This is a genomic window from Phycisphaerae bacterium, from assembly GCA_024102815.1.
Taxonomy (GTDB): domain Bacteria; phylum Planctomycetota; class Phycisphaerae; order UBA1845; family UBA1845; genus JAGFJJ01.
This window is the reverse complement of record JAGFJJ010000014.1, coordinates 1-57,671: the sequence shown is the minus strand read 5'-3', so window position 1 is coordinate 57,671 and position 57,671 is coordinate 1. Positions and strand designations below refer to the sequence as shown.

Genomic DNA, 57,671 nt, shown 5'->3' with positions numbered 1-57,671 from the left:
ATCTATTACATGGGTTACGGCAAGTTCGCGTCAAAAACTGAGCCGGGAACGAAGGAGTCGGCTTACGATGCCTATTTCCTGATGAGCGACAAAGTTCGACCGGTACTTGATGAGCTGCTACGGCGCGAAGGTTCAACGGGGATGGCCAGCGTGACGCTCCAGGGAGAGCTGACCGATCCGGACCCAGCGATGAGCAATATTCAGAAGGGTTACATCGTAGGTTCGCAGGGCAAACGCCACGAAGTGGAACTCGTCTCCGCCCGGAAGGCCTCGCTTCAGCAATACATGGACTATTACGACGTGACGCTCATGAATCCGCAGGTGCTTTGCGGGATGTTCGCCGGAGTCTTGCTCGTGTTCCTGTTCTGCGCCCTGACCATGCAGGCCGTGGGACGGGCGGCGTTCAAGATGATGCTTGAATGCCGCGAGCAGTTCCGCCACGTGGCCGAATACCTCGTATCCACCAAGGGCATGTCCGCCGAAGATGCGCGAAAGGCGGACAACTGGCCCCGCGGGCAGGTTGTCCATAATGGGCAAAAAATCCCGGATTATGCCCGTTGCGTGGATATCTCCACGGCCGGCGCCCAGCGGGAGATGATTTTCCCATCGATGCTGGCGATCATCGTGCCCGTGCTCGTGGGGCTGGTCTTCGGCGTGGGCGGTGTCATGGGACTGCTGGCGGGCGGTCTGACAAGTGGATTCGCCGTAGCCATCTTCATGGCCAACGCCGGCGGTGCGTGGGATAATGCCAAGAAGTACGTCGAAAAGGGCCACTACGGCGGAAAGGGCAGCGAGGCGCACAAGGCGACCGTGGTCGGCGATACGGTCGGGGACCCCTTCAAGGACACCTCGGGACCGAGCCTGAACATCCTCATCAAGCTCATGAGCATGGTCAGCGTCGTCTTTGCCGGGCTCGTGGTGAAGTACGCTCCGCAAGTCGGGGCGTTCCTGGGACTCGGCTGATTCGCCGCAGCCATTCGGCGATTCACGCTAATCAAAGGCTCCTGACCTGCCAGTCGGCCCCCATCGCGGCCGGGCGGGGAGGAGCTTTTTTTTGCCGACAATTTCTTGCAATCGGCAGCGGCCGAGTTCGCGCCTTTCCGTTACATTGTTGCGCCATGATCGTATCGATTCCCTTCGACCGCGCAATGCGTTGGCGCGGTGAGAACCCCAACACGAGGAAGAAAATGATGAGGACAGCATTTCTGCGCACCGCGGTATTTACCGCCATGATCTCGGGCGTTGCAGCGCCCGTTGCATGGGCCGCACCGCTGCCGACCGACCCCAGTTTATCCATGGGCAAGCTGGACAACGGAGTGACCTGGATCTACCGCCAGCACGACAATCCGCCCGGGAAGATGGCCGCCATCATCCACATGCGGACCGGATCATTGAATGAGACGGAGGAGCAGCGCGGGCTCGCACACTTCATGGAGCACATGTGCTTCAACGGCTCGGAGAATTTTCCTCCCGGCGAGTTGATACCGTACTTCGAGAGCATCGGCATGCAGTTCGGCGCCGACCTCAACGCCTTCACCAGCTTCGATCAGACCGCGTACATGCTCTTCCTGCCGGACACGAAGAAGGAAGAGATCGACAAGGCTCTGATGGTTCTGTCTGATTTCGCGTTCAGGGTGTCGCTCCTGCCGGAGGAGATCGACAAGGAGCGTGGAGTAATTCTGGAGGAGTCGCGCACGGGCAAGAATGCCCGGCAGCGCATGCGCGATGAGCTCTGGCCGGAGTTGTTCGAGGGATCGCGCTTCGCCCAGCGCCTGCCCATCGGTCTCGACGAGGTGATCGCCAGCGCGCCGCGCAAGGAGTTCGTGGACTACTACCGAACCTGGTACCGTCCGGAGAACCTGACGGTCATCATGGTCGGCGACGCGCCCAAGGAGAACGTAATCCCGTATATCGAGAAGTGGTTCGGGACGTACAAGCCGGAGGTCACCGCGCAGAATGCGGAGAAGGCGGGCTTCAAGCCCTTCACGCACCAGCGCGCGATGGTCGTCACCGATCGTGAATACGAGCGAGCCGACTTTGAGATGGTCAATCTCCAGAACGGGCGTCCGCCGACCACGACCGAGGCCCAGTGGCGGACCGACCTTGTGGATCGTATCGCCAGTTGGATCCTGAGCCGCCGCATGGAAGAGCGGGTCAAGAAAGGGGAGGCCAGCTACAACCGCGGCAGCGCGACGATCTTCGATTTCTTCAACGAGGCGCTCTATGCCGATGCATCGGCCGAGGGTGAGCCGGACCAGTGGAACAAGATTCTCGATGAGACCGTTACCGAAGTGAATCGGGCGCTCGAGCACGGGTTTACGGAAAACGAGTTGAATCTGGCCCGCAAGGAGCTGCTGTCGCGGGCGGAGCGTTCGGCCGAGACCGAATCCACGATGGATGCCCGGGGCTTCCTCTTCGGAATCATGTCGGCGGTGAACGATCGCGTGCCGTACATGTCGGCCGCACAGGAACTTGACCTGTATCGCAAGTACCTGGATGACATCTCGCTGTCCGAGGTAGAGCAGGCTTTCCGGAAATACTACACGCCGGACACGATGTCGTACGTTCTGTATCTCCCTGAGAAGGAGGGCGTGGACGTACCGGATACGAAGACGATTCTGGCGTCGGCAAAGTCCGCATGGGCGAAGAAGGTCGATGCCTACAAGGAGGATGCGGCGCCCACGACGATTCTGGCTGAACTGCCCGAGCCTGGGAAGGTCGTCGAGAAGTCGTTCCATGACGGCCTGGCGGTGACGAGCGCCTACCTTTCCAACGGCGTTCGCGTTCACCATCGATTCATGGATTACAAGAAGGACTCCGTCTGGGTCACGGTGAGCCTGGCCGGCGGATTGATTGAGGAAACCGCCGGCAATAACGGCGTGACCGATGCTTCGCTCTTGGCGATCAACGAGCCGGCGACCCATCGGCTGACCTCGTCCAACGTCCGAGACCTGATGACGGGCCGCAAGGTCCGCGTCTCCGGCGGGAACGAGAACGACTCCGTCGTTGTCGAGATCAGCGGCTCGCCGAAGGACCTCGAGCATGGGTTGCAACTGGCCCACGCTCTGCTGACCGACGCGAAGATCGAACAGGCCGCTTTCGACACCTGGAAATCCCAGACCCTCGAGCGGATCGATCGCCGTGAGCGCCAGCCGTTTTTCAAGGCCATCGAGGCCATGTCGGATATCGTCAGCGGTGACGATCCGAGACGTTTCTTCGTACACAAAGAGGATGTCGAGGCGCGGACGCGTGACGAGGCGCAGGCCTGGTTCGACCGTCTGGCCGCCAAGGCGCCCATCGAGATCGCCGTCGTGGGAGATATCAAGCTCGAGGACGCCATGCCCCTGATCGAGCGTTACTTCGGTTCGTTGGCCAAGCGGCCGCGCACCGCCGACAATCTCGACTCGCTCCGTAAATTCAATCGCGCATCCGGTCCGTGGCAGAAGCATGAAGAGGTGGATATTGCCGCCCCGCAGGCCGTGGCGATCACCGGATTTCTGAGCTGCGACGGTCGCGAAGTCCCCGAGCGCCGCGCGATGGAAATCGCCCAGCAGATTCTCTCCAGTCGCCTCATCAAGCGTATTCGCGAGGATCTCTCCCTGGTCTATTCCATTCGCGCCAGCAATGCTCCGTCGTGGATCTATCGTAATTCCGGGCGATTCATGGCGGGCTCGCAATGTGATCCGGCCAATACGGGAAAGCTGACCGACGAGGTTCGGGCCATGTTCGCGGACTTCGCCGAAAAGGGGCCGACGGATGAGGAACTGTCCAACGCCAAGAAGCAGATCGCCAATGACCTGGACACGTCGATGCGTGAGCCGGGGTACTGGCTTGCCGTGCTGCAGCACCTCGACCTGCACGATCGGAACTTGGACGATGAGGCCGCGGAACAGACCGCCTACGACGGAATTCCCGCGGAACGCGTTCGCGAGGTCTTCGCTTTCTATAACAAGCCTGAGCGGATGTTTAACGTCACCGTGGTCCCCGCGGCCAAGGAGAAATCCGGCGACGAAAACAAGGAAAAGGCCGGCGTCGGGTCATCGAACTGACGCCATCTTCGACTAGCAAGGCCTGTCGAGTGAATTCGGCGGCCCGGGGATACACATCTCCGGGCCGCTTTCGTTTGCGCAGGATTCCAACGAGGGCTAGCCGTTGCGACGCTTCGGTCCGCGTGTCCGGTTGACGAATCAGTCGAAGTTGCCAAGATGGTTCACTTAGTACATCATATCAGGCGAAAGGGATGGCCATGGCACGATCCGCCGCTCCACGAAAACTCTCGAAGAAGTCGTCTCGAAAGTCCCCGACCAAAACGCCGCGAAGAAAGGCCGCTGTTCGCATGATCCCCCAAGCGCGGGTCGCGGGCGCGGTCGAGACCATGTCCGCGCCGGCCGGCACCGCCCGATTCGCAGCGGGCAAAGGGCTGTGCATCACCGCGGAAAAGGATCCTATCCGCGTTTATCCCCATTTTGAGGTGATTGCCTCGCTGCTGGAAAGCGACAGCAAAATCGTTCGATGGAACGCCATGCGCATCCTCGCGGAGCTTGCCCCGGTCGATCAGCGCCGCAAGCTCGACAAGTGTCTGAGTTTCTACCTGGCTTTCGTTCGTTGCGGGAACTTGATCAGCGCCGCCAATGCCGTCGGCTGCCTGGGGAAGATCGTGTGCAACCGTCCGGATCTGCTTGAGCGCGTCCTCCCCGCATTTCTGGAGGTGGAGCGCCTTGACTATGAAACGCCGGAATGCCGCAATGTCGCCCTTGGACAGGTCCTGGATGCCCTCGTGCTGTTCGGTCCCGATGTGCTCGCCCGGCCGGATGTTTCAGGCTTTGTTCGTCGACTCACGTCGAACTCCCGTGCGGCCGTAGCGCGCAAAGCCCGGAAGATTGCCATGCCGTAAGCAAATGGGGCGAGCTTTTCAGCGATTCGTGACGATCGGATCGAGTTGGGATGCTCGGAGCTGGTCGAAGTCCGTCTCGATGCGCAGGAACGATTCGACCAGGACCGGGTCAAAATGTGATCCGGAGTCTTGGCGGATGACGGCTACGGCTTCGGCATGGGTCCTTGCGGCAGAGTATCGCCGGTCACTCGTGATGGCGTCGTATGCATCCACCAAGGCGATGATCCGCGCGGCTAGGGGAATCTGAGGGCCATGCAGTCCGCGGGGGTAACCGGCGCCATCGAATCGCTCATGGTGGCAATAGGCGATATCGATGCACATGTCGAGAAGTGCGACCGGATGCTCAGGATCGATGGCCTGGGACAGCACGCGCCGACCGATCTCCGTGTGCGTCTTCATGATCTCGAATTCTTCGTCGGTCAGCTTCCCGGGTTTGGTGAGAATTTCGTCGGGGATTCCCACCTTACCGATGTCGTGCATGGGCGCCGATTGAACCAGATTCTCGATGAAGTCGTCGGTGATGAGCCCGGCGTAAGGTCCATGGCGCTGGGTCTCCAACGCGAGGATCCGCGCCATCTCTGTGACCCTTGCCAGGTGCGCCGTCGTTTCTTCGTCGCGGTATTCGGCGAGGTGCCCGACGGTCCGCAACAGGACCTTGACGGATTGCTCCAGTTGCCGACGGCGGTCGAAATTGTCGAGGGCGATGGCCGCCGCGTCGGCGATCGAACGGATGCAGTCGATCTCCTCGGCAAGAAACGGTGAGTCCCCGGGCCGATCGGTTACATTGATGACTCCGATCACGCCCTCCTGTGTGGCCATCGACGTGGACACCAACGGCGTACTGAGGAACGATTCCGCTGCGTAGGTGTGCCCGCTGGTGCTCCCCCCAATGGACCGCGCCGAGAGGGTTTTCCCGCTGCGGAACACCTGCCCCGCGATGCCTTCGGCGACCTTGATGCGGATCCGGTTGCAGATCGTCCAGTCGATCCCGAAGGCCCGCTCGCACACGAGGTCGTCCGTGCCGCGCTCGCGCATCAGCAGGGAAATCCGCCCGGCACCGGTGAGGTCGCGAATGCAGGCGATGATCTGGTCGAGAATGGCCTCCCGTTTCGTCGCCCGATTCAGCGACTGCATGAAGTCGTAGAGAATCTGGAGATGCCGCGTCTTGACGGAGATCTCGGCCTCGAGGTTGCTGTTGAGTTCGTCCAGGTCACGTCGCGTTGCGGCCAGTCGATACACCGTCCGAACACGCGCAAGCAGTTCAGCAATGTCGAATGGTTTTGCCAGGTACTCGGTCGCGCCTGCTTCCAGCCCTTGAATGACATCCTCCGTCCGCGACCTCGCCGTCAACATGATGACCGGTATGTGCTCGGTTACCGGGTCATTCTTCAGGGCGCGCGTCGCGGCGATGCCGTCCAATTCCGGTATGCCCACGTCCATGAGAATCACGTCGGGCAGGCGTTCCTGGGCAATCCGCAACGCTTCGTAGCCATCGTCCGCGTCGAGTGTGGTGAATCCCGACGCGCGCAGATTGGCAATCAGGATGAAGCGGAGTTCCGCGTCATCCTCGACGATCAGCACGGTGCCGGCGGGTTTCTCCGTCATCTCGACCCAACTCCCAGATGTGTGGCCGGCAGCGGCAATACCGGCTCCCACTGCTTGTATCGGTAATCTCCGTGCCTCAGGACGCTTAGGGTCAAAATCAGGCTGCGGCCGGCAGCGTTGACAGGTCTGCGGCCGGTGGTAGACTCCGCAGTTCCTGACGTCCCCGTGGCACAATTGGATAGCGCGTCGGCCTCCGGAGCCGAAGGTTTCAGGTTCGAATCCTGACGGGGACGTGTCTTGTCCACGCCCGGCAAGCCTTCACGACCGATAGCATTATTGGTTTTCTGAGGGTTCGAGGGGCTAACGTGCGCCCCGAAGGAACGTGCCCAACGTCCGGAATAGGATCATCATGTCCAGCTCGAAGCACATTCGTTTGAGGTAGTACAAATCGAACTGGAGCTTTCGGCGGGCATCGTCGACGGACGAGCCGTAGCGGTAGCTGATCTGCGCCCAGCCGGTGATTCCCGGTTTGACCAGATGGCGCTCGGCGTAATAGGGGAGCTTTTCACACAGGTCGCGTACGAAATCCGGGCGCTCGGGACGCGGACCCACGACCGACATCTGGCCCACGAGCACGTTGAAGAGCTGGGGCAGTTCGTCGAGACGCGAGTGTCGCAAGAACCGACCCACGTGGGTCACGCGCGGGTCGTTCGGGGAGCTCCAGACGGATCGTCCGTTTTCCGCATTCACGCGCATGGTGCGGAACTTGTACAGCCGGAACAGCCGACCGTTCTGCCCGACCCGCTCCTGGGAGTAGAAGACGGGGCCGCCGTCGCAGAACTTGACGGCCAAGGCGATCACCGGCCAGATAGGCAGCGTGAGCGCCAGTCCGACGGTCGCGATAACCACATCGACCGCCCGTTTGAGCGTGGCCTGCTGGTCGCAGTGGACCTTCAAATCGGCGAACAGGAACCACTGGGGTGTGATCTCGTCGACAAGCACCTCACCGGCGGCGGTTTCGTAGAACGTGGCTTCGTTGGTAACGCGGCAGCCCTGCCGAAGACTGGCCACCATCCAATCCATCAATGACGGATCGCGTGCCGCGGACTTTCCCACAACAATGTCCGTGACGCGTTGCTGTCCGAGCTTCTCGATCTGCTCATCGATACATCCAAGGCAGTCGCGGTCCCGGGGGGATTGCGACGCCTCGTAGCCCGGCGTGCAGTAACCGATCAGGCGATATTCGTGCAGCGCGCCGCATTTCTGGGCAGCGGCGAAGGAGTCGTACAGGGCACGTGTTCCCACGACGAGTAACCCGCGGCGAACACGGTGGATCGTCCACCACGCGAACAGGCGGATGCCGGTACCGCCGACGAGGAAGAGCGACAAGGCGAGTGTCGTGGTCTTGCGTTGCAGCGTGGAATACATCAGGACCACGATGACGGCGTAGGCGATGAGCGTCAGGGTGAGCGCTGTCAGAAGAATGCGCGTGAAAATGCGCGAACGGCTCATCAGCGTATCGCGCTCATACAGTCCGAATACGAGGCTGGCGACAGCGGCCGAGAATGCGTACACGGCGATCGCCTGCCAGAGCTGAAGATGCGGATCGGCCAGCCCTTCGGGCGGGGGGAAGACGATGAATCCAAGCTGAAAGCCGACGGCAAGAATGGCCGAGTCGATCAGCAGCCAGCGCGTTGCCGTGAAATCGAAGAACGTCCGGCCAATGCCCTGGAGAACGCGCTCGGCGAGCGGTTGTTGAGGGCGTCGCCTGGCCAGCGATCGATGAATGGAGAGTCTTCGGAAAGCGGACGCGGCGACGGCCTTGGTCGATTCGGCGCCCGCAGCGATCTGTGCACTCATACGTCCCGTCCGTCAAGGTCGAATAACATCCCTCCGAACCCATCGGACGTGAGACTTGGGCAGGTGAATTACCGGATGAAACGGACCGATGCGGGGGCTTGCCGCCGGCAAGCCCGATAACCTGCGGCTTTCCTCCTCCCGGGCGGAATTGAGTCCGCGTTATCGCAGTTGCCGCACGCAAGACCCGATATTACCGGTATCCGAGGCCACGCCTTCACATGAGCGTTTGGCGTATCCGTTTTCTGGACGTTGCCCATGACATCACCTTTTTGGTCAAGAGTTGTCTTCGCGGGTTCGGCAATGCCGGTCCTGGGGATTCTTGGACTCAGTGGCGGTTGTGCTGCCTGCGCGCGGGAGAAGGAATCGTCGTGGATCCAGCCGCCGCAAGTGCACTGGACGGATCTGGCGACCGAGCGCGTGCCGGCCATTCGCGACAGCTACATCGTCCTCACGGGGGGGCCGACGCAGGGACTCTTTCCAGCATCCATTGCGGTGACACGTGTGGCCCTCGATGGAGGGACCGAGTCTTCGTCAAGCCGCGCACTGGAGCTGGTTCGCGATCCGCGCAATGAATTCCTGCAATGGAACAAAGTTTTTGATGACCTCATGGCCGTGGCGGAGGTCTTTCCCATCGAGCAGCGCGACCTCGGCGGATCGCTGCCGGAGCCCGTGCAGATCAATGCCGCCATGCGGGCGCTGACGGGGCGGCTGGGACTGATCTACGCGGTGAACCAGACGGCACCGGATGTCTCGGAGATGTTCGGCGTGCTCTACGATACCTCGGCCGCCAGGCCTGTCGCGGCACTGCACGCCTCGGCGAAAACGCTTATTCCCCCGCGTCCATGCTGCAACTGCGAGCGGGAAAGCGTCGATCTATGGAACAGCGATTCCCGCGCCTTGGCTCGCAAGAAGTTCGAGGAACTCGCTCACGCCTGCCTGCATGAATTGATCGCCATGGACCGGCCCGTCGATCCCCAGCCCGAGGAAGGCTGGATTCCGGTCAATCCGCTTCGTGAGGTCGAATGGCCTCCAAGGGAAACGGGTACCAACTGATCGTCCTTACCGTACCTGCAGCAAAACGCGATGACCTGAATCAAGGGGCGAAGTGGTTGAGCAACGCGGCCGCGTCGCGAAGATCCACGTCATCGTCTTCATCCGCGTCAAACGTGCGGAGGTAGCGCTCGGTTGTGTCCGGTGGAAACGGTCCGATCGCACTCTCTGGGCCTTCCAGACATGTCTGCAATTCGAGCAGTTCCTGTTCATCGACCAGTCCGTCGAGGTTGAAATCGAATCGTCTTGTGAGGGTCAGAAGATAGATGGCCGGCGTGTCGTCCGTAAATGCAATGCCCACCGCAAGCCGGTGTCCGTCAAAGCCGTCGGAGCTCAGCGCCAACCGACTGATGAATCTCCCGTCGAGCGGATCATTACGTTTCGCAATGGCAAGCAGCGTCCCGCCGATCCGACCGTAAATTCCCCTGTACGTTCCGGCCGCTGACTCCCCGCCGAAAACGATGTTCCCGTCGCTACAGGACGGACTGCTCTCAAATAACGCAAATGACACGGGCGGGATCGAATCGGGCACTTCGGTCGATGTATCGGCAACCACTTCCACCTGCCCCGGGTCGGTCGCCAGGAAGATGCCGGGACCGAGGAATCCCGGTTGCGTATAGCTCCAGAATGCGGTCGCGTTCCCGGAAACAGACGGTCCGACAAAGGTCTGAAACGTCCCACCGTTCGGTGGTGCGATGGCGACGTCCACGAGTCGATCAGTCTGTCCCCCGATGATGCGGTAGATGCCCTGTTGTCCGCCCGACCCCTTGCCCCCGAACACGACCACGCCGTTTGCTCCCACATGCAAATCGGTAAGCGACGTGAAGGCACCCGTGCCGGAGGGAATCAATGTATTCGTATCCGCGAGAATCTCCGGCGGTGCCCCACTGAATTCGCGGTAAACACCCTGCGCCGCCAGCTCGGTGGTGGCCCAGTAGTACGTCTGTCCACCGAAGAGATGCGGCGGGCCGAACAGAAAGAAATTGCCGGAGCCGGTGGGACTTGCGGTATCGGTGTCGGCCACGATGTGCAGGCCGCCGACCGTGCTGAAGATGCCTTTGTAAGCCGAAAGGCCCGAACCCAGATAGCCGCGGAAGGCGACGTCTTCACCTTCGATGGAGGAATCGCCAAGATCGGTAAAGGGCGTTGTTGTTCCCGGGATGAGCGTTGTCTGATCTGCGACCCGACTCAGGGAAAGGTCGGCGTAGCGGTAGATGCCGATCTGATCGGCCTCGTCCCTCCCCGAGAATGCCACGTTGCGGTTGTGGAGGGACGGCCCACCGAGGTTCAATGTTCCCGGCCCCCCGAACCCGGTAAAGGTGCCGGTGCCTTGCGGGACCGCCGTGTCGGTGTCCGCGATTTTCAGGAACGTGACCTGCAATGGTCCCGGCTGTGCTGGGGCCAAAGGAGCAAAAGATCCAACCGCCACCAAGACGCTTGCCAAGCTGTCCCGTGCTTTCATGGCCGACTCCTCCTTGATGGGATGGACCCCGGGTTGGGCGGGAATTGTAGCAGGAACGAGAGGCGTGCGAAATGCGCGAATCCCGCAGGCGCGGTGGGCTCGCGCATACCGTGACCGGCGACCCGTTCTTCACGATGCTTCAGGGATTATTGCCCGCCGGGTTCAATGGCTTTCCGCCGTCGGCGCGTGGCGAGCTCGGGAGCCTCGCGGATGCAGGTTCCCAGGATCTTTACCGCCATCCACAACAGGCGGAACGTCCCGCGAACCAGCCCCGGCGCCGATTCCCCGACGTTGTCGTAGCCGGCCGGCGTGCGCTGGATCGACGCCCAGTTGTGGAACAATCGGCCCCACTGGCTGCGCAGCGCGGCTCGCACTTTGCCGCGACCGAGGAAGGGGTACCAGAACCAGTCGTGGTAGATCACGCTGGCGATATAGGCCCAGGGGGCGAGCCAGGTCTTCAACGACCATTCGACGCCGCCCTTGAGCGGACCCCAGTAGATGAGATGCTGCATGCGCGAGGCGAATGTCATTTTCTTGAATGGACCGACGAATCGCCAGTTCTCTTGTGCCACCTCGGCGTCACCGACGATGTCGAGTTCCTCCGTCCGGCCTACACCGAGTCCGTTCTCGTGGGCCAGGCGGATAAACTTGATGTCCATGGGGTCGAAGCCCATGAGTTTCGCCGCGACGGCGTCAATGGCCACTTGGTCGGCCGAGGCGAGGATGACGTTCTTGACATAGGGAATCATGCATCGCGGGCCCGGTCCGTCTCCCGCGAACGTGCCGTCCATCACCGCAAACACGCCGCGGTGAATCTTCTTCTGGATCATCAGCAGGTCGACGAGCGTCTCGTGAATGACCGGGTGTGTCCAATGACGGTGCTCGTTGAGCAGGCCTCCGAAGGCGTTCTTCATGGCGCCGGTCGTCGTGGTAAAGACGTGCGTTTTGACGGTCGGCAGATGGATGATGTTCTCACCCAGGAAACGCCTGGGGATGCTGAATCCCTTGGGGTAGACATCGTTCAGGCACAGGAATCGATCGCAGAGGTCTCCGACCGCCTCGTGGATATCGATCCACTCGTTGCCCGGTTCATAGAGATGAATGTTCCGGAGTCCGTGCGCACGCACGACATCGACCTGTTTGTTTTCCTTCTCGCCGAGGTAGGCGTCGATGACCACCGTGCGGTTGTGGCAGGCGTGGATGAGATCCTTCTGATAGCCGTCACGGAGCATGGCTTGAATGACGCCGTCGAGCTGCCACGGCGTTGTCGAACTGCCCGGAAAAAAGAAGTGCCAACTGATGTTGACCTTCAGCGCCGTGTCCGCGTCCTTGGCCACGATCGATTGATAGTCGGCCAGGTTGAGCAGGCGATGGTAATCCTCGAGCACCGTTTCCGGCGTCGTACGCAGAATGGCGACTTTCGATCGATTCATGGTGTCTCGACGAACCGGGGCAAGGCCGCGAGACCATCCCGCGGTTTCTTTCGGCAATCAGTATATATGGCCATCGGCTGTACGGCACGCCGCGCTGAGTCGCTGAAAGGAATCTGCCGCCGATAACCGGTTTTTCCCACCCGCTGCCGTGGAAAGAACGACGGCCTGCCGGGCGGTCCCCGGTCAGGCCGTGTCGATGCTCCGCTTTGCCGTCTTCTCCGTTCACGGGACAAGGCGGCTTGGGGCTCGCAATCAGCCCTTGTACTTTACCGAGCAGCCGTAGGACTTCGTCTCGGGCGTGGCGACCGTCGAGCCATTCAGCAGGGCGGTGACCGCCTCGTCAACGTAGTTGGTCGGGTTGTCGTTCTCGCCCATGGGATCATTGTCGATGGCGCCCATGTAGGCGAGATTGCCCTTCTGGTCGATGACGAACATGTGCGGCGTCGTCTTGGCACCGTACATCTTGCCGACCTCGCCCGACGCATCCAGCAGGTAGGGGTAGTTGATGTCGTTCTCCTTGACCCAGTCGCGGATGCCGTCAGCCTTGTCCTCGCAGAAGTGGCTGGAATTCACCGCCATCCAGACAACCGGCTTGCCCTCGAACTTGGCGAAGGTCTTCTGCATGACCTTGGTCTTGCCCTGGGCGCGCTTGACGAAGGGACACTCGTGATTGGTCCATTCCAGGACGACGATCTTGCCCTTCATGTCCGACAGCTTGTACTCCTTGCCGTCGATGCCCTTGAGGGTGAAATCGGGCGCCGGCTGACCCAGCGCCGCCTGCTCCTTGCCTTCGCCCGCATGAGCCAGCAGGGGCGAACCCAGCAATGCCAACACCGCCGTCAACATCAAGCTGCAACTACGCTTCATCGCATTTCTCCTATACATCGGACGTACGGACGGCCCGGCACCATGCCCGGCACATCCCGTCAGAAGTTCATGTTGTTATGAGGAAACTCGCCGCGGTAACGGCAAGGTAGTGTTCGTACGCGATGATCGGCCTACTCGGCTCCAATGGGCCGGGAGTTCTTTCGCAGCGCACCCGGCGCCACCGACGGGCCGAGACTGCCCGCCGCCTCCGACCACGCGTGGACGTTTGCGGGAAACCACAGTAAGCTCGGTCCGCATCGACTGCATCTATTATTCTGTTACCGGGGCGCATAAGTTGCAATCCACGAAGGCGCCCGTTACTGCGGCGTTACGAGTGTGGGACAATATGTAATCGAGCGCGGAACCCCTTCGTGAATTCAGGTAGCTCAGGACGTAAAGGCAAAGCAGCGGTTGTCCTGCTTTCGGGCGGGCTCGATTCCGCCACGACTGCGGCAATCGCGATAGAGCAGGGCTTTACGGTCCACGCGCTCTCCGTTGCTTATGGCCAGCGGCACAAAACCGAACTCGACGCCGCGAAGCGCGTGGCCGCCAGCATGGGGGTTGAGCGGCACCTCATTCAGACGATCGACCTGCGGATGTTCGGAGGCTCGGCGCTGACCGACGACATTGCCGTCCCCAAGCGGGTTGATGAGGCGGGAATCGGCGGGCGTATTCCGGTCACCTATGTCCCGGCACGGAATACCATCCTGTTGGCTCTTGCCTTGGCCTTTGCGGAAGTTAGCCGGGCGGGCGACATTTTCATTGGGGTCAACGCGCTGGATTACTCCGGATATCCGGATTGCCGGCCTGAGTTCCTGGAGGCATTCGGACGCCTCGCCGCCTTAGCCACAAGAGCGGGCGTGGAGGGTTGGCCGACACGCATCCAGGCACCGTTGCTGAACATGACTAAGGCGCAGATTATCCGCGAGGGTATTCGCCTCGGCGTGGACTATTCGCTGACGCAGAGCTGCTATGATCCTGCGCCCGACGGCGCGGCCTGCGGAAGTTGCGAAAGCTGCCTGTTGCGTCGCCGGGGATTCCAGGAAGCCGGCGTGCCCGATCCGACGCGGTACACCTGAACTACACGTCTTCTCTTGGTCGCAGAGTGATCGAACATGACGCGCGAAACGCGGTACAACCTGGTTTTCCTGGTCGTGATCTGCGTGCTCTCCGCGCCCGGGGCGATCATTCTGTTTCGCAAGAAGATGGATCCCAACGCCCCGGCAATGTACTTGCCCAAACCCGTCCGACAGACCATGGCCGCGGTCGATCCTCGCCCGGCGCCGGACTCGGTGCATCGCGTGCTCGGGCCATTGCAGCGAGAGTGGATAGCCGGACTCGATTGGTCGTGGGCGTTCCCGGGATCACGCGAGGAGAAACCACACCCCACGGAAGTGTCTCAGAAGCGGACGTTTCAGCTCGGCTTCTTGGACTGGTCTGATCACGGGCTCCGGGTCGGCTTGGTTGGTTGGGCTGCGGCAGCGACGGACCGCTCCGTTCTGGAGCGACTGCAATTCCGAATCGCGAGCCCAAATCGGGGGGACGGGGCTGACGGACGATTGACTGCCTCCCAACGGATCGAAGTCCCTGTTCAGGTCCGACACGAATTGCAGGACAACGGCTACATCCTGCCGCCGGCGGACGTGCGTCTTCTGGCGCTTGAGTTCGACAGGAATGATTCCGCGCCTGAAAACGATACGACTGATTTGATACTGACACTCCGTTGTTCCGGGTGCTCGCCGATTGAGGAAGACCAGATCGCGATTCCATCGAAGAAATCACAGGGGAATCCTGGATCGTAAGAAATCGTGCGACAATTCGCCGCATTCATTCTTTTGTTAACCCCTGTATGATCCTTCACTTCGGCTTGGAATCCCATCGCTGCTAGCTCCAGCGCCTACCTGAATCCGGCCGGTGGACGAGGCGATTTCGTTCGCGCGGCCTGAGAATCCCTGTCATCATGGCTGATACCGGCGGTACATCGCTGATTCTGTTTCCGCGCTGGGCGAACTTCCTGCTGCCCGGGCTCCTGTTCGCGGGGTTCGGTGCCTTGACCTACGTTCCCATGGTGATTGGGCTGGTCGGCTCTCCCCAGACGCTGTACCCCGGCTACGCTCCTGTGCAGCCGGTCGAGTTCAGTCACGCTGTGCATGCCGGTAAGCTGGGGATGGACTGCCGCTATTGTCACACCACGGTGGAGAAGGCTGCGTTCGCCGCAATCCCGCCCACTGAAACGTGCATGAATTGCCACACGAACATCAAGCCGGAATCGCCAAAGATCTTGCCGGTTCGAGAAAGCGCCCTAACCGGAATGCCCATCGAGTGGACCAAAGTTCACGATCTCCCCGGGTATGCCTATTTCAACCACTCGGCCCACGTGAACAAGGGCGTTTCCTGCGTGTCATGCCACGGCCGAATCGACCAGATGGAAGTCGTCCGGCAGGTGGAAACGTTGACGATGGGGTGGTGCCTGGATTGTCACCGGGCGCCGGAGAAGCACCTTCGCCCCGTCGAGGAAGTGACCAATCTGGGATGGACGCCGCCGGACGGCGACCAGCTCAAGCTGGGTAAGCGGCTCAAGGAAGAATACGGGATTCGCGGCGTCACTTACATGACGAGTTGTTCGACATGCCACCGGTAGACCATCACGTCAGCGGGCGACAGCACTGGCTGAGCCTGGAGCAATACGCCGACTCGCCGGAGTTCGCCGAGCGTGTCGCGCGAGAGTTTCCCAGCTACGACCCGGCGGAAGTTGTCGCGGTTCCGCGCAGGCGCTTCCTTCAATTGATGGGCGCCTCGATGGCGCTGGCAGGGTTGACGGCGACAGGTTGCCGGCGCTTTCCGGTCGAGAAGCTTGCCCCGTTTGCGCATCGCGATCCCGATCGAATTCCAGGCTCCACGGAACATTACGCCTCGTTCATGGAAATGCGGGGGGTGGCGACAGGGCTTGTCGTCACGAGCTTCGACGGACGGCCGATCAAGATCGAGGGCAATCCGCTCCATCCTTATTCCCTCGGAGCGGCCGATGTTTTTGCCCAGGCGAGCGTGTTGAGCATGTACGACCCCGACCGCAGCCGCCAAGTCATGCGGCGCGACGGGACGGCGATGAAAGCGTCGAGCTGGGCTGAATTCGATGCATTCGCCAAGCGACACTTTGCGGGTCTTGCTGAGCACGGCAGCGCCGGGCTGGCTGTCCTGTCGGAGAGTTCCTCCAGTCCGACGCTGGCACGGATGCGAACCGCGTTCCTGGAGAAGTTCCCTCAGGCGCAATGGTTCGAGTTCGAGCCTGTCAGCCGGGACAATGAAATCGAGGGACTCCGCCTGGCGTACGGCAAGAGGCTGCGGCCCTTGTATCGCCTCGATCAGGCCACCTCTATCGCACTGTTCGACGCCGACCTGCTGGGATTCCATCCGGCGCGATTGCGGCACGCTCGGGACTGGGCGACGGGTCGTCGCTCGGCCGACCAAGGACGCATGAACCGCATGTACGTGGTCGAGAGCGCCTTCTCCACGACGGGGAGTGTTGCGGACCATCGCTTCGGTGCGCGGCCGGGGCAGGTCGAGCGAATGGTTGAAGCCCTTGCGGCGGAGCTTGGCATCGCCGGGTCGGCGCCGACGGGCCTGGATGCGGCATCTACTGCGTTCATCAAGGAGTCGGCCGAGGATCTAACGCGAAGCGGCAAGTCGTCGCTTATCGCCGGTGGACCGCGACTTTCGCAGCGGGCACAGGTCCTGGTCCAGCGGATGAATCACAAGCTGGGTTCGATCGGTACGACGATCACGTTCGTTGAAGAACCGGGGGCCGATCGCCCGTCGCACATGGCGGCCATTCGATCGCTGACGGAGAAGATGAACGGCGGCGGTGTGGAGACATTGCTCATCCTGGGAGGCAATGCGGCCTACGACGCCCCGGGTGATGTGGATTTCGCGTCGGCGCTGGGCAAGGCCAAAACGAGCATTCACCTGAGCTACTACGCCGACGAGACCTCGCAGCGGTGCACGTGGCATGTGCCGCAGGCGCACTTCCTGGAATCGTGGAACGACGGTCGTGCATGGGACGGCACGCTCAGCATCGGACAGCCGCTGATTCTGCCGATGTTCGACGGTCGTACGCCGGCGGAATTGCTGGCGGGCGTATGCGGAGAGCCGGAAACGGACGGTTACACGCTGGTCCGTAAGACGCTGGCCGGAGTGCTGAGCGGTGCGGATTTCGAGTCGTCGTGGGCGACAGCGTTGCACGACGGCGTGATTGCCGACAGCGGGTGGAAGGTTCAGAGTCCGGCTCCGGTATCGTCGGAACTGCCGGCGGCGGAGTCGGGCACGGCTGGCGGAGAGGCATCTCTGGCCGTCGTCTTTCGCCCGGATGCGCGCGTCTACGACGGGCGTTTCGCGAACAACGGTTGGTTGCAGGAAACGCCCGATCCGCTGACGAAAGTGACGTGGGACAACCCGGCGCTGATCAGCGTGGCCGACGGGAAGCGCCTGGGTATCGACACGGGCGATGTGCTCTCGGTAAGCAGCGGGGGCAAGGTGCGGGAGATTGCCGCGGCGATCCTGCCGGGCCAGCCGGAAGGTGTCATCACATTGACACTCGGCGGCGGTCGGGCCGCGGCGGGGCACATCGGCAACGGCGTCGGTTTCAATACGAATGTGCTGCGAACGTCGGGGCATCCGTTTGCCGTCGTTTCAGCCAAGATCGAACGAACCGGACAAACCTACAAGCTGGCGAGCACCCAGGACCACCACGCGATCGATCCGGTCGGACGGTCGGCCCTGGAGAAGCGAATCGGCAAGCCGGGCAAGAACGGGATCATCCTTCGCGAGGCTTCGCTTGCGGAGTATCGAAGCGAGCCTAACTTCGCCCATCGAGATGTGCACGGCAACATCAATCTGCAGCTCTTCCAGCCGCCGGATCAGTTCAACGAGCCTCATGCCTGGGGCATGGCCATTGATCTGACCACGTGCATCGGCTGCAACGCGTGCGTTGTGGCGTGCCAGGCGGAGAACAATGTGCCGGTCGTGGGTAAAGAGCAGGTGTCCCACGGGCGGGAGATGCACTGGCTGCGTATCGACCGGTATTTCAAGGGCGAGCCGACGGCGCAGGTCGAAGTCGTACACCAGCCGATGATGTGCGTGCATTGCGAGAACGCTCCGTGCGAGCAGGTATGCCCGGTGGCGGCAACGACGCACGACAGCGAAGGTCTCAACGTGATGGTCTACAACCGCTGCATCGGAACGCGGTATTGTTCGAACAACTGCCCGTACAAGGTGCGGCGCTTCAACTACATGGACTGGCACAGCCAGGATCCGCGCGGCATGGCGATGCCTTGGCTGGGCATGCCGGACGCGCAGCAGAAGTACGAAGTCGATCCGCTTCGCAAGATGGGTTTCAACCCGGACGTTTCCGTCCGCATGCGTGGGGTGATGGAAAAGTGCACGTACTGCGTGCAGCGCATCTCGACGGCGAAGATCGCCCGGCGGCGCAATGGCGAGGACGTTCGCGATGGGGACATCGTGACGGCGTGTCAGCAGGCGTGTCCGACACAGGCGATCGTGTTTGGAAACCTGAACGATCCCAACAGCAGGGTAGCGAAGCTTCACCAGAACCAGCGGGCGTACGGCGTGCTGGCAGAGTTGAACACGCGGCCGCGTACCAAGTACCTGGCCAAGATTCGTAATCCGCTGAAGGAGGGGGCCACGACATGACCAGCATTCCCCACGACTTCGGCACGCGTCAACTCCACGGCGAGGTGGACAACACGGACGAGATACCCGGCCGGCGAGCGCCGCTGGTGCTGGGTGATCGCGATTTCGGCAGTGTGACGCGGACGGTTTGCTCTCTGACGGAGCACAAGACACCGACGGCGTGGTATGTGGCGTTTGCGATCAGCTCGACGTTCCTGTTGATGCTGCTGGTGCTGATCGGGTACCTGGTTACGACGGGCGTCGGCGTCTGGGGCAACAACAACCCGGTGATGTGGGGATTTCCAATCGTGAACTTCGTGTTCTGGGTGGGAATCGGTCACGCGGGGACGCTGATCTCGGCGATTCTGTTTCTCTTCCGGCAGCATTGGCGAACGAGCATCAACCGTTTTGCGGAGGCGATGACGATTTTCGCCGTGGTGTGCGCGGGCCTCTTCCCCGGTATCCACGTGGGGCGTCCGTGGCTGGCGTACTGGCTGTTTCCGTATCCCAACCAGATGTCGATGTGGCCGCAGTTCCGCTCGCCGCTGCTGTGGGACGTGTTCGCGGTGGGCACGTATGCGACCGTTTCGCTGATGTTCTGGTATGTGGGAATGATTCCGGATCTGGCGACACTGCGGGATCGGGCGAAGAGCTCGATCCGGTATTACGTGTATGGCATTCTGTCGCTGGGCTGGAACGGTTCGAGTCGGCATTGGCATCGATTCGAACGCGCCTACCTGCTGCTGGCAGCGCTGGCAACGCCGCTGGTGCTCTCGGTTCACTCGGTGGTGAGCTTCGACTTCGCGGTCTCGCAGCTTCCGGGCTGGCACACAACCATCTTCCCGCCGTACTTCGTGGCGGGTGCCGTGTTCGGTGGGTTCGCGATGGTGCTTACGCTGGCGATCCCCGCCCGGCAGTTTTTCGGCCTGAAGGATCTGATCACGCTGCGGCATATCGAGAACATGAACAAGATCATGCTCGCGACGGGGTTGATCGTGGCGTATGCCTATTCGGTCGAGCTCTTCACGGCATGGTACAGCGGCCATCATTTTGAGCAGTTCGTATTCATGAACCGTCCGCTGGGACCATACTGGTGGGCGTTCTGGATCATGGTGACATGCAACGTGGTGTGCCCGCAGTTCCTCTGGTTCAAGCGCGTTCGCACGAGCCTGTGGGGGACGTTCCTCATCGCCATGGCCGCGAACATCGGGATGTGGTTCGAGCGCTTCGTGATCGTGGTGACGTCATTGCACCGCGACTTCCTCCCGTCGAGCTGGGGAATGTTCATCCCGACCTGGGTCGACCTGGGGATGCTTGCGGGGAGCTTCGGACTGTTCTTTACGCTGTTCCTGCTGTTCTGCCGCTTCCTGCCCATGGTGGCCATGGCGGAGGTGAAGGCGGTGATGCCGCAGGTTCACGGGCGCGGCGGGGGATATCCCGAGGCCGTTCCCCATTCTGAATCGGATGCCGGTGATCGATGATGCACGCGCACGATCATGAATCCTCAGTGGCAGAGCACGGCGTTTCGACGCTGGTCGATGCGCATGCTGAGGCGGTGGAGGTCGCCCCGGAGCCGAAGCTGTACGGGCTGATCGCCGAGTTTCGCGACGTGGGTACGGTGCTGGCGGCCGCGCGCAGGGTGCGCGATGCAGGCTATCGCCGCTGGGACGTGCACAGCCCGTTTCCGATCCACGGGATCGAAAAGGCGATGGGCGTCCGTCCGACGCTCCTGCCATGGCTGGTGCTGGCAGGCGGTCTTACGGGAATGGGACTGGGGCTGCTGCTGGTATGGTACACGAACGCGTTTGACTACCCGTTCCTGATCAGCGGCAAACCGATCTTCAGCCTTCAGGCGAATATTCCCGTGATCTTCGAGATGACGGTGTTGTTCTCGGCGTTTACGGCGGTGTTCGGGATGCTGCTGCTGAACAAGCTGCCGATGTTGTACAACCCGCTGTTTCGCAGCGCGCGGTTTCGAAGGGTTACCGACGACCGTTTCGTGATCGCGGTGGATGCGACGGATCCGCGATTCGAGCGGGAGACGACGGAGGCGTTGCTGCGATCGGCTGGTGCGATCGCGGTGGAAGAGGTTGAGGAGTAATCGTGGCGGATCGACGGGACAGTTTCTTGCGTGATCCCAGCGGCCAGGGGCGATTTGTGCTCCCTCCGATGCCTTTCTGGGTGAAGGCGGCGCTGCTGATTTTCGTGGTAGGAAGCTGGGTTCCGCTGGCACTGGTGGCGCGGACGCGTTCGGTCACGTCCAAGGTGCCGCAGGTGCACATTTTTCAGGACATGGATCACCAGCCGCGATTCCTCGCGCAATCGGTCAACACGGCGTTTGCGGACCGTCGGGCCATGCGTCCGCCGGTGGAGGGAACGGTGGCGCAAGGGCACCTCGAGTTGGACAAGACGTACAACACCGGGTTGGTTGCTCTCAAGAACGAGCAGGGAGAACCGGTCACAGACTACGTGAAGCAAATCCCGGATCGCGTGACGGTGGATGTGGCGTTCATCCAGCACGGGCAGGCGCGATTCAACATCTACTGCGCCCCGTGCCATGGATACGACGGTGGCGGGGAGGGAATCGTGAGCCGACGGGCGCTCGAGCTGCAGGAGCCCAAGTGGATTCCGCCTACGTCAATGCACAGCGACACCGTCGTCGAACGGCCCGACGGTCACATTTTCAATACGATCACGAACGGCATTCGCAATATGCCCTCGTATAAATCACAGATTCCAGTTCGCGATCGCTGGGCGATTGTGGCCTATGTGCGAGCGCTTCAGCGAAGTCAGCACGCTTCGTTGGAGGACGTCCCCGAAGAAGCCCGGTCGACGTTGCGCTAGGGCATGGAGAATCCGGTTCGATGGCAGGCACCGATCATCCTGTACAGATCAGCCCGCGAGAGCGAACGCGGCTTACGGGCGGCGGCGGGTTCGTCGCCGGCGGGCTCATTCTTGCCGTCGTGGCATTCGCAGTAGCGCTGCTCATCGGCCGGGCCGGGGCCGACGGCGTGCGACGAGTCTACTTCGCCTATCTGCTGAACTTCTGCTATTTCCTGAGTCTTTCGCTTGGCGCCTTGTTCTTCGTGCTGGTGCAGCACACGGCTCGTGCGGGTTGGAGCGTGGCGGTGCGTCGCGTGGCGGAGGTGCAGGCGACGGCCGTGGTGTTTCTGCTGATCGGATTGCTGCCCATTTTTGCCACATTACTGAGCGGTAACGGCCTGCTGTATCGATGGGCGGCTCCGATCGACATCACGCCCGAGGCATCGCACGAAGGCGAACATGGTTCACCTCTCCCCGGCGAGAACGGGCATGCGGAGAATGCATCTTCGGGAAGCCATGGCGGTCCGGCCGGCCTCGCGGAAGATCCGCTTCACATCGCTGCGGCGCCCCTGCCAAGGGGGGGGATCGATCACCACGTCGAAGAGATTTACGTCGCGAAGAAGCGGGCGTTTCTCAATGTGCCGTTTTTCATGGCCCGATGCCTGCTGTACTTTGCGATCTGGGGCGGGCTGGCTTGGTGGCTCTGGCGGCGGTCGACGCAGCAGGACGAGAGTGGAGATGCCCGTCTGACGCGGGCGATGCAGCGGGTTTCTCCCGCGGGCATCGTGGTTTTTGGGCTCACGCTGACCTTCGCGGCGTTTGACCTCCTGATGTCGCTGAGTCCGGCGTGGTACAGCACGATCTTTGGTGGATACTACTTTTCGGGTTCGTTTGTCGGGGGGCTGGCGCTGCTGATTCTAACGCTCATGGGCCTGCAGCGAGCCGGTTACCTGACTGACAGCGTAACGACCGACCATTACCACGATCTGGGCAAGTTCCTGTTCGGATTCGTGTTCTTCTGGGGATACATTGCGTTCAGCCAGTACATGCTGATCTGGTACGCCAGCTTGCCCGAAACGGTGTACTGGTTCGCGGCGCGCGGGGCGACCACGGTACCCGAGCAAATGAACCCTTGGTCATACGTGATCGTGGCCCTTTTGTTTGGGCACTTTATAATCCCGTTCCTGGGCCTGCTTTCCAGGCACGTAAAGCGGAATCGGTTCGGGCTGGCGTTCTGGTCGATATGGTTGCTCGTTTTCCACTGGATCGATATCTGGTGGCTGACCATGCCGGAAATGGGCCCGCGGATTCGATTCGGTTTGCCCGAAGTGCTCACGTTCGTGGCTGTGGGCGGACTGTTTGCCGCGGGGTGGATCTGGACGGCGACACGGCACGCGCTGATCCCGCTGCGCGATCCCCGGCTGGGCGATTCGCTGGCATTTGAGGACGTTTGACGGAGGCACGACGTGGCTCAGCCTCAAGGGGTGAATACGCGGCTTATCGTGGTCGTGGGGATCGTCAGCACACTGTTGCTGATCATCTCCGTGGCGGGGATCCAAGCGGCGTACTTCAACGCGGCAGCAGCGGAGGAGAAACGGAAGTTTGAGAACGATGTGTATTGGGAACTTGCCGACGCCCGGCTCGATCAGCAGGAAAAGCTCAACAAGTATCGCTGGGTTGACCAGAGCAAGCAGATCGCGGCGATTCCCATTGATCGGGCCATCGAACTGACGGCCAAGCGCTATCATTCGCGGTAGCAGGCGACACGGAAAAGGAGAACATCATGATCAGCAACGCATGCCGTGGAGCGATCTTGATCGCCGCTGTCCTCGCGCATTGTGCATGGGCTCAGACCGAAATCGAGACGCCGTCACCGGCGCCCGCGGTGGCGAAGTCCGACCGCATCGAATCTGTGCCCGATGAGCTGGAGGGCGTGGGCATTACCGAACACCTGGGTACGAAGATTCCGCTCGCACTCACCTTCACGGATTCTGAAGGGCGTACATTCAAGCTGGCGGATGCCTTTGACGGGAAGCGCCCGGTAGTGCTGAACCTCGGCTATTACGGATGTCCGATGCTCTGCGGGCTTGTACTGGATGGTCTGCTGGATGCGATGAAGGAAATCCCGCTTTCCGTCGGCAAGGATTACGTCGTGCTGACCTTGAGCATCGATCCTACCGAGAAGGCAGTCATCGCCCGGATGGGCAAGCAAAAGGCGATTCAGAAGCTCGGTCAGCCGGAGGCTGCGGCAGCCTGGCAGTTTCTGAGCGGGGACGCGGAGAACATCCAGAAGCTGACGGATGCCGTCGGATGGGGATTCAAGTGGAACGAGCGGCGGCAGGAGTTCGCCCATACCGCGGCGCTGGTGGTGCTGACGCCGGACGGCGTTGTGTCCCGGTATTTGTACGGCGTGCAGTTTCCCCCCAAGACGCTGCGCCTTTCACTGGTGGAGGCCTCGGAAGGCAAGATTGGTTCGACGCTGGACCAGATTCTGCTGTTCTGCTTTCACTACGACGCTACGGATGGAACGTATTCTCTGGCGGCGATGAACGTCATGCGCCTGGCGGGCGTGGTGACGGCACTGGCGCTTGGGTCGGGGATTGGGCTCGCGGTTTGGCGGGAGCGTCGTCGCGGGCGGCGGCGGCAGGAAGAGTCTGCGTTGAGCGAGGCGTGACGTGGGTCGAGACGGCGTAATGTTGGGACAGTCGTCGGAAAGTTCATTCTGGCTCCCGGTCAACGCATCCTCGTACGGGGGTGAAGTGGACTGGGTGTTCTATTTCATCTACGGCGTCTGCGTTGTCATGATGGTTCTCATCGTCGTCCTCGCAGTGCTGTTCATCTGGCGTTACCGCCATCGGCCCGGGGTTGAACCTTCGCGTTTGTCGCACAATACACCGCTGGAACTCACGTGGACGATTATTCCGACGATTGTGGTGGGATTCATTTTCTACTTTGGATTCGTCGGGTTCCTGAACATGAACACGCCACCACGGAATCTCTACGAGATCAACGTGACGGCGTTCAAGTGGGGCTGGGCTTTCCAGTATCCCAACGGCCACGTGGACCAGAATCTGCACATTCCGCGGGACCGGCCGGTTCGACTGATCCTCTCCTCGCAGGACGTGATCCACAGCCTGTATATTCCAGCGTTTCGCATCAAGAAGGATGCCGTCCCGGGGCGGTACAACAAGATGTGGTTCAAGGCGACGAAGGAAGGGGAGTATCATCTGTTTTGCGCGGAATATTGCGGCACGAAGCACTCGGAGATGTACGCGAAGGTGATCGTGCATGATCCGACGCAGTTCGCAGCGTGGCTGGAGGAGGCTGCCAACTGGGCGGCGAAGCTTCCACCGGCGGAGGCGGGGCAGAAGTTGTACAGCGTCCGGGGATGCGCCCAGTGCCACACCGTGGATGGATCCGGCGGAATCGGCCCGTCGTTCAAGAACATCTTCGGGGAATCCCAGAAACTCCGCGACGGCTCAAGCGTGCTGGTGGACGAGGATTACATCCGGAACTCGCTGATGAATCCGGGGAGCCAGATCGTCGCGGGGTTCGAGAACGTGATGCCGACCTACAAGGGGCGGCTCAAGGATGTGGAGATCACGGCGCTGATCGAGTACATCAAGTCGCTGTCGGAGCATTACGAGGCACCGCCTGCGGCGGTGGAAGAATCCGCGCCGGAGGAAAATGCGACTCAGCCCGCGGCGCAGCATTCGACAGGGGGCGAGAACACGAAACCATGACGATCGCAACAACAGCTTCGCCCGAGCTGGAACCGGCGGCACGTTCGCGCAACTACCTCAATCAGACGCGGGGGCTGAGATCCTGGCTCATCACCCTGGATCACAAGCGCATCGGCATCCTCTACATGGTGGCGATTCTGGGGGCGTTTTTTCTCGGTGGGGTGTTTGCGGTGCTGCTTCGCACGGAGCTCATCTCGCCCGGGCCGACGCTGATCAAAGATCCGGTCAGGGCCTGGGACTTCTACAACCACATGTTCACGCTGCACGGGGCGGTGATGACCTTCATGTTCATCATCCCGGCCATCCCCGCCATCCTGGGAAACTTCGTTCTTCCAATCATGCTCGGTGCCAAGGACGTTGCCTTCCCGCGGCTCAATCTGCTGAGTTTCTATTTGTACGCCTTCGGCGGTGTGTTTTTCGTGTGGGTGCTGCTTTCGGGTGTGATCGAGTCGGCCTTCGGGATCAAGCTGTACGGCGGCGGCGGTCTGGACACCGGGTGGACGTTTTACACGCCCTACAGCACGAGTACGTCCTCCGCGGTTGTCCCCGCGGTGCTTGGCGCGTTCATCCTGGGGTTCAGCTCCATCCTGACGGGGTTGAATTTCATCGCGTCCATGCACATGCTTCGTCCGAAGGGCATGACCTGGTTCCGCATGCCGCTGTTCCTCTGGGCCTTGTATGGTACGAGCGCGATCCAGATTCTGGCGACGCCCGTGCTGGCGATCACATTGCTTCTGCTCGTGGCGGAGCGGACGCTGGGGGTCGGGATCTTCGACCCCGCGCTGGGGGGGGACCCTGTTCTGTTCCAGCATTTCTTCTGGTTCTATTCGCACCCGGCCGTGTACATCATGATTCTTCCGGCGATGGGGATCATCAGCGAGGTGGTTTCCGTCTTCAGCCGCAAGCATATTTTCGGATATTCCTTCATCGCCATGAGCTCGATTGCCATTGCGTTGCTGGGCTTCCTCGTCTGGGGGCACCACATGTTCACGAGCGGGCAGTCGCCGGTGGCCAACGCGATCTTCAGTCTGCTGACATTCACTGTTTCGATTCCGTCGGCGATCAAGGTATTCAACTGGCTGGCGACGATGCACGGCGGCTCGATCCAGCTCAAGACGCCGATGCTCTATGCGATCGGTTTTATCATGCTGTTTTCGATCGGCGGGTTGACGGGGTTGTTTCTGGGCTCGCTGGCCACGGATATTCACGTTCACGACACGTACTTCGTCGTGGCCCACTTTCACTACGTGATGATGGGAAGCACGCTGTTCGCGTTCCTGGCGGGGATGCATTACTGGTGGCCGAAGATATTCGGCAAGATGTACAACGAGTATCTGGGCCGGCTAGCGGCACTGGTCGTATTTGTCGGCTTCAACCTGACGTTCATGGTACAGTTCATCGCGGGGGCTCACGGCATGCCCCGGCGTTACGCAAACTATCTGGACGAGTTCACGATCTACCACCAGATATCGACGATCGGCTCGTACGTCATGGCGGCGGGCCTGGTGATGGTGGCCATTAACTGGCTGGATTCTCTGGTTCGGGGGCGCCCGGCGCCGGAGAATCCCTGGGGCGGAAACACGCTCGAATGGCAGACGACGTCCCCGCCACCCACGGAGAACTTTGCGCGGACGCCGACGGCCGATGATCCTTATGCCCTGCACAAGTGGCGTTACGATGCGTCCATCGAAGGGTATGTGAAAGTTGCAGAATAGGCGTGGGAGCACGTCAGGTGTCGAGCGGGAGCAGGGGATGAGTGACAGTTCGATGACAGCACACGCCGGGGCGTCCTCGCACGGAGGTGACCATGCCCACCATCCGCCGCACCTGGCGCACCACTTCGATACCAGTGCGCAGCAGTTCGAGACGGGCAAGCTGGGCATGTGGGTCTTCCTGGCGACGGAAATCCTCATGTTCGGCGGTCTTTTTTGTGCCTACGGTGTTTACCGCGGGAACCATCCCGACGTGTTCCGCTATGCCCACATCGCGCTCGATCGGAATCTGGGTGCGATTAACACGGTGATCCTCATCGCCAGCAGCTTCACGATGGCCTGGGGCGTACGATGCGCGCAGCTTGGTCGTCGCACGGGACTGATCGCGTGCCTGGTCCTGACCCTTATGGGCGGGGCGGGGTTCATGGTTATCAAGACCATCGAGTATCACAAGAAGTGGGAGCACGGTCTGTGGGTGGGCGTCTCCAACATGTTCCACCCCAAATCGGAGAAGGAGATCGAGCCGCTCGAGCATGGGGCCGCACACGCCGCCGCGGGTGAAATGGCCGGGGAGGGCGGTCAGAGTCACACTGCGGACAAGACGGGCGAGAGCGCAGCGGGGGTGGAAACGAGTCACGGTTCAGCGACGGCGGCCGGGAGTGGCGAGGGCGGCGCGTCGAACACGACAGCGCACGCGCCTGTGGAGCATAGGGACGAGGACGAGGCGGCGGAAGCGGGCGAAGCGACTTCGGCGGTGAAACAGGCTGCAACGGGGGGCAAGGGTGCGGCGGAGGAGCCGGCCGTCGTGGTTCCTGAGCATTCGCTGATTTCCATTCCGCCATCAGGTCCGCAGGGGGTCGCCGCGTCGTTCCAGCAGGCAGCGCCCACCCAAGCATCCAGCTTTGTCTCCGAGGGTGAGGGCGGTCACCATGCGATTCACTACGAGGACCTGCCGCAGAAGGAGAAGGAGCGGGTCCATATTTTCTTTCAGATTTATTTCTTGATGACCGGGCTCCATGGTATCCACGTGCTGGTGGGGATGGGGATTATTACATGGCTCCTGTTCAAGTCGGCCCGCGGGGCATTCGGTCCGGCCTATTTCACCCCGGTCGACATCGGCGGGTTGTATTGGCACCTTGTGGACCTGATCTGGATTTTTCTGTTTCCGCTCCTGTACTTGATTCATTGACTTCATCAAAGGATAATGCCCGCGGTGATCTTGACGGCGGGTCACATGGAAAGGCCTGACGGTGGTTTCAGACAGCGATCATGTTGCGGTGGTCCACACGGATGAAATGCACATTCACGTCGTCCCGCTGCGGGTTCTGGTGGCGGTATTCGCCCTGCTTCTGGTGCTGACCGTGCTGACGGTCGGAGCCACGTGGGTGGACCTCGGCGTTCTGAACATCTGGATTGCTCTGCTCATCGCGGCCGTCAAAGCCGGAGCGGTGGGGCTTTATTTCATGCATCTGCGGTATGACCGGCCTTTCCATGGCGTGGTCCTGGCGGCGTCGTTTCTCTTCGTGGCGGTTTTCATCGGCGCTTCCCTCATGGATACGAAGGAATACCAGGTCAACATGGAGCCGCCGAGCACACTCAGCACGACAAGCCTCTAGTTACGGAGGTCGATACCGTGCAGACATCTTCCGATTACGCCTCTCCGCATGGATCGCCGCAGACCGTTCCTAAACGGGCTGGGATGATCGGCATGGTTATCTTCCTGGCCGCCCTGACCATGCTGTTCCTGGCGGCGCTGCTCGGATTCGTCATCATTCGCATCAGCCAGCAGGACCGTGTGCCCCACGGTGCCCTGAGCATGCCCATGGGGCTTTGGTTCAGCTCGTTTGCGATCATCGCCGCGAGCATCACCGTGGAGATGGCTTGTGGCTATATCCGCCGCGAACGTCAGCGTGGATTTCGCGTGGCGATGGTGGTTTCACTGCTCCTTACGCTCGTCTTCATCGCCATCCAGGCACCGAGTCTCTGGATTCTGCTGGAGCGTCACTGGGCGCGGAGGTCAGCCGAGAGCTTCACGCTCTACGGTCTGGTGTTCGTGGTGATCCTGCTCCACGCTGCGCACGTTCTCGGCGGCGTCTTCCCCTTGACCGTCACCACGGTCAAGGCGTTCCGGCACGACTACGATCACGAGCACTGGCAGCCGGTCCGCTATGCCGCGATGTACTGGCACTTCCTGGCCGTCGTCTGGATCGTGACATTCGCGACCTTTCTGATTCTTCAATAGGCAATCAACTGCGGAATTGCCTCGGGTGAACTCGCTCGGGGAAGGGGGCCGTGCTACGATCGCCGCTCGCGATGAACCGACCTGCTGAACCCCGCTCGGGATCTTCGTTGACGACGCCGTCGGCGCCGGGCCCGGCGCTGCCGCACCGGGTTCTGGCCGAATGCGCTTCGGAAGGCGATCCGTTGCGCATTGTCAGTCTGGAGGATCGCCCCGATGCGGTGATCATTCTCACGTGGCTGACGCGGCTACGCTGGTTTGCGCTGGCGGGACAGTCTTCCGCGTTGATCATTGCGGAGGCCTGGCTGGGGCTTGATCTTCCCCTGTGTTGGTTGCTCGCGGTGATGGGCGTGACGGCGATCACGAATATTCTGCTGCTTGTGCTGCTGCACCGTCGTTGGGATCTGCCGGAATTCCTGGTGCCGGCGGTTCTCATTCTGGATGTTGTCCTGCTGACGGCCATGCTCTCCGGGGCGGGCGGGCCGCGAAATCCCTTCTGCGAGCTTTACCTGATCCATGTGGCCATGGCGGTTGTGGTGCTTCCCCCACGATGGACGTGGGCGATCGTCGCCGTCGCGGTTATCGGTTTTGCCACGCTGTTTGTTTTTCATCGACCGTTCCAAGGCGGCGTGCCACTACGCGATGAAACACTGAGGGTCGGATCATGGGTGGCGCTGACCACGACGGCCGGCCTGATCGCGTATTTCATCGGGCGCCTTCGCGCCAATCTGCGAGCGCGCGAGAATGAGCTAGGGCAGATGCGGGAAAAGCTGGAGCAGGGAGAGCGCGTGGCGTCACTTGCGACGCTGGCGGCGGGGGCCGCGCATGAGCTTGGATCGCCCCTGGGGACGATTGCCGTCGTGGCGAGGGAGCTGGAACGCTGGGCGGAGCAAGGGGAGTTGGAGGAGAGGACCATTGCGGACGTACGGCTGATTCGCTCGGAAGTTGATCGGTGTCGGCGCATTTTGGACCGCATGAATGTGGACAATCTGCGTCGCGGTGCGGACGCCCCCGGTGTTCTGACGGTGGCATCGCTGCTGGGCCAGCTTCGCGACGAGCTGCCCGAGCGTTTGTTTGAGATGCTGAAAGTGGATTGTGATAAGCGGATTGACCAGTTTGAAGTATCTCCCAATGCGCTGGTCCAGATTCTGGCGATTCTCGTGCAGAACGCCTTCGATGCATGCGAGCCGCAGACGCCGGACGTGACCCTTCGGATCGCCCCGTTGCCGGGAGGATTTCGATTTGAAGTCTCGGATCGTGGTACGGGCATGGCGCCGGAACAACTGGAGCGGCTTGGAGATCCGTTCGCAACGACCAAGGCTCCTCAGCGGGGCATGGGATTGGGGCTTTTTCTGGCACGGTCACTTACCGAACACCTTCGCGGCAGGCTGGAAATCTTCTCCGCGCCTGGACAAGGAACCACGGCTGTTCTAGAGTTTCCGAAGTGATGCCACGGGTGCGCGGAGGGGGTTCGAACTGGAGCGCACGGATCGAATGGAGACGCGAAACCTTCTGCTGATCGACGATGATCGGGTATTCCGGGAGCGGATGGCTCTGGCACTTCGAGATCGTGGACTTGAGGTTCGCGAGGCCTCCGACGGCTCTTCCGGGTTGGGCATTGCTCAATCCTGGCGTCCCGCCCGCGTGGTGGTGGATTTGCGGATGCCGGGTGACTCCGGGCTGGAAGTCGTTCGGCAACTGCGTGCGTTCGGACCTGACATGGTGGTCGTCGTGCTTACCGGATACGGGAGCATCGCGACGGCCAAGGAGGCGCTCCGCCTCGGTGCTCACGATTACCTGACCAAACCCGTAGACGCCGACCAGCTCCTGGCGGCGCTGAATTCGGTCGACGGTGAGGAAGCAGAGGCACCACTTGAGCCGGGTCAGGTTCCCTCGCTGGCTCGGATGGAGTGGGAACACATTCATCGCGTGCTGAGCGACTGCGGGGGAAATGTCTCCCAGGCGGCCCGTGTGCTCGGCATTCACCGGCGCTCCCTTCAGCGAAAACTCGCCAAGTTCCCGCCACCAGAGGCCGTATCCTGAGGTGCGACATTCGGAGCAGGTTGCCGGGCCTGCTTGCCGAGCCGAAAGGTGACCAAAGCGAACCCATCAAGGCGTGCGAGTTCCGCCACCCAAGACGGTGATCCCAGGGGAGGGAATGCGCCCGGGCGGCGGGAGCGAGGATCATCCGCCTCCTGGTGGGGCACCCGCTGGCCGATTTTCCGGTTCGTTTTGCTGTACGCATTTTTTCTTGGTCTCTTTTACCTGATGACCATCACTCCGTTCATGCGCGAAACGGTCTTTCCGACGTACCTGCGCTGGAACGCCTCGGCGTCGGCGGGACTCCTTTCCGTTGTCGAGCAGAACGTCTCAGCCTCGGGAAAGACGATCCGCGGACGGACTTCGCTGACCATCGAGCGGGGATGTGACGCCATCGAGCCGTCGGCGCTGTTCATTGCCGGCGTCCTGGCGTTCCCGGCCGCGTTGTTTCGGAAGGTCCCGGGATTGCTCGTAGGCACGATCTGCCTGATGCTGCTGAACCTCGTACGCATCGTGAGCCTGTTCTACATTCGTCTGTATGCACCATCGTGGTTCGACTTCATGCACGTGCAGGTGTGGCAGGCTGTATTCATTTTTCTGGCGATACTGTTCTGGATCCTTTGGGCGGTATGGGCGATCCGTGAGCGGCAACCCGCCGCGGCGGCGCCGGCCTAGCGTGCCCTGCGATATGCTTGTGCCTCTCATTAGCGAATATGGTCAAGCGTGAACAGCGAGTGTCGCGGTTTCAGCTCGTCGGCGGTTTCTTTGCGCGCCTTTTTGTCGCGTATGGGGCGTTTCTGGCTCTTTGGCTGCTGGTCGGTTCCTGGTATGGCGACGTATTCCGCAGTGTTGCCGGTGATGTGTTCCGCGATTTTGGTCCGGCCGGGTTGGTGAAATTCGCCCCTCGGGAAACGCCGCACCCCGATTGGGACTCCGAGATGCAGATAGGCAACCGGCAGACAAAACAGGTAGCAGCCGTACCCTTCGGAACCAAGTACATCGGTTATGCGCCGACGATCATGTTGTGCAGTTTGGTGCTGGCTACGCCGGTGCCATGGGGGCGCCGGTTCGTGGCGCTTGGCCTGGGGCTCGTGCTTGTCCACTTCTTCATCGCGATGGGCGTCTACCTGATGCTCCTGGACAACTTCAGTTCCGGCCCACCGTTGGGAATGTATGATTTCAGCCCGTGGTTCAAGCGATTTGTCAGTTTTCTGGAAGCGACGTTCACGCAGTCCACGACGACTCGGTACGCCGTTCCGACGGTGTTCTGGATTCTGGTCACGATCCGGCCTCGCGACGTCGATAGGTGGCGAACAACGCTTGTCGAATCAACTTCGAAGACGGCAGGACCAGAATCCGCCACGCGGGCCTCGCATCGCCCGGAACAGAAGGAACGGAACAGGCGAATGCGACGCAATGCCTGATGGAAGACCATTCACCCAAGTCAGCGCCAACCGTCATCGTGGCCTATCCGCCGGGAAATGATGCGCTGACAGCCCGATCCGAAGCAATCGCCCGGCAGTTGAATCTGCCGGTGCGCGAATTGTCCGGTAACGCGCTGAGTACGAAGCGCGGTCGCCGAGGGCAGAGCGCCGCATCTGCCGTTGACGAACTGCGGCTCTGGGTATTGCGCGACGGGCTTGCCCTTCAGGATGCGGGTGATGTCAAGCTATCGCCCATTCGCGTGGATTTCGATTCGGGAACGCCGGGCTTTCGGCGATGGTCGGCGCAATCCCGGCGGCAACCCCTGGCTCGCGCGGTAGGCGTTAAGGGAGAGAGCATAGACGTGCTGGACTGCACCGCCGGCTTGGGGCGGGATGCGTTTCAGTTGTGCTGTCTGGGCTGTCGCGTTACGGCCGTGGAGCGCTCTCCGGTTTTGTGCGAAATGCTTCGCGACGCGATGGATCGTGCTACGAACAGCGCGGACGAATCACTGCGGAAAGCGATAGCCCGTTTGGACCTAGTCTGCGGGGAGTCCGCATCGGTTCTGAGAGCGTTCTCCGAGAATGCCCGCCCGGACGTCGTATACATCGATCCGATGTATACGACGCGGCGGAAATCAGCGGCTGGCGGGGCGGAGATGCGTATCCTCCGGCGCCTGGTCGGCGAGGACGAGGACAGTGGCTCCCTGCTTGCGATTGCTCGCAAAACGGCCGGTCGCCGGGTCGTGGTCAAGCGGCTTCGGCACCACCCCGCATTGGCCGAAAAAGTGGACATCTGCTACTCGGGCCGAACGGTCCGCTACGACGTCTACCTGACGGGGCTGGGGCAACAAGAGACGGCATTGGCGGTCTGACGCCATCGGCGTCGAAAGGCTTGGCGGGGTCCCATCTACTCGGGGAAGTCAATCTCCAAGGCGCGATCGCGGTCTGAAACGCGAAACACTCCCAGGGCGAACCCGCCCTCGATGCCGGACGTAGCGTAGAAATAGTCGATGTTGATGTCACGCCGGCCAAGGCATCGGGCGATTGCTCCGAAGCCACCCGGGCGGTTGGGTATGGGAATGCAGATAACGGGGACCGATACGTACGCGGCCCCGGCGTGGTTCAGGGCTTCCTTGGCCGCCTCTACGTTATCCACGACCATACGCACTGTGCCGATGTCCACGGTGTCCAGAACGGCCATGGCGCGGATGGTCACGCCTGCGTCCGAGAGTTGCTGGCAGAGCCCGGCAATCATGCCGGGTTTGTTGGCCAGGAAGGCCGAAAGCTGTTCGTCGGCGGCTGCGCGCACGATGCGGTCCTCTCCGGCGAAGTTCTGCCATTTCTCCGTGGGCCGCCGGTGCGTCTCCGCCAACCGCATCCGGGGCTATTGAGTGTTGGGCGGATGCTAGCAGGCGTGGAAATCGCAGGCAACGCGCGGCCCTTGTTGAAATGCAGGGCGATGCGTACGATCCTGCCAATGCAAGAAAAGGTGAACCTCATGAAGACCATCCAGTTATCCAACGAACTCGATACCATCGGGGCGGCCGTCGGGCGTGTCGCCAGTGGCTGCTTTGTCCTCACCACCCAACACAGTGGGAAATCCAACGGATTGCTGGTTTCGTGGGTCCAGCAAGCGGCGTTCGAGCCCCCGATGATCACGGCGTGCATCAAGCACGGGCGGCCTGCGGCGGAGCTGGTCCGCGGCAGCGGGCGGTTCGTGCTCAATGTCATCGGTCCGGATCCGGCGCCGATGTTCAAGCACTTCGCCAAAGGGTTCTCGGCCGAAGAGGATTCCTTCGCCGGCCTGGACGTGGCGCCGTCGGATTACGGCCCGCTGATCACATCGTGCGTGGCTCATCTGGCTTGCAATGTTCGCCAAATGGTCACCGCCGGAGATCACGACGTGTGCATTGCCGAGGTCACGGCCGCTGCCTCCCAGGGATCGGAGCGCCCGTACGTGCACATTCGCAAGAACGGACTCTCGTACTGACCTTTCCGGCAATCCGGGCGACCGTCCTTTGGTGATCGAATCGCATACGCGTGGGGCATGATCGCCCCGCGTTGCGATCCGCGCACGGTCTGTGCCATTCCGTGATTTATCGAGTCCATTCCTGACTCCTCATGCCCGTCCTGCCGCTGGTCGATCCAATCACAAGGGTTGGCTGCGGCCATCGACGACCGATAAGGGTGCACAACTGAAAAGGGACGTTGAGCATGAGCGAACAATTCTCCCAAGAGGCATCCAGTGCGGCGCTGGCGGACCGGGCAGGAATTTTGGCCCAGGCCGTTGCCCAGGGATCGAAATCGCCGGCCGGAGCGGATACGGACGCACCAGAGGCTCCGGCGTTGGAATTACCCACGTTCTTCCCCGAGGAGCCGGAGACGTTCGAACAGGCGGGGTTATCGGACGCACTTGTCGAGTCGCTGGTTCTCAAGCACCTGTTTGCGGTGGGCGCGAACACCGGTCGAGGCATGTCGCGTGATCTGTGCCTCCCGGTCAAGTCGACGATTGAGTTGCTCAACTCGCTGAAAAGTCGGCAGTTCGTGGTCTACAAGGGATCGGCCTCGATGGGCGACTTTCAGTATGTGCTTACGGAGAGCGGGCGCGAACGGGCGAACCGCTATCTCGAGGAGTGTACGTACGCCGGTCCGGCACCGGTTCCATTTGCTCGCTATGTCGAATCCGTACAGGCGCAAAGCATATTGGGCGAGCAGCCGGGCCCGGGCGACCTGCGACAGGCGTTTGGGGAACTGCTCATTCGCGAAGAGATCATGGAGCAGCTCGGACCGGCCGTGAATTCCGGCCGTGGGTTGTTCCTCTTCGGCAATCCGGGCAACGGCAAGACCAGCATCGCAGAGCGAATCACGCGCTGCTTCGGTACACAGATCTGGATTCCCCGAACGATCTTGGTCGAGGGCGAAATCGTCCTCTTGTTCGATCCCCAGTGCCACGAGCCTGATCCGGCGCACCGGCCTTCGCTGATCAAGGGGCGAGCGCACGATCCGAGGTGGCTGAAGATCCGTCGCCCGACGATCGTTGTCGGTGGAGAGCTTACACTCGATTCCCTGGAGCTTCGCTACAACCACTTCACGAAGATCACCGAGCCGCCCATTCAGCTCAAGAGCAACTGCGGCACGCTGGTGATCGACGACTTCGGCCGGCAACGCGTGCCTCCCATCGAACTGCTCAACCGCTGGATTGTTCCGCTCGAAAAGCGCATCGACTACCTCACGATGCACAGCGGAAAGAAGTTGCAGGTGCCGTTCGATCAGCTCATCGTCTTCTCCACCAACCTTGAGCCGCGTGAGCTCGTCGACGATGCGTTCCTGCGGCGAATTCCTTACAAGATCAACGTGCCCGACCCCAACGAGGAAGAGTTCCGCGCTCTTCTGCAAATGACCGCGGCGACATTCGAGGTGCCTTATGACGAGGGGTGTGTCGATCGTCTGATTGAGAAGCATTACCGGGCAAATAATCGCTCCTTCCGCTGCTGCCATCCGCGCGACCTGATACTGCAACTGGTCAACCAGGCCCGCTACCACGGCGACTCGGCCGTGATGTCCGACGCCGGCTTCGACCTGGCCTGCGGGACGTACTTCTCGCTGCTGTAGGGGGGCGCTTGGCGGGCTAGCAAACTCGCCTTCCGGCGACCTTCTGACTTGATTTCCAAGTCGAGGCGATCCAGCATGGCCGACCATGACCGCCGCCGACATCCGTCATTTCACATCCGGCGATATTGGCTTCGCCCTCGTCCAGACCGGCCGGGAGGGCTGGGACGCCACGGCTGAGCTATTTCGGACAACGCTTGAACTCGAGCCGCAGGGTGCGTTCATTGCCGAGGCAGACAGGCGAGCCGTGGGCATGATTACCACGCTGCGGCACGACGAGACCGCCTGGATCGGCAATCTGATCGTCGTACCGGAATATCGCGGGCGGGGGGTCGGTGCGATGCTCATGGAGCGGGCCATGGAACACCAGACCGGCCGCGGCGTTCGCACGCTGCGACTGGAGGCCGATCCGGCGGGAATCCCCCTCTACCGGCGGCTGGGCTTCGTGGATGAGTTCGTCTCGCCGCGGTTCTTCCGTCCAGGCGCTGCGGTGACCTCAATCGGCCCAACGCCGCGACGCATCGATTCACCCACCTCGGGCTGCCCCGAGGCTGTGAAACGACTCTTCGCAAGCGACCTGGAAGCCGTTGTCGCGTTCGATGGGCCGTTCTTCGGCGACGACCGATCGAGCCTTTTGAGCAAACTTCTGGCGAGCGCCCCCGAAGCGTGGAAGGTCGAATCCGACGACGTACTTCGCGGGTACCTCATCACACAGCCGTCGACGCTGGGAGTTCGCATCGGGCCATGTGTGGCATGGGACGCGGCGACGGCCGACCTGCTACTTGAAACGGCGATCGATGCCTTTGGAACACAGGCGATAGTTGCGGCTGTGCCGGAGAGCAACTTAGCCGCGATCGAATTGCTGGCCCGCAGGGGATTTGTGCAGCGGCCGCCGTGCCTGCGAATGGTCTGGGGTGAACCCGGCGCCGCCGTCGATGTACATCATATCTTTGCGATATCCAACGGGGCGATGGGATGAGGGTGAGCTGTGCCGGCGAATGCGGAATGGTGAATGCGGAACGCGGATGCAGCGGGTCGCCGGCCGTGAATCCTGCCCGCCGGAGACCGCGACGCGGGAGGAACCCAAGGTCGACCGTGCTACAATAGAGGGCAGGCGATGACGTGCCCGAGTGCTTGGCCGTCCCATTGAATCCTGAGGTTGCGCAGCGATGCGAGCCAGAATCAAAGCCGTTTTCGCGTTTACATCCATTCTTCTCGCGTTGGCGTACATGGTTTCTTTTTGGCATCCGATTCACGTCAGTCAGGTGTGGAACAAGGGCGCGCAGTGGGTCGAGCTTCGAGGCGGTGGAGTGCGCTGGTACTACGAGAGCAATCGTTCGAAAGTCATGGGTGGTCCGATGCGTGCAGCGTTCGGCTATTACGTGCCCATTCCAGCGGGATTTGGCTTCGGTTTCGTGATCGCGAACGACGGGTACAGAACTATTGCGTTTCCGGGCGTGTGCGTTTCGTGGTACTGGCAGCCGAGCGCGTACCGGCGATGTGATGTTCTGGTTGACCTGCGGGCGACCGCGATTGTCGCGGCGCTCTATCCAGGCTTGAGCATTTTGATGTTTCGAGCTCGACGGTACATTCGTCGGCGGCGCGGCCTTTGCCTCAATTGCGCCTATGATCTTCAGGGCAATGTCTCAGGCACCTGTCCGGAGTGCGGGGCATCGACGAAGTCATGACCGCGGTTTCGGATTCAGTTCTCGCTTCCTGCGTTCGCGCAGGCTAAAGCCTGCGGCTCAGAAGATGGTTCGGTTGCCTCACTCTGCTTCCCATCCCCGCTTCCGTCCTCTCCGTGTATAATCCTCGCCCATGATCACCCGTCTTCAGAGCATCGCCTTCGAGGGCATCGACGCCATTCCCGTGGAGATCGAGGTGGACGTCGCCCGGCGGGGGATGGGTGATCCCACGGTCGTCGGCCTGCCCGACGCGGCCGTCAAGGAGAGCGTCGAGCGCGTCCGCAGCGCCATGGCCAACTCCGGCTTCGACTTTCCCCGCCACCGCACGGTGATCAACCTCGCCCCGGCCGACATCCGCAAGGAAGGGCCGATCTACGACCTGCCCATGGCCGTGGGCATCTGCCTGGCGGGGGGCAGCTTCGCCAGCGACAGTACGCACGAATACATCATCGCCGGCGAGTTGGCTCTCGACGGTCGCGTCCGGCCGATTCGCGGAGCACTCTCGGCGGCGATGCTCGCGGCCAAGCGAGAACACCGTGGCATTCTGCTTCCGGTGGAGAACGCCCCGGAGGCTGCAGTCGTCGAAGGGATCGAGGTGATTCCCGTCGGCTCGCTCACGGAGGCGATCGGTTTCCTCTCCGGCCAGCTCCCCATCGAACCCGTGGCCGTGGACCTGAGCGCGATCCTCGCTTCGGCGCGCACCTACGACTGCGATTTCGCCGACGTTCGCGGGCAGGAGCACGTCAAGCGGGCGCTGATCATCGCCGCGGCCGGGCGGCACAACGTGCTGATGATCGGTCCGCCGGGTTCGGGCAAGACCATGCTGGCGAAGCGGATCCCGACGATTCTTCCGCCGCTCACGCTGGCGGAGTCCGTGGAGACGACGCGGATTCACTCCGTAGCGGGCGAGCTTCGACCTCGCATTGCGCTGCTGGCAACGCGGCCAGTTCGCGCACCGCACCATTCCGCGAGCACTCCGGCGCTGGTCGGCGGGGGGTCGGTGCCCAAGCCGGGAGAGGTTTCGCTGGCCCATCACGGCGTGCTCTTTCTCGACGAATTTCCAGAGTTCTCCCGAACGGCGCTGGAAGCGTTGCGCCAGCCGCTCGAAGACGGTGACATTACCATCGCCCGCGCCCACAATACGACGCGATTCCCTGCGTCTTTCTTATTGGTGGCCGCCATGAACCCCTGCCCTTGCGGGTACTTCGGCGACCCGCGCAAGCCGTGCAAATGCAGCCCGCTCCAGATCGAGCGTTACGTGAGCCGTGTGAGTGGGCCGCTCATCGACCGCATCGACATCCATCTCGAGGTGCCGGCCGTGACATTCGCCGAGCTGCGCAGCTCGCGCGACGGTACGCCGTCCTCTTCGATGATCGAACAGGTCCATCGCGCCCGGGAACGGCAACGGAGACGTTTCGAGGGCGACTCGACCCTGACTAACGGCCGGATGAGTGGGCGGCAGGTTCGCGCGACCTGCGTGCTCGATGCCGCGGCGGAGTCCGTGCTGCGGCAGGCCATTAACGAGCTTGGACTCTCCGCCCGAGCGCACGATAAGATTCTGCGCGTGAGCCGGACCATCGCGGACCTGGCCGATCGCGCAGACATTCGTGCCGAAGATGTGATGGAAGCCATCCAGTATCGGCGCCTCGACCGCCAGCTATGAGTAAGCTTCGTCCCGCCAGAGCCCCGCGAATTCTCTTCCTCAATCGGCTGCGTCCGTTGCTGCGGTTGCCTTTGAAGGGTCTGCTCTTTCTGGTGGCACTCTTTCTGGTCTGCTTTCCATACCCCGATCAGTTTGTTCGTCATGCAGCGCGGTGGCGTTCGCCGCAGGCGCTGGTGGAGCCGGACAATCCCGGGCTGGAGCCCCTGGTTGAGGAGCTTCGTCCGCGACTGGAAAACGTGACCGATCCGCACCAGGTCCTTGGGGTCGTCGAACGCTTCGTGTACGAGAAGGTCCCATACGATTGGGACTGGAACACCTGGGGCGCGGCCGACTATATCCCCACGGTCACCGAGATTCTCGCCAAGGGGCGGGAGGACTGCGATGGCCGGGCGGTCTTGGCGGCGTCGCTGTTGGCCCGGCTCGGCTACGACGCCCAGATCGTCACGGACTTCACGCATGTCTGGGTGAAGACGCCGCAGGGCGAGACGATGGGGCCGGGCAAGAGGAAGGCGGTCGTCGCGACGCCGGAGGGTATCAAGCTTCAGCCGGGCGCCCTGGCGCAGCTTGGGCGGTCGATCGGCTACGGGATTGGCGTGTTTCCGTTGCTTCGCGAACTGATCCTGGTTGCCGTGCTCTGGTACCTGTTGTTGCACGGGCAGTCGCGACGGTGGATTCACACGGTCGCCCTGGTGCTGCTCGTCGGTGGGCTTCTGGCGATTCGCGCCGGGGGCGTTGATTACCGCAACCTCAACTTCGGCATGCAGGCCGTCGGCGCGTTCCTGATCGCCGCAGGGATCCTGACGCAGTGCATTCGCGTTGGTCGCCGGCAACGCCAGTCAGGCGAGCCGACTGCGGGTTCCGTCAGGCGTAACGGGAAGGCCGGAAGGGGTGCGGGTGCGGGAACATGAGTGCTCACGGTGGATCATTCCGATTTGGACTGGAAGTCCTGCGGCCGATCGAATAAGCTCCCGACGTGGCACAAACGGACGCGCTGAGATTCGCCATTGAGGTGGCCCGCATCGCCCACGACAACAAGGCCGAGGACGTGGTGGCTTTCGATTTGCGGGGGATTGCGGCCGTGACCGACTTTGCGGTCATTGCCACGGGCACTTCAGATCGGCAGATGCGGTCGATTGCGGAACGCGTCATCGAATATGGTCGGCGGCTGGGGCAACGTCCTTACGGGTACTGCGGTCACGAGAACGCCGTTTGGATCGTCTTGGATTACGTAGACGTCGTTCTCCATCTCTTCGCCCGACCCTACCGTGACTATTATGACCTGGAGCTACTTTGGGGCGACGCGCCCCGTTTGGAATGGGCGCAGTCGGAATCGGCTTGAACGCTCGCCATGCGGTTGGTGATGCGGACGCCCGGAGAGCTCGGGAATCTGCGAAATCAATCCGCCACGTTCCTTAACAATTCCTTAACGAGTCTGACGCGGACGATGGCAGCGGAGCCAAGTATCGGTCCTGTTGGCTTTTGCATCCGATTCGTGCTGTCCCGGAATCGCGCTGGCAAGCACGATTTGAGGCAATTCTCGGACACTGTCCCGAAGCACGCTTCAGCTCGATTCTGCACCCTCCCGGTGCCTACGATGGGGTAAGGACAGGTCGCTCCGGCGCTCCGGGTCGGGTGCGACTGGCCGGCTGTGGACCGCTCTCCGTGCTGGACACGGCCTACCAGCCGCCCTATAATGGGCGCTTCGTACGGGTTTGTCGGAATCCACGAGATTTGGTGGGTCCGGCATCCTGCGGCGCGTCATGGCATTCCCGGAGTGGCCTATCGGCGGCCGGTGCGGCTGTCGGTGGGGGTCTCGGGGTTCAACCCGGGGAGTGCATTGGGGTGATTCTCTCCGGTAAACGCCGGGCTGAGGGAATCGAGGCGCGTTGCGCAGGGCCGACCCGTAAGGAGCGGAGGAAGTCATTCTCGTTGGGGGATCAATATCCAAACTAACGTGTTGGAGGAAGTGCAGGCACAACCTCTCCGGCGCATGGGCCTTTGGTCCTGCCCCGGGGGTTCGAATCTCAATTAGAGGGTCTGACCGGGTAAGGTAACCGCGCGGGTCGAGCTGATCCGGGCAAGAATCCAAGTGAAGGGGATGGGTCCGATGAACAAGAGTTTCAGGATGTGGGGGCTTGCTGGCGGTGCAGTGGCGCTGCTTTCGGCCAGTGCGATGGCCCAGACGCCGGTCTTCTCTTTGGAGATCGCGGCGATCAACGGACAGGTTCTTCGAAATATCTCTTGCACGTCCAATGCACAGTGCCCGGGCAACAGTACCTGCGTCGGGTCAAAGTGCACCAATGCAACGACGCTCAGTGAGGCCGACGGCGACATTTCGCCGGGCGACATGATCAAAGTCGACGCCTTCGTGCGCAACTGGGACTCGACCGTAACGACCGGCATCTGCGAGAACGGCGACGCCTGCTCGACGGTGACGCCGGGCTCGTGCACGGCCAAGCATTGCAGCGGGAACGTCACGGTCGCCTGCCCGGACTCCGAATTCTGCGCAGCCCGCGGCTTGGGCATTTGTGTGGACGATACCTGCGATCCGCATCCGTTACTTGGTTCGTTCCAGTGGAGAATGGACCCTGCGACGTACGTCGCGGGCGGTGGAACGAGTCCGACCGGTAAGTTCAACGTGGCGGAGATCGCCTGTGTTCCGGCAGATTGCAACTACACCAACCCTCAGGTGCCTGTACCCAACTGTGCCTGTGCTCCGGGGTATTCGTCCACCAGCTCCTGTACCTGTGCGCAGATCGGCATCTGCAACGCGGCTACGAACATGTGCAACAGTCAAGCGCTCGCGTTCATCGACCTGGTCAGAACGGACTGGGTCTATGCGGGCATGCTCGCAACGACCGCGACTGCGGTGCTTGGGCAGGCCACGGAGATTACGGGTACGGTGACGGCGGCCGGCGGTGGAGCCATTGATAATTCGCCCACGACGCGCCGGTACATGGGGTCGATTCTGCTGACAGCCGAGGACGTCATGCGTGGCACGGTCAACCTGCTGATGGAGAACGATCCGCTGTCTACGTTTGCCACGGACGAGAACATTATCCCGTTTCCCGGCCCGAACCTGGAGGGCGTGTCCATCAATTTCAACGCGTGCGAAGGCGTGGTTTGCAACTCGGACCAGTGCACGACGCAGCAGTGTATCGGCGGGGTTTGCCAGATCGTAAGCCAGCAGCCGAACGGAACGGCCTGCGATCGCGACAGCAATCTCTGCACAATCGATGAGTGCACTGCAGGCGTGTGCGTTTTCAAGCAGCCGAAGCTGTGCCTCCCGCCGACGACGTGCAATCCGGCGAATGGGCAGTGCGAAGGTGGCGCGACATGTATGATCATGTCCATGGACCCGCCGAACTGCGAGATTGACGCGCGGCAGACCTCCGACGTGAACAGCGCGGCACCGGCCCAGGGTGTGAGTGCATTTACTCTTACGTTCAACGGGACCTGCAATGCCGGCACGCTGCTGGCCAGCAACTTCACCCGACGGGTGGTGCCCAACGATGTGACACCGCCGGCGATCCAGAGCTACAGCGGTGCGGGTACCACCGGGACGGTCACTCTTGCCGGTCCCATCCCCGCGAAACACTGGACCTGCATCAAGCACACGGCCTCGAACACCGAAAAGTGCTTCGGGTTCCTGCCGGGTGACGTCGACGGAAACCTTACGTCCAATGCGGCGGATATCATCGCGTTGCTCGATTCGCTCGATGGGATGGCCGTGCAGCCGATCTTTGCGACGGACGCAAACCGTTCGACCATGCCCAACGAGCTTGACGTAACGCGGGCGATCGACCTGCTCAACGGAGGCGGCGTCTATACGCAGTGGAGCGGGCAGACGTTGCAAGCATGTCCGACCCCGTAAGGGACGGATGAAGGAGGCGGCAACGCCTCCCATTCGAAGCAAAACCCAGACGGCGTAGCGAGACCCGAGTCCGCTACGCCGTCTTCTCATGGCCAGGGCGGACTTGACGCGTTAACGTCCGGACCCGACCCTGCTGCCGTGGTTCGATCGCCAACCGCCAACCCTGCAACCACTTCTCGCGCGCTACGCATCGCGATCGGATTTCTGACGCTGGCGGCGCTTGGAGCGACGCTCTTCGCATTTCGCCGCGTGCTGATGAACCCCGTCAACTACGAGGCGGAGTATGTCCGTGCCCCGTGGCTGATCACCTCACTCTTGATTCCAGCTCTGACCGTCGTTGCCGTTACCTTCCTCGCTGCGAACTTCGCGCGCCGGCCCAAGGAGGGTGTTTCTGTCGAGGTAGCTGATCGACGGCACACCGCTTACGAAACCTGGCTAAGGCTGATTTGCGCGGTCGGCGCCTTTCTGGTTGGCGCCGCGTGGCTATACGGGGAACCACCCACTTTTCTCACATTTTGCCTGGTTGTCACCGCGTTGGCATGGTGCGTTCGTGGTTTGGACGGAGTGTTCCCCGTCCTGCCACTGCCTGAGCGCATCGCCGCCTGGTCCCTGGCCGGTCTCATCGTCCTCGCCACCGTGTGGCACGCCCTGGAGCAGGCCCATTTCTGGGAGCACTTCCTGCTGGGGTACGCGGACTTCGGCTTCTTCACGACGGAACTGGAGCATTGTCTGCCCTGGAAGGACGTCGGACCGGAGCGATTTGCCGATACCCGCCTGGGTTACCATGCGGTGTGGATGTTCTACCTGCTCGTGCCATTTTACGCCCTTTTGCGTAGCCCGCTCTTCCTGATGTTCGTTGGCCCGCTTGCGCTGAACCTGGCGGCCGTTGCCTTTTATACGTTGGGCCGAGATCGAAGTGGATCACGCCTGGTCGGACTGATCGTAGCCGTTGGATGGCTCTGCCTCCCATCGGTGACACGGTTGCCTTATTCGAACACGTATGGCTTCCAGTCGATTTATCTTGCGGTCCCTTGGCTGGCGTTCGCGTTATCGCTGGGATTGCGCGGCCGGTGGTTTCTTTCACATGTCTGTCTCGCGGCGGCGGTGCTGTGCGAAGAGACCGTTTGCGGTGTCGCGTTCGGATGGGGCCTTACACTGGTTTTGTTCACGCCACGGCGTCGCGACGGGCTGATCATCATGGCGGTTTCCGTAGCGTACCTCGCGCTGATGGCCGGTTGGGTGATACCAGCCTTTGCTCGGGAAGCTGAGTATTCGCGGCTACAATTGTTCGGAGATTTGCCCGTCTCGGGTTTGTTCGAGCGGCTGACTCGAGCGCGCGTTCTTTACTACCTGCTTGCGTTGATGGTTCCGTTGCTACCGGGTCTGGTCGGTGGACGTCGACTGATCGTGGCGGCGATTCCGACCCTGCTGCTCGTGCTGCTGCTTCAGCAGCGGGACTACCTGAACATCAAATATTGGCACCAGAGCTCGGTTCTGCCCGTGTTGTACGCAGCGGCGGTTATTGGCGTTACGAACCGACAGTATCGCGGTGCGAGTTCCGGTTCTTCCAGGGAAAGCGGAGGTCCCTTGGAGATAATGCCCGATCTTGAAGGCGATGCCGGGGCGCGAAATGCCCGCGAAGGATTGTCGGGTACGGGGGAAGGAAGTATTCCGGGTCTCACCTCCATCTCTCGCCGCGTGGATCTGGCGCCGCCCGTTGCGCTTCTCGTATCCATTGGACTGTTCCACTTCGTCATGGGTATTTCACCGGCATCGCAGGCTCAACGAATCTACGAGGCCGACTCCCGCCTCAATTCTCGAGATCCCCGATTGGACGCTGTGGAATGGGTGCGGGAGACGTTTCCTGACGATCAGTACGGCGTTATCGCCACGGAGCGCATGGCCGCGCATTTCACGGACTACCGCATGGTCTGGCCGGCCCCACGCGCCCGGCTGGGTGCGATGCCGATCCCGTACGTCGTTGTCCTCGATCGTTCCGATCGCTGGGACAAGATCGTCATGGAAGGCGAGACAGAACTGTTCCTGCACGAGGCTGAGGTCGCCGGATTTCACCCGGTCAAAGTCGTTGGTTCCGTCGTCGTGCTCGCCCCAAGTCATCCGTAAGCCATTGTCCGGCATTGGCTTGCGGACTCTCCGTGGCCAGGTGTCTTGCGTCGGGCCGCCGACACATTTCGACAGACTTCGCCGGATCGGCGGGAAGAGGCACCCCAATTGCGTAGTTGAACGTAGTGCGCCAAGTGCGTTTCGCCATTCTGCGACAGTTGCGTGTGAGGTGAGAATGGCCAAAAGCAGCGCTCATTGTTATTGTGCCACGGTTCCTTGTACGGGTTTGGGGACGGGCGACGGCAGTCATCCAGAGGAGGAATTCGACTGTGAGAACACTCATTGCGTTCGGTTTGATCCTAATCGGTCCTGCGGTCGCGTTCGCGCAGGATGCACCGGAAGAAAAGGCGCCTCCCAAAGTCCAGCGGGACGAGGCCAAACATCAGGAGGCGGTGGAGTTGCTGAAAAAGGTCGATGCGGCCGCCAAAGCCGTCGAAACCTGTCGATACGATTCGACCTGGAAGCCAACCGGATTTCTGGCCGAGCGAATGGGTTCAGCCTCGGGACGTGTTCTGCTGGGGGCCAAGGTCGAAAGTGCGGGCGGTGCACACAAGATGAAAGTGACAACAAAGATTCAGCGAACGCCATCGGCCGAAGTTGCAGAATACACCACTGGATTCGACGGAGATGAGTTTTACCTGATCGATCCAACGTCGCAGAAAGTCCATGCGGACATCGACCCCGGCGTGGTCGGAACGGATGGACAAAACGCCAGAGCGATCGTGATGCAGGAATTCGCCCATCCCACGCCCTTCTCGGATGAGATCAACTCGGACAGCGCCGAAATTCTCCGCAAGGAGATGTTCGATGGGCAGGAATGCAGCGTCGTGCATGTGGTTTACGCCGGCGGGCGGGGGGAGGCGGTTTGGTGGTTCTCGAACAAGGATTACCTCCCGCGACAACGCGAGCAATTGTTCAAGAATCCGGACGGCGAAAGGGGCTCGTGGGTGTTGACCATCACCAACCTCGAGATCGCCCCGGAATGGCAGGACAAGGCGTTTGCGCTGGTTGTTCCCGAGGGTTACAAGAAGACGGACGAGTTTGCCCCGCAGCGCGGCATGATGAACTGAATCGATTTGTAACAGAGCAGTTCGGGAGACCCTCGTCGAAGATCCGGCGAGGGTTTTTCCTTGCGCCTGGCCGTCGTCCTCCCATTTCAGCTACGAAGTCATGCTGGAGCCGCTTGGCATGACCGGCACGTTCAACTAGGATTGTCCAATCCGCCGGTCCACGATACCGAAACAACCAAGGAGCTTGACGCTTGGCGAAGTTCAACCGCACTCACCGCAACGCGATATTCACCGCGGCTGCGGCGCTGATCACCCTCCTCTCGTTCTTGCCGGACGCGCTGGCACAAGATAAGCCGATCGCACTCAGCGGGGCCAGGCTGATTCCCATCAGCGGTCCCGAAATCGAGCGCGGCGTGCTCGTGGTTCAAAACGGGAAGATCGCGTCGGTTGGATCCCTCGCCGAAGTGTCCGTACCCCCTGATGCGGAGTTGGTGGACGTTTCGGGCAGGGTGCTGATGCCGGGGCTGGTTTGCACCCACAGTCACGTCGGTGGGATTGGCGGCGCAGATGCCAGCGCGCCTATCAATCCTGACATTCGCATTTTCGATTCGCTCAATCCGCTCGACGCGGGGTATCGGCGTGTCGTGGCTGGTGGGTTGACGACGATCAACGTCATGCCCGGTTCCGGACATCTGCTCAGTGGGCAGACGACTTATCTGAAGATGCGCGGCGGGAATCGGATCGAGGATATGTTCTGGCTGGACGATCAAGGGCGGCCGATGGGCGGCATGAAAATGGCCAACGGCACCAATTCCATGCGTGCCGCGCCATTTCCCGGAACCCGAGGAAAGTCAGCCGCGATGATGCGGCAGCAGTTCATCAAGGCGGTGGAATATCGCGAGAAGATTGCGCGCGCCGACGGCGACCCGGAAAAAACGCCCTCAAGGGACTTGGCCCTGGAGGGTCTGGTTGAAGTGCTGGAGGGTAAGCGCGTCGTCCACTATCACACACACCGCCACGATGACATCCTTACCGTTCTGCGGCTCGCAAGGGAATTCGGGTTTCGTGTCGTCCTTCATCATGTCAGTGAAGGAGCACTTGTGGCCGAGGAAATTGCCGAGGCGAATGTGCCGTGCTCGGTCATCCTCGTGGACAGCCCGGGTGGTAAGCTGGAAGCGGCCAACCTTGCCTATGAGACAGCCGGCGTGCTGGAAAGGGCGGGTGTGAAGGTCGCCTTCCATACGGACGACTGGATCACCGATTCGCGCATCTTTTCACGCATGGCTGCACTGGGCGTTCGGGGAGGAATGTCCCGCGCGGGCGCTCTGCGAGCCCTCACACTCAGTGGGGCGGAGATTCTCGATCTTGGGGATCGTATCGGATCCCTGGACGCGGGAAAGGACGCGGATTTCGTGGTCCTGTCGGGGGATCCGCTCAGCGTCTATTCCAAGGTGCTTCAAACGTGGGTCGATGGGCGGAAGGTGTTCGACCGCGACGACCCGATCGATCGACTCCACGCCGTCGGCGGCTATGGTGCGGGCAATGATCAGGAGCCTTATTTCTGCTGCTTCGATCATCAGGATTAGGCGGAAGGCACGAAGGCGCGCTGCAGAGCCCGGTTTGGGAAGCGCTCGGACCACGGACCAACGAAAAGCGATAGAAAAATGCGAGTGCGCAAGGCGCTCCACGGAAACACAGATGAATCGAAAATACGCTGCGGATCGATGGTGGCGGGGGAGTTTGGTAACAGCGACGCTGGCAATTGCGGTGCTCGGCGTTGAGATTGCGGCGGCGCAGGTCGCCGTGCGCGGCGCGAGGGTCTACACGATGGCCGGACCGCCCATCGACGATGGCGTCGTGGTGGTCCGTGATGGCAAGATCGCCGCCGTCGGGCCGGCGTCGGAAGTTACGATTCCCGACGGCGTCAAGATTCTCGACGCCAAGGTCGTTACCCCGGGGCTTATCGATGCTCACTCCACCGTCGGACTCAGCGGGGTTCTCAATTACGATCACGATCAGGACCAGCTTGAGTCATCTGATGCCATCCAGCCCGAATTGAGGGCGATTGATGCGTACAACGCCCGGGAGCGGCTCATTGAGTGGGTCCGCAGTTTCGGCGTGACGACCGTTCACACGGGGCACGCGCCGGGCGAGCTTATATCCGGGCAAACGCTGATTGCCAAGACCGTGGGCAACACGGTCGAGGAAGCAGTCCTGGTGCCGACGGCCGCGGTCGCCGCGACACTCGGGCCGCGCTCCTTCAAGAAGGACAAGAAGCCCCCGGGAACGCGCGGCAAGCAAATGGCCATGCTCCGCGGAGAGTTTCTCAAGGCCCAGGATTACCTCCGCAAGCAGGATCTTCCCGATGTGGAAAAGCATCCCGCGCGCGACTTGAAACTGGAAGCGTTGGGGCGCGTGCTCAAAAAAGAACTTCCTCTGTTGATCAGCGCTGACCGGGCGCAGGATATTGCCTCCGCACTGCGTCTGGCGGAGGAGTTCAATATCCGCATTTGGCTGGACTCGGCGGCGGAGAGCTACCTTCTGGTGGACGACATCAAGGCTGCAGGAGTTCCCGTGATCGTCCACCCCCCAATGTACCGGGCGTGGGGGGACCGCAAGAACCTGAGTTTCGAAACGGCGGCGACGCTCCGCCATGCGGGTATTCCCGTGGCCATGCAGAGCGGCTATGAGGACTATGTTCCCAAGACGCGTGTCGTACTCCTGGAGGCGGCCATCGCCGCCGGGAATGGGCTAAGCTTCGAGGAGGCGCTGGGCACCATCACCATTGACGCCGCCCGGATTCTGGGAATCGCCGGCCGAGTGGGATCACTGGAAGTCGACAAGGACGGCGACATGGCGTTATACGATGGCGATCCGTTCGAGTACACGTCACATTGCATCGGCGTGGTGATCGATGGCAAGGTGGTAAGCGCTCAGGCTCGCTAGGTCACAGGGAGGCATCCATCTCGCCATCCGGCTCACCGAAAGCGGTCCATGGCGAAGGCGCTAAGTGATGCAAGCTGGCAAAAGCAGGCCAGGACGAAACGCGCTGTAGCCGTGCTGCCCTGATCGTCAAACAAGCTCATCAGTCCCCACACCGCGACGACAATCGCAAGCATCTGCAATAGTGACCCGATCAAGCGCAGTACAGAGAAGTCATCCTGGCTGCGGTCCCGGTGGACACGTTCCAGCAGATCGTGAATCGCCCGGAGCGACTGATTGAGATCGGCCGGGTATTCAGGCTCAGGTGACCGCGATTCACCTTCGGGAGTCGAAAGCAGCGAATCTTCCGCAGGTTCCTTTGCCTCGTGTACCACTCTGCGCTTTTTTGCCGGTACCTGTGCGTGGCGAAGGAGTGGGACTGCTGTTGCCGGCGCTTCGACTTGGAGCGTGTGCAGATCGGACTTCAGGGACTTGCCCATTGCGCTGGGTTCGCCCCACCGCCCGACGATATCCGCCGCCTCCAGCATCGAACGAGCCACGAAGTCCTCATCCGCCGGCTCCGTTGCGTGGCCGTTGCTACTGATCAGGATGGTGCGGCATCCGGCCCGCCGCCCGGCCTGAACATCCTGAGGCGAGTCTCCAATCATCCACGACCGCGACAAATCGAGGTTCAATTCCTCTGCTGCCTGCAGCAGCATCCCCGGGCGCGGTTTGCGCAGGTCACTGTCGCGGCGGTAGCGTTCCACGATGGCCTCGCGACCATCGAGGTATGGGCAGTAGTAGGCGCCATCGAGGTGTGCGCCGGCTTCTTCCAGGAGCGATTCAAATCGGGCGTGCACCTTGGCAAGTTGATCTTCATTGAACAGGCCCCGGGCGAGACCGGACTGGTTGGACACAAGCACGACTCGGAAACCCGCGCGGGTGAGTTGCGCGACGGCCTCCGCCGCACCGGGGAGAAGGGTCACGTCGTCGGGATCGCGAATGTAGCGGCGATCCTCGATCAGGGTACCGTCGCGGTCGAGAAAGACGGCCGGTGTCTTCATCCCTGAGTTCCGGCGGCCAGTTGTTCGATTACCGCCTGACGAAGGAGCGGCAGCATAATCTCGTGATGCCCCACGAGGTCGTGCCCGCGCCCCGGCAGGACAGGTCGCGTCACGACGTTCTGGTGCGGGCGATAATGGCGAATCATATCCAGATTGGCCGTGGTCATGCAATCCAGATTTGCCCCCAGATTGCGGGCGACGGACACGGCCTTGAGAAAGACTTCGGGCAGGACGACCGCCGAGCCGATGTTCAGCCACACGCCGCCGACCGGTGCCGCTTCCGCGGCACCGAGATCACTCACGATATCACAGACCAAGCGGAAATCGAACATCGTCGCCCGACCCAACGCGGCGCCGTCTGCGCCCGGAGAAACGTGCACCGTGTCGGTTCCTAGGGCGAGATGCACACAAGCGGGGATCCCCGCGCGCTTGGCCGCCAGGAAGACACTGCCGGCAGCCGCCGGCGGATTGTGCCGATCCAGAGTGGCTCCGACGGCCGCCCCGAGGCCGCCGCCGCTTTCGGCAACCAGCGCGGTGACCTGATCGAAAAACGCCATCGTTTCCTTGACCATTCCGAACCGGCCGTCGCGAATGGTCTCGGCGACTTCCTCGCTGGTTTCACCGAAGAGCGCCAGCTCTGCATCGTGGATGGCGCACGCACCATTGCAGACAATGGCCCGCACGATACCCCGCTGGATCAGGTCGATGAGCACGGGCCCGCAGCCCACCTTGATGACGTGAGCTCCGAATGCGGCTACCACTGGGCGATCATGGCGAACGGCGTCGACGATCGCCGCGACGACTTTTCGAAATGACTCCGCGCCGAGATAGCCGGGGAAAGCGGCAATCAGGTCAGCAGCCGAAGCACCAACACGCGGCAGGCCGGCCGTTCTTTGTGCCGTCGACTTGTGATGCCTTCGCTCAACGGGGTACGTCCGCAGTTGCGAGAGGTCGATCGGCCGGTACGAGTGGGGCATAGGAGTCTGACCTTCTGCTAAGCATCAACGGAGGCGGAACGACGTTTTCGAATCGCGTCCTCGAGCATCGACTGCAGCATTGTACTCCCGTCGCCGACGAAGTCGATCGCAATCCGCATGACGCGGACGCGACTGCCATCGATGCCGGGCAGGCGGCACAATTTTGCCGCGTCCTTCTCTGTTGTGATGATTACGTCGTATTCGCCACGGGCGCTTGCACGCACCCGATCGAGGTCCTTGGCGCGGTACCGATGGTGGTCAGGAAACCAGCAGGAATCCACGATGCTGATGCCCAGGGATCGAACCGTGCTTTCGAAGGCGTGGGGGTTGCCAATCCCGGCAAAGAGCAATGCTCGTGTCTTCGATGGTGGAGATTCGCAAGGGTGACCATCCAAAAATTCAAAACTTGTGACGCGATGGCGGCACCGAATGACCGGCCGATCCGGAGCGAATTCCTCCAGCCGGGTCATCAGGTACTCGTGTTCACTCCGGCTGATCATGTCGGTTCGAGTGACCACGATGAGCTGGGCGCGGTGCAAGTTACGAGGCGACTCCCGCAGCAGCCCGCGGGGAAGGACATGCCCGTATCCGAACGGGCATGTCGCATCGATCGTTACAATATCCAGATCGCGCCGTACGCGGCGGTGTTGAAAGCCGTCATCGAGGACGACCACGTCCGCACCGAAGCGATCCACCGCAAGCTGGATTCCGGCCGCGCGATTCGCGTCTGCGACGCAGACTGCGGACGGACAATTTCGACGAATCACGAGTTCCTCATCGTTCGGCTGACCCGCAGCGGCACCGTAGCCCCGAGAAACGACCGTCGGCGAGCACCCCAACGAATCCAACCGCTGAACGATGTCTATGACCAGCGGCGTCTTGCCCGTTCCGCCCGCCGTAATATTGCCGACGCTGATAACGGGAATAGGGAACGACAAGGATGGTCCGCGACGGTCGTACCGGCGGTTTCGCGACTCGACAACGGATGCATAAGGGGCCGATAAAGCACGGAGCAATCCTCGAAGTGGCGCCGCCCATCCACCGGCCTTGCCCGAGAGGATGCGATGCATCAGCGAGGAATCGGTCATGCGCGTTCGCCGGTGAATACCATTGCGCTGCAGGTAACGCACGTCTGCGTTGCTTCGTCTACGGCCTGATGATAGCCGAGAACCGTGCATTGCGCGAGCGGAAGCGCCGCGGCCAGTGCATAGATGCATCCCGCACTGCACACTCGGGTGGCGTTGTCATTCAGTTTTAGGGCCTCCACCATCGCCTTCGGACCCCCGGTTTGCAGGGCGGTGAGCGTTCCCTCGTCCGTCTTGCGCACCTCATTTAGCCATGCGGAGCCCAGGCGGCGTTGGTCGCCGAACGACTCCCCGATGTGGCTCAGATCGGCACCCGCAACCACCAGCGTGTCGCGATCGTCCTCGGCCATCAGCGACTCCAGTGCACAAGCAAATTCCGCTAGGTCGACGCCGTCTCCATCACGAGGCGCTGTACCCGTAGGGCCACAGGGATCGCTGCAGAGCAAAGGCACAATCGTGAAATTCTCGGCGCCAAAAAGGTATTGTAACCAAGGAACCTGCAACTCGATGGAATGCTCGCGAACGTGGTCCAATTCAAAACGGCGCAGATCACCGCAGCGTGCTTCCAAGCGATTCAGGAAATCGCCATCCACGCGCGTCGTGCCCAGCGGCGTGGAAAAGGCGCTGGCGGTTGCGACAACGGACGTAGATCGGCCAAAGTGGTTTGTCCCAAGTATGACCACGCGGTCAGGAGCATTTCGATCACGAAGTGCACCGTATGCGGCGGCGTAGCAGGGGGCACCTCGGGGATAATCGAGATGCGGCGCGACAATGCCTTGAATCGTTCCGGCCACGTCAGCTGCCGGTGCCGTGCTGAGCACGTCGCGAAAGAGCGCGCCGCTGGCATCATTGATTCCCAGTTGAGATGCGTGGGGCATCTCCCGGGTGCCACGGGATCGATAGGCTTCGAGCGCCGCATCATAGTGCTCATCGAATCTGGGACTCTCCAGCAAGAGTGCCTCGTCGAGGTTCTGGATCATTCGGGCAAGAGTCTCTTGGTTGAGCGATTGGCCGAGCGCCCGATGGAAAGCCGCGCTGATCTCCTCGCAGGTGTGTTCTCCATCCATACATGCCAGTATTTGTAGTGCGGCCGGGGAGATTGAAAGTACAACTGGGGAAATTCCGCTCGGATCGCGCAGGGCGATGAGTCCGTCCTCTCCGTCCAGATTGAAGGGCTCGACGGGACGCAGGCGTGGCCTGTGTTGCGGATCAAGGGCCATGCACGGCAACTCCGAACGCACAGGGCAATGCTGAAAACGGGAATTGTAGTGGAGGGTGTCCGAAGAATGAAGCGGGCTCGCAACGGCGTGCGAGCCCGCGGAGAATAACCTATAGGGGCCCTAGACTTCGGCGTAGGGTCGGGCCGGTCTCGGCGTGACCGGAACTGCCTGGGTCAGACATCCTTGCCCAGGGTTTCAATCATCTTGAGCGCCGCCGGTCCTGCCAATACTACAAGAATCGCGGGGAAGATGAAGAGAATCAGGGGCAACATCAGCTTTACGGTCGTTTTCTGCGCCTTTTCCTCCGCTGCCTGACGACGCTTGGTCCGTAAGGCCTCCGACTGTCGCCGCAGAGCATTCGAGATACTCGTGCCGAAGCGCTCGGCCTGGTTGACGACGCCCACCAGGGAGCGGGCCTCCTCCAGACCGGACCGGACCGCAAAGTTGTCCAGTGCCTCATTGCGTGGAATGCCCATCTGCGATTCCAATGTGACGAGCTGCAATTCCTCGGCCAGTGCCGGATGAACCGTGCGCATTTCGTCACCCACGCGTTGCACGGCCGCATCGAGACCCAAACCCGATTCGACCGAGATGACCATCATATCCAACACGTCGGGCAGGCCCTTGCGCAGCGTGTCTTTTCGCTTGTTGACGGCCATGGAAAGCCAGAAGTTCGGAGCCATGAACCCTGCGCCGGCGGCAAGGAGAATGATACCCGTCGCTTTGACCAGCGGTTCGCCTCGACCGAATGCCCAAACGCCTCCCGCGATTGCCAGGGCGAGGGCCATGATTGTCTTGCTGGCCAAGAAACTCGTGACGACAGACTCACCCCGATAGCCTGCACTGGCCAGCTTCATGCGCAGCTTGGAAACCTCTTCGCTGTTGGTTGGCATGACCGGGCGCATTGCAATGGGCGCGACGGACTGCATGACCTTCTTGGCGACGGACTCCTTGGCCTGCTGGCGCGTGGACGCAAGCGTCTTCTGAAGCTGCGTCTTGCCCGTCATGCGCCGCTTGATGGCGTCTTCGGCGTCCGACGACTTTGGCCAGACGGCGTAAACTACCAGCGTAATGCCGACCACGAGCATGGCGCCGATCAGGTAAAGATCCATGGGAAGACTCCGTCACATTCTTGACCCCGCCTCGAGGGCGTGGGGAGTAACTGATACTTCTGCCGCTTGCCGTCGTGCCTAGACCTTGATATTCACGATCCAGCGGATCATGGCGATGCCCATGAGCTGCATACCGGCGGCGAGCATGAGCATCATCTGACCGCGCGGGTCCTCCAGCAGGACGCGACCGTAGTCGGGGTTCATGTACATGGTGGCGAGGAACACGGCGACGGGCAGGCAAAACAGCACCCATCCGGAGAGCCGGCCTTCCGCGGTGAGACCCCGCACGAGTCCGGCGAGCTCAATACGCTCGCGTATCACGCTGCTGATCTTGTCAAGCACTTCGGCCAGATCGCCGCCCGTTTGCCGCTGGATCATGACTGCCGTGACAAAAAAGCGTACGTCCAGCGAGTCCACGCGCTTGGCCATGGACAAAAGGGCGTCCTCGATCTTCACGCCGAGGTTCTGCTCGTGGTACACCTGAGCGAATTCCGTTGCAATGGGCGGGGGCATTTGTTCGTAGATGTTCTGGATGGCTCCGGCCAGCGAATGGCCCGCACGCAACGCCTGACCCATCATATCAAACACGTCGGGAAGCTGATTATTCAGTTTGGCCATACGCTTGCGGCGCAGGAATCCGAGGACCAGGAATGGGAGCACGACGATCGCGAGTCCCGTGCCGATCGCCGCGATCGGGTTCACGGACAGGGCTATCAGGCCGACGGTCGCCAGCAGCGCGCCCGCGCCTACGTTGACGACGCAGGAAGAAGCCGACCACGGAATATCCGCTTGGTCCAGCATTGTCTGGAGCTTGGGTACGAAGCTGAGCCGTCCAATAATCGCATCCGCAAAAGACGTGGACTGGCCCGCCGCTCCCCGACGGAGAATCGAATCCACGCTCTTCTCGATACGCACGCTCTTGCCGCGCAGACGGTCCTGCAGTTTCTTCCGATTGGATGTTCGCGATTCCACGACTACTTGAAAGATGCCGTAGAAAAGCAGCATCGAACCGACCACCGGCAGGGCGAGGACCAGCAGGTCGCTCGTCGCCGCCAACGCCGTCGGTGCGGCCGCGAGTAAGAGGGGCGGTGCAGTCGTTAGGCTGGTCATAGATCGTATCCCGTTTCGGCGCCCTTTATGCCACGTCGTCGGTCATGAGCACCCTGCGCGAGAACAACTCGGGGCTGACCTCGCATCCCGATGATTTCAATCGTTCCAGGAATGAAGGCCGAATGCCGGTAGCGATGAACTGGCCGTATGCCTTACCGTTGTCGTCAACTCCGAGCTGTTCAAACGTGAACAGATCTTGCATGGTGACGATATCGCCCTCCATGCCCGTCACTTCGGTCACACTCATGATCTTTCGCGGTCCCCCCGTCAGACGCTGGGCATTGATGATCAGGTTGATGGCCGAGGCGAACTGCTGGCGGATGGCTCGAATGGGCAGTTCAAAACCGGACATCATGACCATCGTTTCCACGCGGGCGACCGTGTCGCGCGTGCTGTTGGCGTGCAGCGTCGTCAGTGAACCGTCGTGACCGGTATTCATCGCCTGGAGCATGTCCAACGTTTCCGCGCCGCGGCACTCGCCGACGACGATGCGGTCCGGTCGCATACGCAGGCTGTTGATCAGCAGGTCGCGGATCGTTATCCGTCCTTTTCCCTCGATGTTGGCCGGCCGCGTCTCCAGCCTCACGATGTGCGGCTGGCGGAGCTGCAATTCCGCAGCGTCCTCGATGGTCACGATTCGGTCCGACACGGGAATGAACGACGACAGGTTGTTGAGCAGCGTTGTCTTTCCCGAACCGGTTCCGCCGACCACCAGGATGTTCAAGTGTGAAATCACACACGCTTGGAGAAAGTCGCGAATCTCTTCCGTGCACGATTTGAAACGCAGGTAGTCATCCCAGGTGAGCGGGTCGGCACCGAAGCGGCGGATGGATAGCGAGGCACCGTCGATTGCCAGCGGCGGAATGACCGCGTTCACGCGGCTGCCGTCCGGCAAACGGGCGTCTACCAGCGGGCACGTCTCGTCACAACGCCGACCAACGGCGCTGACGATCTTGTCGATGACGTGCATCAGGTGGGAATTGTCGCGGAACTGGACTTCGGTAAGCTCCAGCTTGCCGCGTCTCTCGACGAACACCTGTTTGGGCCCGTTGACCAGAATGTCGCTGATCGTGGGGTCGGCCAGCAGCACTTCGAGCGGTCCGAGCCCGAATGTCTCGTCCAGTACCTCGCTGATCAAGCGTTGCCGCTCGTTGAAGTTGAGGAGCGTGTTTTCCTGGTCGGCGAGGTGCGAAACGAGTTCCTTGACCTGCTCGCGAAGCGACTCTTCCTCACCGGCCATGCGCGTCAGGTCGAGTTGATCGATGAGCTTCCGGTGGAGCTTCATCTTCAGCGTATTGAATTGCTCGATCTTTTCGCGCGACACCGGCGCCCGGGCCGTTGTCGGCGGTCGTTGGGGCGGGGCAGACGAGGCCCCGGCCTGCCGGGCCGGCGGGGCTGCTCCGCCGCCTGGACCTCCAGGCTTGGGCGGCGATGCCTGC

At 61.5% G+C, this 57,671-nt stretch carries 49 protein-coding genes and 1 tRNA gene (1 of these 50 running past the window's edge); 37 read left to right on the top strand and 13 right to left on the bottom strand.

Annotation, left to right across the window (positions count from 1 at the left end):
• The 3 genes from J5J06_04370 to J5J06_04360 form a co-directional block, all read left to right on the top strand.
• Positions 1 to 963 carry the final stretch of a sodium-translocating pyrophosphatase gene (locus J5J06_04370; protein ID MCO6436304.1) on the top strand. It extends 1,722 nt beyond the left edge of the window, so 963 of the gene's 2,685 nt are visible here — the last part of the coding sequence; its start codon lies beyond the left edge, outside the window; the stop codon is at positions 961 to 963.
• Positions 964 to 1,187: 224 nt separating this feature from the next.
• Positions 1,188 to 4,049, top strand: coding sequence for an insulinase family protein (locus tag J5J06_04365; protein MCO6436303.1), 2,862 nt, complete (start codon positions 1,188 to 1,190; stop codon positions 4,047 to 4,049).
• 287 nt (positions 4,050 to 4,336) lie between these two features.
• Positions 4,337 to 4,894, top strand: a complete 558-nt coding sequence (locus tag J5J06_04360; GenBank protein ID MCO6436302.1) for a hypothetical protein — start codon at positions 4,337 to 4,339, stop codon at positions 4,892 to 4,894.
• Positions 4,895 to 4,912: 18 nt separating this feature from the next.
• Here the strand turns inward: J5J06_04360 and J5J06_04355 are convergent, their stop codons facing one another.
• Positions 4,913 to 6,499 (bottom strand): response regulator, encoded by a 1,587-nt coding sequence (locus tag J5J06_04355; protein MCO6436301.1) that lies wholly within the window; start codon positions 6,497 to 6,499, stop codon positions 4,913 to 4,915.
• 159 nt (positions 6,500 to 6,658) lie between these two features.
• On the opposite strand from J5J06_04355, the gene J5J06_04350 reads away from it, so the two are divergent.
• Positions 6,659 to 6,732 (top strand) — tRNA-Arg (locus J5J06_04350).
• Between the two features lie 67 nt (positions 6,733 to 6,799).
• Here the strand turns inward: J5J06_04350 and J5J06_04345 are convergent.
• A complete protein-coding gene (locus J5J06_04345; GenBank protein ID MCO6436300.1) occupies positions 6,800 to 8,299 on the bottom strand; it encodes an exopolysaccharide biosynthesis polyprenyl glycosylphosphotransferase in 1,500 nt (499 codons plus the stop codon).
• A 255-nt stretch (positions 8,300 to 8,554) separates the two neighbouring features.
• Here J5J06_04345 and J5J06_04340 point away from each other — a divergent pair, with 255 nt between their 5' ends.
• Positions 8,555 to 9,352 (top strand): hypothetical protein, encoded by a 798-nt coding sequence (locus J5J06_04340; protein MCO6436299.1) that lies wholly within the window; start codon positions 8,555 to 8,557, stop codon positions 9,350 to 9,352.
• 40 nt (positions 9,353 to 9,392) lie between these two features.
• Here J5J06_04340 and J5J06_04335 read toward each other — a convergent pair whose 3' ends face one another.
• The 3 genes from J5J06_04335 to J5J06_04325 form a co-directional block, all read right to left on the bottom strand.
• The gene (locus J5J06_04335) at positions 9,393 to 10,811 is read right to left on the bottom strand and encodes a hypothetical protein (protein MCO6436298.1); all 1,419 of its coding nucleotides are present in this window, start codon (positions 10,809 to 10,811) and stop codon (positions 9,393 to 9,395) included.
• Between the two features lie 146 nt (positions 10,812 to 10,957).
• A complete protein-coding gene (locus J5J06_04330; protein MCO6436297.1) occupies positions 10,958 to 12,244 on the bottom strand; it encodes a DUF362 domain-containing protein in 1,287 nt (428 codons plus the stop codon).
• A gap of 252 nt (positions 12,245 to 12,496) precedes the next feature.
• Positions 12,497 to 13,111 carry a thioredoxin family protein gene (locus tag J5J06_04325; protein ID MCO6436296.1) on the bottom strand — a complete coding sequence of 205 codons (615 nt, stop codon included), beginning with the start codon at positions 13,109 to 13,111 and terminating at the stop codon, positions 12,497 to 12,499.
• 371 nt (positions 13,112 to 13,482) lie between these two features.
• Between J5J06_04325 and queC the strand changes: the two genes are divergently transcribed.
• The 20 genes from queC (at position 13,483) to J5J06_04225 (ending at position 33,649) form a co-directional block, all read left to right on the top strand.
• Positions 13,483 to 14,190, top strand: a complete 708-nt coding sequence (queC, locus tag J5J06_04320; protein MCO6436295.1) for a 7-cyano-7-deazaguanine synthase QueC — start codon at positions 13,483 to 13,485, stop codon at positions 14,188 to 14,190.
• Positions 14,191 to 14,226: 36 nt separating this feature from the next.
• Positions 14,227 to 14,913: a hypothetical protein gene (locus J5J06_04315; protein MCO6436294.1), complete on the top strand. Its 687-nt coding sequence runs from the start codon at positions 14,227 to 14,229 to the stop codon at positions 14,911 to 14,913.
• A gap of 158 nt (positions 14,914 to 15,071) precedes the next feature.
• Positions 15,072 to 15,752 carry a cytochrome c3 family protein gene (locus J5J06_04310; GenBank protein MCO6436293.1) on the top strand — a complete coding sequence of 227 codons (681 nt, stop codon included), beginning with the start codon at positions 15,072 to 15,074 and terminating at the stop codon, positions 15,750 to 15,752.
• Entirely contained in the window at positions 15,740 to 18,817 is a 3,078-nt protein-coding gene (locus tag J5J06_04305) for a TAT-variant-translocated molybdopterin oxidoreductase (GenBank protein ID MCO6436292.1), read from the top strand. Before J5J06_04310 ends, J5J06_04305 begins: the two co-directional genes overlap by 13 nt.
• Complete coding sequence (nrfD, locus tag J5J06_04300) at positions 18,814 to 20,277, top strand: polysulfide reductase NrfD (GenBank protein MCO6436291.1); 1,464 nt, start codon at positions 18,814 to 18,816, stop codon at positions 20,275 to 20,277. Before J5J06_04305 ends, nrfD begins: the two co-directional genes overlap by 4 nt.
• Positions 20,277 to 20,897, top strand: a complete 621-nt coding sequence (locus J5J06_04295; protein ID MCO6436290.1) for a DUF3341 domain-containing protein — start codon at positions 20,277 to 20,279, stop codon at positions 20,895 to 20,897. Before nrfD ends, J5J06_04295 begins: the two co-directional genes overlap by 1 nt.
• A 2-nt stretch (positions 20,898 to 20,899) precedes the next feature.
• Entirely contained in the window at positions 20,900 to 21,640 is a 741-nt protein-coding gene (locus J5J06_04290; protein ID MCO6436289.1) for a cytochrome c, read from the top strand.
• Between the two features lie 20 nt (positions 21,641 to 21,660).
• Complete coding sequence (locus tag J5J06_04285) at positions 21,661 to 23,073, top strand: quinol:cytochrome C oxidoreductase (protein ID MCO6436288.1); 1,413 nt, start codon at positions 21,661 to 21,663, stop codon at positions 23,071 to 23,073.
• Between the two features lie 12 nt (positions 23,074 to 23,085).
• Positions 23,086 to 23,376 (top strand): hypothetical protein, encoded by a 291-nt coding sequence (locus J5J06_04280; protein ID MCO6436287.1) that lies wholly within the window; start codon positions 23,086 to 23,088, stop codon positions 23,374 to 23,376.
• Positions 23,377 to 23,402: 26 nt separating this feature from the next.
• Positions 23,403 to 24,293: an SCO family protein gene (locus J5J06_04275; protein MCO6436286.1), complete on the top strand. Its 891-nt coding sequence runs from the start codon at positions 23,403 to 23,405 to the stop codon at positions 24,291 to 24,293.
• A gap of 19 nt (positions 24,294 to 24,312) precedes the next feature.
• Positions 24,313 to 25,362, top strand: a complete 1,050-nt coding sequence (coxB, locus tag J5J06_04270; GenBank protein ID MCO6436285.1) for a cytochrome c oxidase subunit II — start codon at positions 24,313 to 24,315, stop codon at positions 25,360 to 25,362.
• Positions 25,359 to 27,077, top strand: coding sequence for a cbb3-type cytochrome c oxidase subunit I (locus tag J5J06_04265; GenBank protein ID MCO6436284.1), 1,719 nt, complete (start codon positions 25,359 to 25,361; stop codon positions 27,075 to 27,077). The genes coxB and J5J06_04265 overlap by 4 nt, the downstream gene beginning before the upstream one ends.
• Positions 27,078 to 28,077: 1,000 nt before the next feature.
• Complete coding sequence (locus tag J5J06_04260) at positions 28,078 to 28,263, top strand: cytochrome c oxidase subunit 3 (protein ID MCO6436283.1); 186 nt, start codon at positions 28,078 to 28,080, stop codon at positions 28,261 to 28,263.
• Positions 28,264 to 28,324: 61 nt separating this feature from the next.
• The gene (locus J5J06_04255; GenBank protein MCO6436282.1) at positions 28,325 to 28,690 is read left to right on the top strand and encodes a cytochrome C oxidase subunit IV family protein; all 366 of its coding nucleotides are present in this window, start codon (positions 28,325 to 28,327) and stop codon (positions 28,688 to 28,690) included.
• 17 nt (positions 28,691 to 28,707) lie between these two features.
• On the top strand, positions 28,708 to 29,316 hold the full coding sequence (locus tag J5J06_04250) for a cytochrome c oxidase subunit 3 (GenBank protein MCO6436281.1): 609 nt from the start codon (positions 28,708 to 28,710) through the stop codon (positions 29,314 to 29,316).
• A gap of 71 nt (positions 29,317 to 29,387) precedes the next feature.
• Positions 29,388 to 30,761, top strand: coding sequence for a HAMP domain-containing histidine kinase (locus J5J06_04245; protein MCO6436280.1), 1,374 nt, complete (start codon positions 29,388 to 29,390; stop codon positions 30,759 to 30,761).
• A gap of 46 nt (positions 30,762 to 30,807) precedes the next feature.
• Entirely contained in the window at positions 30,808 to 31,356 is a 549-nt protein-coding gene (locus J5J06_04240; GenBank protein MCO6436279.1) for a response regulator, read from the top strand.
• A 189-nt stretch (positions 31,357 to 31,545) separates the two neighbouring features.
• Entirely contained in the window at positions 31,546 to 32,028 is a 483-nt protein-coding gene (xrtH, locus tag J5J06_04235; protein ID MCO6436278.1) for an exosortase H, read from the top strand.
• Positions 32,029 to 32,087: 59 nt separating this feature from the next.
• On the top strand, positions 32,088 to 32,777 hold the full coding sequence (locus J5J06_04230; protein MCO6436277.1) for a hypothetical protein: 690 nt from the start codon (positions 32,088 to 32,090) through the stop codon (positions 32,775 to 32,777).
• Complete coding sequence (locus J5J06_04225) at positions 32,777 to 33,649, top strand: class I SAM-dependent methyltransferase (GenBank protein ID MCO6436276.1); 873 nt, start codon at positions 32,777 to 32,779, stop codon at positions 33,647 to 33,649. The genes J5J06_04230 and J5J06_04225 overlap by 1 nt, the downstream gene beginning before the upstream one ends.
• Before the next feature lie 35 nt (positions 33,650 to 33,684).
• On the opposite strand, the gene J5J06_04220 is transcribed toward J5J06_04225, so the two are convergent.
• Entirely contained in the window at positions 33,685 to 34,149 is a 465-nt protein-coding gene (locus J5J06_04220; protein ID MCO6436275.1) for an amino acid-binding protein, read from the bottom strand.
• A 105-nt stretch (positions 34,150 to 34,254) separates the two neighbouring features.
• Between J5J06_04220 and J5J06_04215 the strand changes: the two genes are divergently transcribed.
• The 12 genes from J5J06_04215 to J5J06_04160 all read left to right on the top strand — a co-directional run bounded on the left by J5J06_04215 (position 34,255) and on the right by J5J06_04160 (position 49,688).
• On the top strand, positions 34,255 to 34,767 hold the full coding sequence (locus J5J06_04215) for a flavin reductase (GenBank protein MCO6436274.1): 513 nt from the start codon (positions 34,255 to 34,257) through the stop codon (positions 34,765 to 34,767).
• 224 nt (positions 34,768 to 34,991) lie between these two features.
• The gene (locus tag J5J06_04210) at positions 34,992 to 36,389 is read left to right on the top strand and encodes an AAA family ATPase (GenBank protein MCO6436273.1); all 1,398 of its coding nucleotides are present in this window, start codon (positions 34,992 to 34,994) and stop codon (positions 36,387 to 36,389) included.
• A gap of 85 nt (positions 36,390 to 36,474) precedes the next feature.
• A complete protein-coding gene (locus J5J06_04205; protein ID MCO6436272.1) occupies positions 36,475 to 37,365 on the top strand; it encodes a GNAT family N-acetyltransferase in 891 nt (296 codons plus the stop codon).
• A gap of 190 nt (positions 37,366 to 37,555) precedes the next feature.
• On the top strand, positions 37,556 to 38,074 hold the full coding sequence (locus J5J06_04200; GenBank protein ID MCO6436271.1) for a hypothetical protein: 519 nt from the start codon (positions 37,556 to 37,558) through the stop codon (positions 38,072 to 38,074).
• Between the two features lie 130 nt (positions 38,075 to 38,204).
• The gene (locus J5J06_04195) at positions 38,205 to 39,734 is read left to right on the top strand and encodes a YifB family Mg chelatase-like AAA ATPase (protein MCO6436270.1); all 1,530 of its coding nucleotides are present in this window, start codon (positions 38,205 to 38,207) and stop codon (positions 39,732 to 39,734) included.
• On the top strand, positions 39,731 to 40,642 hold the full coding sequence (locus J5J06_04190; GenBank protein ID MCO6436269.1) for a transglutaminase domain-containing protein: 912 nt from the start codon (positions 39,731 to 39,733) through the stop codon (positions 40,640 to 40,642). Before J5J06_04195 ends, J5J06_04190 begins: the two co-directional genes overlap by 4 nt.
• 65 nt (positions 40,643 to 40,707) lie before the next feature.
• Positions 40,708 to 41,073, top strand: coding sequence for a ribosome silencing factor (gene rsfS / locus J5J06_04185; GenBank protein ID MCO6436268.1), 366 nt, complete (start codon positions 40,708 to 40,710; stop codon positions 41,071 to 41,073).
• Between the two features lie 768 nt (positions 41,074 to 41,841).
• Positions 41,842 to 43,608: a hypothetical protein gene (locus tag J5J06_04180; protein ID MCO6436267.1), complete on the top strand. Its 1,767-nt coding sequence runs from the start codon at positions 41,842 to 41,844 to the stop codon at positions 43,606 to 43,608.
• Between the two features lie 138 nt (positions 43,609 to 43,746).
• The gene (locus J5J06_04175; GenBank protein ID MCO6436266.1) at positions 43,747 to 45,732 is read left to right on the top strand and encodes a DUF2079 domain-containing protein; all 1,986 of its coding nucleotides are present in this window, start codon (positions 43,747 to 43,749) and stop codon (positions 45,730 to 45,732) included.
• A 269-nt stretch (positions 45,733 to 46,001) separates the two neighbouring features.
• Positions 46,002 to 46,802 (top strand): hypothetical protein, encoded by an 801-nt coding sequence (locus J5J06_04170; GenBank protein MCO6436265.1) that lies wholly within the window; start codon positions 46,002 to 46,004, stop codon positions 46,800 to 46,802.
• A gap of 245 nt (positions 46,803 to 47,047) precedes the next feature.
• Positions 47,048 to 48,328: an amidohydrolase family protein gene (locus tag J5J06_04165; GenBank protein ID MCO6436264.1), complete on the top strand. Its 1,281-nt coding sequence runs from the start codon at positions 47,048 to 47,050 to the stop codon at positions 48,326 to 48,328.
• A 112-nt stretch (positions 48,329 to 48,440) separates the two neighbouring features.
• Complete coding sequence (locus J5J06_04160) at positions 48,441 to 49,688, top strand: amidohydrolase family protein (GenBank protein MCO6436263.1); 1,248 nt, start codon at positions 48,441 to 48,443, stop codon at positions 49,686 to 49,688.
• A gap of 32 nt (positions 49,689 to 49,720) precedes the next feature.
• Here J5J06_04160 and J5J06_04155 read toward each other — a convergent pair whose 3' ends face one another.
• From J5J06_04155 to J5J06_04125, 7 genes are all read right to left on the bottom strand, one after another.
• On the bottom strand, positions 49,721 to 50,728 hold the full coding sequence (locus J5J06_04155) for an HAD family hydrolase (GenBank protein MCO6436262.1): 1,008 nt from the start codon (positions 50,726 to 50,728) through the stop codon (positions 49,721 to 49,723).
• Positions 50,725 to 51,705 carry a hypothetical protein gene (locus J5J06_04150; protein ID MCO6436261.1) on the bottom strand — a complete coding sequence of 327 codons (981 nt, stop codon included), beginning with the start codon at positions 51,703 to 51,705 and terminating at the stop codon, positions 50,725 to 50,727. The genes J5J06_04155 and J5J06_04150 overlap by 4 nt, the downstream gene beginning before the upstream one ends.
• 17 nt (positions 51,706 to 51,722) lie before the next feature.
• Positions 51,723 to 52,793 (bottom strand): tetraacyldisaccharide 4'-kinase, encoded by a 1,071-nt coding sequence (gene lpxK / locus J5J06_04145; protein ID MCO6436260.1) that lies wholly within the window; start codon positions 52,791 to 52,793, stop codon positions 51,723 to 51,725.
• The gene (amrB, locus tag J5J06_04140) at positions 52,790 to 54,010 is read right to left on the bottom strand and encodes an AmmeMemoRadiSam system protein B (GenBank protein ID MCO6436259.1); all 1,221 of its coding nucleotides are present in this window, start codon (positions 54,008 to 54,010) and stop codon (positions 52,790 to 52,792) included. The genes lpxK and amrB overlap by 4 nt, the downstream gene beginning before the upstream one ends.
• 173 nt (positions 54,011 to 54,183) lie before the next feature.
• Positions 54,184 to 55,122: a type II secretion system F family protein gene (locus tag J5J06_04135; GenBank protein ID MCO6436258.1), complete on the bottom strand. Its 939-nt coding sequence runs from the start codon at positions 55,120 to 55,122 to the stop codon at positions 54,184 to 54,186.
• Between the two features lie 78 nt (positions 55,123 to 55,200).
• Complete coding sequence (locus tag J5J06_04130) at positions 55,201 to 56,232, bottom strand: type II secretion system F family protein (protein ID MCO6436257.1); 1,032 nt, start codon at positions 56,230 to 56,232, stop codon at positions 55,201 to 55,203.
• A 25-nt stretch (positions 56,233 to 56,257) separates the two neighbouring features.
• Positions 56,258 to 57,517 (bottom strand): CpaF family protein, encoded by a 1,260-nt coding sequence (locus J5J06_04125; protein MCO6436256.1) that lies wholly within the window; start codon positions 57,515 to 57,517, stop codon positions 56,258 to 56,260.
• Positions 57,518 to 57,671 lie beyond the last annotated feature (154 nt).

Excerpts from the sequence above, each read along its gene's own strand:
- nrfD (MCO6436291.1), top strand. The coding sequence starts at position 18,814 with ATGACCAGCATTCCCCACGACTTCGGCACGCGTCAACTCCACGGCGAG.
- J5J06_04355 (MCO6436301.1), bottom strand. The coding sequence starts at position 6,499 with ATGACGGAGAAACCCGCCGGCACCGTGCTGATCGTCGAGGATGACGCG.
- J5J06_04275 (MCO6436286.1), top strand. The coding sequence starts at position 23,403 with ATGATCAGCAACGCATGCCGTGGAGCGATCTTGATCGCCGCTGTCCTC.
- J5J06_04325 (MCO6436296.1), bottom strand. The coding sequence starts at position 13,111 with ATGAAGCGTAGTTGCAGCTTGATGTTGACGGCGGTGTTGGCATTGCTG.
- J5J06_04125 (MCO6436256.1), bottom strand. The coding sequence starts at position 57,517 with ATGAAGCTCCACCGGAAGCTCATCGATCAACTCGACCTGACGCGCATG.
- J5J06_04295 (MCO6436290.1), top strand. The coding sequence starts at position 20,277 with ATGCACGCGCACGATCATGAATCCTCAGTGGCAGAGCACGGCGTTTCG.
- J5J06_04215 (MCO6436274.1), top strand. The coding sequence starts at position 34,255 with ATGCAAGAAAAGGTGAACCTCATGAAGACCATCCAGTTATCCAACGAA.
- J5J06_04335 (MCO6436298.1), bottom strand. The coding sequence starts at position 10,811 with ATGAAAGCACGGGACAGCTTGGCAAGCGTCTTGGTGGCGGTTGGATCT.
- J5J06_04285 (MCO6436288.1), top strand. The coding sequence starts at position 21,661 with ATGGCAGGCACCGATCATCCTGTACAGATCAGCCCGCGAGAGCGAACG.
- amrB (MCO6436259.1), bottom strand. The coding sequence starts at position 54,010 with ATGGCCCTTGATCCGCAACACAGGCCACGCCTGCGTCCCGTCGAGCCC.
- J5J06_04180 (MCO6436267.1), top strand. The coding sequence starts at position 41,842 with ATGAACAAGAGTTTCAGGATGTGGGGGCTTGCTGGCGGTGCAGTGGCG.
- J5J06_04345 (MCO6436300.1), bottom strand. The coding sequence starts at position 8,299 with ATGAGTGCACAGATCGCTGCGGGCGCCGAATCGACCAAGGCCGTCGCC.
- J5J06_04245 (MCO6436280.1), top strand. The coding sequence starts at position 29,388 with ATGAACCGACCTGCTGAACCCCGCTCGGGATCTTCGTTGACGACGCCG.
- J5J06_04225 (MCO6436276.1), top strand. The coding sequence starts at position 32,777 with ATGGAAGACCATTCACCCAAGTCAGCGCCAACCGTCATCGTGGCCTAT.
- J5J06_04135 (MCO6436258.1), bottom strand. The coding sequence starts at position 55,122 with ATGGATCTTTACCTGATCGGCGCCATGCTCGTGGTCGGCATTACGCTG.
- J5J06_04190 (MCO6436269.1), top strand. The coding sequence starts at position 39,731 with ATGAGTAAGCTTCGTCCCGCCAGAGCCCCGCGAATTCTCTTCCTCAAT.
- J5J06_04265 (MCO6436284.1), top strand. The coding sequence starts at position 25,359 with ATGACGATCGCAACAACAGCTTCGCCCGAGCTGGAACCGGCGGCACGT.
- J5J06_04240 (MCO6436279.1), top strand. The coding sequence starts at position 30,808 with ATGGAGACGCGAAACCTTCTGCTGATCGACGATGATCGGGTATTCCGG.
- J5J06_04210 (MCO6436273.1), top strand. The coding sequence starts at position 34,992 with ATGAGCGAACAATTCTCCCAAGAGGCATCCAGTGCGGCGCTGGCGGAC.
- J5J06_04360 (MCO6436302.1), top strand. The coding sequence starts at position 4,337 with ATGATCCCCCAAGCGCGGGTCGCGGGCGCGGTCGAGACCATGTCCGCG.
- J5J06_04155 (MCO6436262.1), bottom strand. The coding sequence starts at position 50,728 with ATGAAGACACCGGCCGTCTTTCTCGACCGCGACGGTACCCTGATCGAG.
- J5J06_04195 (MCO6436270.1), top strand. The coding sequence starts at position 38,205 with ATGATCACCCGTCTTCAGAGCATCGCCTTCGAGGGCATCGACGCCATT.
- coxB (MCO6436285.1), top strand. The coding sequence starts at position 24,313 with ATGTTGGGACAGTCGTCGGAAAGTTCATTCTGGCTCCCGGTCAACGCA.
- J5J06_04160 (MCO6436263.1), top strand. The coding sequence starts at position 48,441 with ATGAATCGAAAATACGCTGCGGATCGATGGTGGCGGGGGAGTTTGGTA.
- J5J06_04365 (MCO6436303.1), top strand. The coding sequence starts at position 1,188 with ATGATGAGGACAGCATTTCTGCGCACCGCGGTATTTACCGCCATGATC.
- J5J06_04200 (MCO6436271.1), top strand. The coding sequence starts at position 37,556 with ATGCGAGCCAGAATCAAAGCCGTTTTCGCGTTTACATCCATTCTTCTC.
- lpxK (MCO6436260.1), bottom strand. The coding sequence starts at position 52,793 with ATGACCGATTCCTCGCTGATGCATCGCATCCTCTCGGGCAAGGCCGGT.
- J5J06_04260 (MCO6436283.1), top strand. The coding sequence starts at position 28,078 with ATGACCGGGCTCCATGGTATCCACGTGCTGGTGGGGATGGGGATTATT.
- J5J06_04340 (MCO6436299.1), top strand. The coding sequence starts at position 8,555 with ATGACATCACCTTTTTGGTCAAGAGTTGTCTTCGCGGGTTCGGCAATG.
- J5J06_04205 (MCO6436272.1), top strand. The coding sequence starts at position 36,475 with ATGACCGCCGCCGACATCCGTCATTTCACATCCGGCGATATTGGCTTC.
- J5J06_04305 (MCO6436292.1), top strand. The coding sequence starts at position 15,740 with ATGCCACCGGTAGACCATCACGTCAGCGGGCGACAGCACTGGCTGAGC.
- J5J06_04130 (MCO6436257.1), bottom strand. The coding sequence starts at position 56,232 with ATGACCAGCCTAACGACTGCACCGCCCCTCTTACTCGCGGCCGCACCG.
- J5J06_04315 (MCO6436294.1), top strand. The coding sequence starts at position 14,227 with ATGACGCGCGAAACGCGGTACAACCTGGTTTTCCTGGTCGTGATCTGC.
- J5J06_04310 (MCO6436293.1), top strand. The coding sequence starts at position 15,072 with ATGGCTGATACCGGCGGTACATCGCTGATTCTGTTTCCGCGCTGGGCG.
- J5J06_04150 (MCO6436261.1), bottom strand. The coding sequence starts at position 51,705 with ATGCCCCACTCGTACCGGCCGATCGACCTCTCGCAACTGCGGACGTAC.
- J5J06_04330 (MCO6436297.1), bottom strand. The coding sequence starts at position 12,244 with ATGAATCGATCGAAAGTCGCCATTCTGCGTACGACGCCGGAAACGGTG.